Annotated in this window: 58 protein-coding genes (1 of these 58 running past the window's edge); 29 read left to right on the top strand and 29 right to left on the bottom strand. The window is 36.4% G+C overall.

Annotated elements, in window-relative coordinates; translation table 11 throughout:
• A partial coding sequence (locus tag ACODSI_RS09705; RefSeq protein ID WP_488916650.1) for a T9SS type B sorting domain-containing protein occupies positions 1-290 on the top strand: 290 nt, incomplete at its 5' end.
• A gap of 194 nt (positions 291-484) precedes the next feature.
• On the opposite strand, the gene ACODSI_RS09710 is transcribed toward ACODSI_RS09705, so the two are convergent.
• A complete protein-coding gene (locus ACODSI_RS09710) occupies positions 485-1,681 on the bottom strand; it encodes a pyridoxal phosphate-dependent aminotransferase (protein WP_488916651.1) in 1,197 nt (398 codons plus the stop codon).
• A gap of 141 nt (positions 1,682-1,822) precedes the next feature.
• Between ACODSI_RS09710 and ACODSI_RS09715 the strand changes: the two genes are divergently transcribed.
• Positions 1,823-3,118: a retropepsin-like aspartic protease gene (locus ACODSI_RS09715; RefSeq protein WP_488916652.1), complete on the top strand. Its 1,296-nt coding sequence runs from the start codon at positions 1,823-1,825 to the stop codon at positions 3,116-3,118.
• Positions 3,119-3,151: 33 nt separating this feature from the next.
• Here the strand turns inward: ACODSI_RS09715 and ACODSI_RS09720 are convergent, their stop codons facing one another.
• Entirely contained in the window at positions 3,152-3,583 is a 432-nt protein-coding gene (locus ACODSI_RS09720) for a DUF1573 domain-containing protein (RefSeq protein WP_488916653.1), read from the bottom strand.
• 299 nt (positions 3,584-3,882) lie between these two features.
• Here ACODSI_RS09720 and ACODSI_RS09725 point away from each other — a divergent pair, with 299 nt between their 5' ends.
• Entirely contained in the window at positions 3,883-6,513 is a 2,631-nt protein-coding gene (locus tag ACODSI_RS09725) for a valine--tRNA ligase (RefSeq protein WP_488916654.1), read from the top strand.
• 57 nt (positions 6,514-6,570) lie between these two features.
• Here the strand turns inward: ACODSI_RS09725 and ACODSI_RS09730 are convergent, their stop codons facing one another.
• From ACODSI_RS09730 to rsfS, 8 genes are all read right to left on the bottom strand, one after another.
• Complete coding sequence (locus ACODSI_RS09730) at positions 6,571-8,793, bottom strand: M20/M25/M40 family metallo-hydrolase (protein ID WP_488916655.1); 2,223 nt, start codon at positions 8,791-8,793, stop codon at positions 6,571-6,573.
• 127 nt (positions 8,794-8,920) lie between these two features.
• The gene (locus tag ACODSI_RS09735; RefSeq protein WP_488916656.1) at positions 8,921-9,691 is read right to left on the bottom strand and encodes a superoxide dismutase; all 771 of its coding nucleotides are present in this window, start codon (positions 9,689-9,691) and stop codon (positions 8,921-8,923) included.
• Between the two features lie 2 nt (positions 9,692-9,693).
• Positions 9,694-9,966, bottom strand: coding sequence for an acyl-CoA-binding protein (locus ACODSI_RS09740; protein WP_488916657.1), 273 nt, complete (start codon positions 9,964-9,966; stop codon positions 9,694-9,696).
• A complete protein-coding gene (locus ACODSI_RS09745; protein WP_488916658.1) occupies positions 9,967-10,617 on the bottom strand; it encodes a phosphatidylserine decarboxylase family protein in 651 nt (216 codons plus the stop codon). It lies immediately after the preceding gene.
• Positions 10,607-11,497 carry a phosphatidate cytidylyltransferase gene (locus ACODSI_RS09750; RefSeq protein ID WP_488916659.1) on the bottom strand — a complete coding sequence of 297 codons (891 nt, stop codon included), beginning with the start codon at positions 11,495-11,497 and terminating at the stop codon, positions 10,607-10,609. Before ACODSI_RS09750 ends, ACODSI_RS09745 begins: the two co-directional genes overlap by 11 nt.
• A gap of 2 nt (positions 11,498-11,499) precedes the next feature.
• Positions 11,500-12,099, bottom strand: a complete 600-nt coding sequence (locus tag ACODSI_RS09755) for a lactate utilization protein B/C (protein ID WP_488916660.1) — start codon at positions 12,097-12,099, stop codon at positions 11,500-11,502.
• Between the two features lie 113 nt (positions 12,100-12,212).
• Positions 12,213-14,144 carry an ATP-dependent zinc metalloprotease FtsH gene (gene ftsH / locus ACODSI_RS09760; protein ID WP_488916661.1) on the bottom strand — a complete coding sequence of 644 codons (1,932 nt, stop codon included), beginning with the start codon at positions 14,142-14,144 and terminating at the stop codon, positions 12,213-12,215.
• Between the two features lie 14 nt (positions 14,145-14,158).
• Positions 14,159-14,530: a ribosome silencing factor gene (gene rsfS, locus ACODSI_RS09765; protein ID WP_488916662.1), complete on the bottom strand. Its 372-nt coding sequence runs from the start codon at positions 14,528-14,530 to the stop codon at positions 14,159-14,161.
• 93 nt (positions 14,531-14,623) lie between these two features.
• Here rsfS and ACODSI_RS09770 point away from each other — a divergent pair, with 93 nt between their 5' ends.
• Positions 14,624-15,355 (top strand): biotin--[acetyl-CoA-carboxylase] ligase, encoded by a 732-nt coding sequence (locus ACODSI_RS09770; RefSeq protein WP_488916663.1) that lies wholly within the window; start codon positions 14,624-14,626, stop codon positions 15,353-15,355.
• 50 nt (positions 15,356-15,405) lie between these two features.
• Here ACODSI_RS09770 and ACODSI_RS09775 read toward each other — a convergent pair whose 3' ends face one another.
• Together ACODSI_RS09775 and pyrE are read right to left on the bottom strand one after the other, a co-directional pair.
• Entirely contained in the window at positions 15,406-15,798 is a 393-nt protein-coding gene (locus ACODSI_RS09775) for an SRPBCC family protein (protein WP_488916664.1), read from the bottom strand.
• Positions 15,799-15,823: 25 nt separating this feature from the next.
• Positions 15,824-16,465, bottom strand: coding sequence for an orotate phosphoribosyltransferase (gene pyrE, locus ACODSI_RS09780; RefSeq protein ID WP_488916665.1), 642 nt, complete (start codon positions 16,463-16,465; stop codon positions 15,824-15,826).
• A gap of 7 nt (positions 16,466-16,472) precedes the next feature.
• On the opposite strand from pyrE, the gene ACODSI_RS09785 reads away from it, so the two are divergent.
• Together ACODSI_RS09785 and ACODSI_RS09790 are read left to right on the top strand one after the other, a co-directional pair.
• Positions 16,473-17,084 carry an NUDIX hydrolase gene (locus ACODSI_RS09785; protein WP_488916666.1) on the top strand — a complete coding sequence of 204 codons (612 nt, stop codon included), beginning with the start codon at positions 16,473-16,475 and terminating at the stop codon, positions 17,082-17,084.
• Positions 17,085-17,150: 66 nt separating this feature from the next.
• A complete protein-coding gene (locus ACODSI_RS09790; RefSeq protein WP_488916667.1) occupies positions 17,151-18,494 on the top strand; it encodes a DEAD/DEAH box helicase in 1,344 nt (447 codons plus the stop codon).
• Positions 18,495-18,829: 335 nt separating this feature from the next.
• Here ACODSI_RS09790 and coaD read toward each other — a convergent pair whose 3' ends face one another.
• The 3 genes from coaD to ACODSI_RS09805 are packed head-to-tail and all read right to left on the bottom strand — an operon-like array spanning position 18,830 to position 20,899.
• Complete coding sequence (gene coaD, locus ACODSI_RS09795) at positions 18,830-19,282, bottom strand: pantetheine-phosphate adenylyltransferase (protein ID WP_488916668.1); 453 nt, start codon at positions 19,280-19,282, stop codon at positions 18,830-18,832.
• Positions 19,279-19,902, bottom strand: coding sequence for a zinc-ribbon domain-containing protein (locus tag ACODSI_RS09800; protein ID WP_488916669.1), 624 nt, complete (start codon positions 19,900-19,902; stop codon positions 19,279-19,281). Before ACODSI_RS09800 ends, coaD begins: the two co-directional genes overlap by 4 nt.
• A 10-nt stretch (positions 19,903-19,912) precedes the next feature.
• Positions 19,913-20,899, bottom strand: coding sequence for a D-alanine--D-alanine ligase (locus tag ACODSI_RS09805; RefSeq protein WP_488916670.1), 987 nt, complete (start codon positions 20,897-20,899; stop codon positions 19,913-19,915).
• Positions 20,900-20,980: 81 nt separating this feature from the next.
• On the opposite strand from ACODSI_RS09805, the gene ACODSI_RS09810 reads away from it, so the two are divergent.
• Positions 20,981-21,601, top strand: coding sequence for a PASTA domain-containing protein (locus ACODSI_RS09810; protein ID WP_488916671.1), 621 nt, complete (start codon positions 20,981-20,983; stop codon positions 21,599-21,601).
• Positions 21,591-22,631, top strand: a complete 1,041-nt coding sequence (locus tag ACODSI_RS09815; RefSeq protein ID WP_488916672.1) for an RluA family pseudouridine synthase — start codon at positions 21,591-21,593, stop codon at positions 22,629-22,631. The genes ACODSI_RS09810 and ACODSI_RS09815 overlap by 11 nt, the downstream gene beginning before the upstream one ends.
• Positions 22,632-22,685: 54 nt before the next feature.
• Here the strand turns inward: ACODSI_RS09815 and ACODSI_RS09820 are convergent, their stop codons facing one another.
• The 4 genes from ACODSI_RS09820 to ACODSI_RS09835 form a co-directional block, all read right to left on the bottom strand.
• On the bottom strand, positions 22,686-23,765 hold the full coding sequence (locus ACODSI_RS09820) for an endonuclease (RefSeq protein ID WP_488916673.1): 1,080 nt from the start codon (positions 23,763-23,765) through the stop codon (positions 22,686-22,688).
• A gap of 5 nt (positions 23,766-23,770) precedes the next feature.
• The gene (locus ACODSI_RS09825) at positions 23,771-24,985 is read right to left on the bottom strand and encodes an RsmB/NOP family class I SAM-dependent RNA methyltransferase (RefSeq protein ID WP_488916674.1); all 1,215 of its coding nucleotides are present in this window, start codon (positions 24,983-24,985) and stop codon (positions 23,771-23,773) included.
• A gap of 146 nt (positions 24,986-25,131) precedes the next feature.
• Entirely contained in the window at positions 25,132-27,123 is a 1,992-nt protein-coding gene (locus ACODSI_RS09830; RefSeq protein WP_488916675.1) for a KUP/HAK/KT family potassium transporter, read from the bottom strand.
• Positions 27,124-27,225: 102 nt separating this feature from the next.
• Positions 27,226-28,674 (bottom strand): hypothetical protein, encoded by a 1,449-nt coding sequence (locus tag ACODSI_RS09835; protein ID WP_488916676.1) that lies wholly within the window; start codon positions 28,672-28,674, stop codon positions 27,226-27,228.
• A 167-nt stretch (positions 28,675-28,841) separates the two neighbouring features.
• Here ACODSI_RS09835 and ACODSI_RS09840 point away from each other — a divergent pair, with 167 nt between their 5' ends.
• Together ACODSI_RS09840 and ACODSI_RS09845 are read left to right on the top strand one after the other, a co-directional pair.
• Positions 28,842-29,270, top strand: a complete 429-nt coding sequence (locus ACODSI_RS09840) for a DUF1801 domain-containing protein (RefSeq protein ID WP_488916677.1) — start codon at positions 28,842-28,844, stop codon at positions 29,268-29,270.
• 146 nt (positions 29,271-29,416) lie between these two features.
• Positions 29,417-30,376 (top strand): sialidase family protein, encoded by a 960-nt coding sequence (locus ACODSI_RS09845; protein ID WP_488916678.1) that lies wholly within the window; start codon positions 29,417-29,419, stop codon positions 30,374-30,376.
• Positions 30,377-30,433: 57 nt separating this feature from the next.
• On the opposite strand, the gene ACODSI_RS09850 is transcribed toward ACODSI_RS09845, so the two are convergent.
• From ACODSI_RS09850 to ACODSI_RS09865, 4 genes are all read right to left on the bottom strand, one after another.
• On the bottom strand, positions 30,434-30,904 hold the full coding sequence (locus ACODSI_RS09850; RefSeq protein WP_488916679.1) for a sensor of ECF-type sigma factor: 471 nt from the start codon (positions 30,902-30,904) through the stop codon (positions 30,434-30,436).
• A gap of 5 nt (positions 30,905-30,909) precedes the next feature.
• Positions 30,910-31,329, bottom strand: coding sequence for a hypothetical protein (locus tag ACODSI_RS09855; RefSeq protein WP_488916680.1), 420 nt, complete (start codon positions 31,327-31,329; stop codon positions 30,910-30,912).
• A 30-nt stretch (positions 31,330-31,359) separates the two neighbouring features.
• A complete protein-coding gene (locus ACODSI_RS09860) occupies positions 31,360-31,902 on the bottom strand; it encodes an RNA polymerase sigma factor (RefSeq protein WP_488916681.1) in 543 nt (180 codons plus the stop codon).
• A gap of 81 nt (positions 31,903-31,983) precedes the next feature.
• The gene (locus tag ACODSI_RS09865; RefSeq protein WP_488916682.1) at positions 31,984-33,078 is read right to left on the bottom strand and encodes an SRPBCC family protein; all 1,095 of its coding nucleotides are present in this window, start codon (positions 33,076-33,078) and stop codon (positions 31,984-31,986) included.
• A 387-nt stretch (positions 33,079-33,465) separates the two neighbouring features.
• Between ACODSI_RS09865 and ACODSI_RS09870 the strand changes: the two genes are divergently transcribed.
• Positions 33,466-33,849, top strand: a complete 384-nt coding sequence (locus ACODSI_RS09870; protein WP_488916683.1) for a pyrophosphohydrolase domain-containing protein — start codon at positions 33,466-33,468, stop codon at positions 33,847-33,849.
• Positions 33,850-34,415: 566 nt separating this feature from the next.
• Here the strand turns inward: ACODSI_RS09870 and ACODSI_RS09875 are convergent.
• Positions 34,416-34,910: a GNAT family N-acetyltransferase gene (locus tag ACODSI_RS09875; RefSeq protein WP_488916684.1), complete on the bottom strand. Its 495-nt coding sequence runs from the start codon at positions 34,908-34,910 to the stop codon at positions 34,416-34,418.
• 95 nt (positions 34,911-35,005) lie between these two features.
• Here ACODSI_RS09875 and menD point away from each other — a divergent pair, with 95 nt between their 5' ends.
• Positions 35,006-36,664, top strand: coding sequence for a 2-succinyl-5-enolpyruvyl-6-hydroxy-3-cyclohexene-1-carboxylic-acid synthase (gene menD, locus ACODSI_RS09880; RefSeq protein WP_488916685.1), 1,659 nt, complete (start codon positions 35,006-35,008; stop codon positions 36,662-36,664).
• On the opposite strand, the gene ACODSI_RS09885 is transcribed toward menD, so the two are convergent.
• The gene (locus ACODSI_RS09885; RefSeq protein ID WP_488916686.1) at positions 36,661-37,086 is read right to left on the bottom strand and encodes an SET domain-containing protein; all 426 of its coding nucleotides are present in this window, start codon (positions 37,084-37,086) and stop codon (positions 36,661-36,663) included. The genes menD and ACODSI_RS09885 overlap by 4 nt on opposite strands.
• A 112-nt stretch (positions 37,087-37,198) precedes the next feature.
• On the opposite strand from ACODSI_RS09885, the gene ACODSI_RS09890 reads away from it, so the two are divergent.
• Together ACODSI_RS09890 and ygiD are read left to right on the top strand one after the other, a co-directional pair.
• Complete coding sequence (locus tag ACODSI_RS09890; RefSeq protein WP_488916687.1) at positions 37,199-38,038, top strand: CvfB family protein; 840 nt, start codon at positions 37,199-37,201, stop codon at positions 38,036-38,038.
• 189 nt (positions 38,039-38,227) lie between these two features.
• Positions 38,228-39,061, top strand: coding sequence for a 4,5-DOPA-extradiol-dioxygenase (gene ygiD / locus ACODSI_RS09895; RefSeq protein ID WP_488916795.1), 834 nt, complete (start codon positions 38,228-38,230; stop codon positions 39,059-39,061).
• Between the two features lie 32 nt (positions 39,062-39,093).
• Here the strand turns inward: ygiD and ACODSI_RS09900 are convergent, their stop codons facing one another.
• Both ACODSI_RS09900 and ACODSI_RS09905 read right to left on the bottom strand, forming a co-directional pair.
• A complete protein-coding gene (locus ACODSI_RS09900; protein WP_488916688.1) occupies positions 39,094-39,519 on the bottom strand; it encodes a PH domain-containing protein in 426 nt (141 codons plus the stop codon).
• A 97-nt stretch (positions 39,520-39,616) separates the two neighbouring features.
• Positions 39,617-40,141 carry a hypothetical protein gene (locus ACODSI_RS09905; protein ID WP_488916689.1) on the bottom strand — a complete coding sequence of 175 codons (525 nt, stop codon included), beginning with the start codon at positions 40,139-40,141 and terminating at the stop codon, positions 39,617-39,619.
• Positions 40,142-40,200: 59 nt separating this feature from the next.
• Here ACODSI_RS09905 and ACODSI_RS09910 point away from each other — a divergent pair, with 59 nt between their 5' ends.
• The 10 genes from ACODSI_RS09910 (at position 40,201) to ACODSI_RS09955 (ending at position 50,339) form a co-directional block, all read left to right on the top strand.
• A complete protein-coding gene (locus ACODSI_RS09910; protein WP_488916690.1) occupies positions 40,201-41,040 on the top strand; it encodes a 1,4-dihydroxy-2-naphthoyl-CoA synthase in 840 nt (279 codons plus the stop codon).
• A gap of 47 nt (positions 41,041-41,087) precedes the next feature.
• A complete protein-coding gene (locus tag ACODSI_RS09915; RefSeq protein ID WP_488916691.1) occupies positions 41,088-41,603 on the top strand; it encodes a PH domain-containing protein in 516 nt (171 codons plus the stop codon).
• Entirely contained in the window at positions 41,603-43,117 is a 1,515-nt protein-coding gene (locus tag ACODSI_RS09920) for a PH domain-containing protein (protein ID WP_488916692.1), read from the top strand. Before ACODSI_RS09915 ends, ACODSI_RS09920 begins: the two co-directional genes overlap by 1 nt.
• A 32-nt stretch (positions 43,118-43,149) precedes the next feature.
• Positions 43,150-44,106 carry a 1,4-dihydroxy-2-naphthoate octaprenyltransferase gene (gene menA / locus ACODSI_RS09925; RefSeq protein WP_488916693.1) on the top strand — a complete coding sequence of 319 codons (957 nt, stop codon included), beginning with the start codon at positions 43,150-43,152 and terminating at the stop codon, positions 44,104-44,106.
• A 2-nt stretch (positions 44,107-44,108) separates the two neighbouring features.
• A complete protein-coding gene (locus ACODSI_RS09930; protein WP_488916694.1) occupies positions 44,109-44,786 on the top strand; it encodes a metal-dependent hydrolase in 678 nt (225 codons plus the stop codon).
• 126 nt (positions 44,787-44,912) lie between these two features.
• A complete protein-coding gene (locus ACODSI_RS09935; RefSeq protein WP_488916695.1) occupies positions 44,913-46,118 on the top strand; it encodes a tetratricopeptide repeat protein in 1,206 nt (401 codons plus the stop codon).
• A gap of 95 nt (positions 46,119-46,213) precedes the next feature.
• A complete protein-coding gene (locus ACODSI_RS09940) occupies positions 46,214-47,251 on the top strand; it encodes an o-succinylbenzoate synthase (RefSeq protein ID WP_488916696.1) in 1,038 nt (345 codons plus the stop codon).
• Between the two features lie 62 nt (positions 47,252-47,313).
• Complete coding sequence (locus ACODSI_RS09945) at positions 47,314-48,408, top strand: efflux RND transporter periplasmic adaptor subunit (protein WP_488916697.1); 1,095 nt, start codon at positions 47,314-47,316, stop codon at positions 48,406-48,408.
• Entirely contained in the window at positions 48,408-49,664 is a 1,257-nt protein-coding gene (locus ACODSI_RS09950) for an ABC transporter permease (protein WP_488916698.1), read from the top strand. The genes ACODSI_RS09945 and ACODSI_RS09950 overlap by 1 nt, the downstream gene beginning before the upstream one ends.
• Positions 49,665-50,339, top strand: a complete 675-nt coding sequence (locus ACODSI_RS09955; protein ID WP_488916699.1) for an ABC transporter ATP-binding protein — start codon at positions 49,665-49,667, stop codon at positions 50,337-50,339.
• Between the two features lie 46 nt (positions 50,340-50,385).
• On the opposite strand, the gene ACODSI_RS09960 is transcribed toward ACODSI_RS09955, so the two are convergent.
• Positions 50,386-50,958, bottom strand: coding sequence for a pentapeptide repeat-containing protein (locus tag ACODSI_RS09960; RefSeq protein WP_488916700.1), 573 nt, complete (start codon positions 50,956-50,958; stop codon positions 50,386-50,388).
• A gap of 325 nt (positions 50,959-51,283) precedes the next feature.
• Between ACODSI_RS09960 and ACODSI_RS09965 the strand changes: the two genes are divergently transcribed.
• The 5 genes from ACODSI_RS09965 (at position 51,284) to ACODSI_RS09985 (ending at position 57,540) form a co-directional block, all read left to right on the top strand.
• Complete coding sequence (locus tag ACODSI_RS09965) at positions 51,284-52,324, top strand: GMP reductase (protein WP_488916701.1); 1,041 nt, start codon at positions 51,284-51,286, stop codon at positions 52,322-52,324.
• A 132-nt stretch (positions 52,325-52,456) separates the two neighbouring features.
• The gene (locus ACODSI_RS09970; RefSeq protein ID WP_488916702.1) at positions 52,457-53,737 is read left to right on the top strand and encodes an MFS transporter; all 1,281 of its coding nucleotides are present in this window, start codon (positions 52,457-52,459) and stop codon (positions 53,735-53,737) included.
• 87 nt (positions 53,738-53,824) lie between these two features.
• Positions 53,825-54,943: a vWA domain-containing protein gene (locus tag ACODSI_RS09975; protein ID WP_488916703.1), complete on the top strand. Its 1,119-nt coding sequence runs from the start codon at positions 53,825-53,827 to the stop codon at positions 54,941-54,943.
• A 103-nt stretch (positions 54,944-55,046) separates the two neighbouring features.
• Entirely contained in the window at positions 55,047-56,510 is a 1,464-nt protein-coding gene (locus tag ACODSI_RS09980; protein ID WP_488916704.1) for a MoxR family ATPase, read from the top strand.
• A gap of 625 nt (positions 56,511-57,135) precedes the next feature.
• Positions 57,136-57,540: a helix-turn-helix domain-containing protein gene (locus tag ACODSI_RS09985; protein ID WP_488916705.1), complete on the top strand. Its 405-nt coding sequence runs from the start codon at positions 57,136-57,138 to the stop codon at positions 57,538-57,540.
• A 25-nt stretch (positions 57,541-57,565) separates the two neighbouring features.
• Here ACODSI_RS09985 and ACODSI_RS09990 read toward each other — a convergent pair whose 3' ends face one another.
• A protein-coding gene (locus tag ACODSI_RS09990; protein ID WP_488916706.1) for a hypothetical protein crosses the window boundary here: on the bottom strand, positions 57,566-57,671 show its 3' portion. It continues 302 nt past the right edge of the window; the window shows 106 of its 408 coding nt (coding positions 303-408); its start codon lies beyond the right edge, outside the window; the stop codon is at positions 57,566-57,568.

Genomic DNA, 57,671 nt, shown 5'->3' on the forward strand with positions numbered 1-57,671 from the left:
TGATATTAACAGGAGTTCAAATTATTGATTATCCGCATTATTTTACACCAAATGGTGATGGAATAAACGATACGTGGAACGTAATTGGATTACAAAACCAACCTACAGCTAAGATTTATATCTTTGACCGCTACGGCAAACTGATCAAAGAAATCAGTCCGCAGAGTCCGGGTTGGGATGGAACCTACAACGGTAATTTAATGCCATCGACCGATTACTGGTTTAGAGTAGATTATAGTGAGGCTAATGCCCTAAAAGAATTTAAAGCGCACTTCTCCTTAAAACGATAAATTATACTACATGTACAAAAAAAGGATTCCGATTGGAATCCTTTTTTGTGTACTAAAGTTGGCAGCCTAGCCCTGATGGTAGTGGCATCCTTTAGCATAAAAAAAGCTCCCAAATCAGGAGCTTTTTTTATGCTAAAGATAGAACGAACAGCAGGAATACGGACTCCAAGAAAGCCCAAGCCATTCGCTGCTTATTATTTGGAATTGTAGACTTTTAGAGCTTCTTTGAGAATTTCAACTGAGCGTACCAAATCTTCTTTTTTCAATACATAGGCAATGCGGACTTCATTCAAACCAACATTTGGAGTAGAGTAGAAGCCAGCAGCTGGCGCCACCATTACGGTTTCGCCATTCAAATCATAAGACTCTAGAAGCCATTGTGCGAAATTATCAGCATTGTCAACTGGAAGTTGAGCGATGCAGTAGAAAGCACCTTTTGGAGTGCCCACTTTAACGCCTTCAATTTTATTTAGCTCAGAGATTAAAATGTCTCTACGTTCTTTGTATTCTTCGATAACTTCGGTGAAATAACTTTGCGGTGTTTCGAGAGCGGCCTCACTAGCAATTTGAGCAAAAGTTGGTGGACTCAAACGCGCTTGCGCAAATTTCATAGCGGTTGCCATTACTTCTTTGTTTTTAGAGACGATACATCCAATTCGAGCGCCACACATGCTGTATCTTTTAGAAACTGAATCAATCATGATGGCGTTTTCTTCAATGCCTGGAACATTCATTACCGAGTGGTGTTTTTCGGTTTCATCGTAAATGAATTCGCGGTATACTTCATCAGCAATTAGGAATAAATCGTGTTTCTTTACGATTTCAGCCAATTGTTGAATTTCTTCTTGAGAATACAAATATCCAGTTGGATTTCCAGGATTACAGATAAGAATAGCCTTGGTTTTAGGCGTAATTAATTTTTCAAAAGCAGCAATTGGAGGCAATGCAAATCCGTCGTCAATAGTAGAAATTACAGGAACCACTTTCACACCAGAAGCGGTTGAAAATCCGTTATAGTTGGCGTAAAAAGGTTCTGGAATAATGATTTCATCATCCACATCCATGGTGCTTCCCATGGCAAAAAGTAAGGCTTCAGAGCCCCCAGTTGTGATGATGATATCGGCCACTTCAATGGGTAAACCGTGTGACTTATAATAGTGTGATAATTTGGTACGGTAACTTTCAAACCCAGCAGAATGACTGTATTCTAATACCTTAATATCCGCATTTTTCACGGCATTTAAAGCGACTTCTGGAGTTTTAATATCGGGTTGACCAATATTTAAATGGTATACTTTATGTCCTTTTTTCTTAGCAATATCAGCATAAGGAACCAATTTTCTAATTGGTGATTCGGGCATTTGTTTTCCTTTATTTGAAACTTTTGGCATAATTGAAAATTTAGTTGTGCAAATTTGCAATTTTTTATTGTATAAATTGTCAAAAATGAATTTTCAAGTTAAAAATAATTCTTAAATTTATGAAAATTATCATTGATGCAGAACCGACTTATTCTTGTTTGTTTTTTATTTATGTTTCACTTTGGAATTTCACAAAACGGATTTCAGATTGAAAGCCATCGAAATAAGACCTCCATTCCGTTTAAGTTTATAAATAACTTGATCATTATTACCATTCATGTTAATGGTACTCCTTTAAATTTTTTGTTGGATACCGGTGTAGAAGATTCGGTTTTGTTTAGTGTTGATGATACGGATGGTGTTAGTTTTTCTAACATTGAAAAAATAAGGATTAAAGGATTTGGAAGTAATGAAGCTTTTGATGCTTATAAATCGGCCAAAAACACCTTATCCATCAAAAATTATGTCGATCATGATCATACGTTGTACTTGGTGTTGGATCAAAATATCAATATTTCTTCCCAAATAGGTGTGCCCGTAAACGGCATTATTGGGTATCAGTTTTTTAAAAATTGTTTGGTCAAAATTGATTATACGGCTAAACGAATTACGCTTTATAGAGATAAACCCAAAAGTTTGGAAAAGAGCACTAAATCTTTTGCCAAATTTCCGTTAGAGTTTATCGACCATAAACCCTATTTGAGCTGTAATGCTTTCTTTGAAAAGGATGCGGAACCTCTTGTGTCAAAACTGCTTATTGATACGGGTAACAGTGATGCTATTTGGTTTTTTGATAAGAATGACTCCAAAATTGTCGTTCCCAAAGCCAGTTTTGAAGACTTTCTAGGAAGAGGGTTTAGTGGTGACGTTTTTGGAAAACGCGGCAGAATCTCCACGGTTGCCATTGGAGCTTTTGAATTTAAAAACCCTTTAGCTGCTTTCCCCAATTCGGAGGCGACGACTACCATAGATAAAATAAACGGTAGATTAGGTTCGATAGGCTCTGAAATTATGCGGCGTTTTACGGTGATTTTTGATTACAAATCGAACATGATTTACCTGCAAAAAAACAATCAGTTTGAAGAGCCTTTTAACTTTAATATGTCGGGACTCGATGTGCAGCACCAAGGGTTGCAATGGATTAAGGCAGATTACGAAGATAATCCAGCTATCAGTAATAATCTTTTTGATGCTGACGGTAACAAAATTGCCAATAACTTGAAATACAAATTTGAGTTGAAACCTATTTATGTTATTGCCAATGTTAGAAAGAATTCGCCTGCTGATGTTGCTGGTTTTCAAAAAGAAGATGTTATTGTAAAAATAAATAAAAAAGATGCTTTTACGTTTACTTTAGAACAAATCAACGATTTATTGAAATCCGAAGAAGGCAAAATTATTACTTTTGTAGTCGATCGAAAAGGTAAATTGTTGACCTTTTCTATTGTTCTTAAAAATATTTTATAAAAAAAACGCTCACAAGTTGTGAGCGTTTTTTGTTTATTGCATCGGACCTGTTTTTTTCTTGTCCAGTAAATTGACTTCTTGTTTTACAATCACTTCGCCTTTTATCTTTAGGGCAACCAAGCCGCCTTCTACATTGGTTGCGTTGGTTTCAACGGTGATGGTTTTTCGAATCGGACCCGGATTCATGTTGTATTTTACCGTAATAAAATCAGATTTTCCCGGCATAATTTCTCCTGTTGGTTTACTCGGCACCGTACAACCACACGTAGAACGAACGTCTTTAATAATCAATGGCGCATCGCCTGTATTGGTGAATTGGAACTTTCGTACTCCATCGTCGGCATCTTTGGTAACCGTTCCATAATCTATCGTATTATCTTTGTCTTTAAACTCAATCTTGGGACCGGTTTGCGCAAAGGCCAAGCTGTTTATCAAAACAATTGCAGTAAATATAATTTTTTTCATGAGGTTAAATTTTTAGCATGATTGGTTTAGTAAAATTACGACTTTAAATTAATCAGCAAAATTTTAATTCTTAATTTTTTATAAAAGCACTTATTACTTACTTTTGCAGGAGTACAAAAAACATACCAAACTTATTTAGAAGCGAATGGCTCGGGATTTATCGGTAATGCCTTTTCCCGCTTTTCATTAAACAAGGTATCATTTCAATCGGGGCTAGAGGGCTATTGTATTGCCTTCTTGTGCTGTAGTTGAAAACCACAGTACGCTAATTAGACGTTAACTATATTTAAATACAATACATGATTCCTGCACAATTCAATGCCAAAGAAGTAGAACAGAAATGGTACGACTACTGGATGAAAAACGATTATTTCACTTCCAAACCCGACCATAGAACGCCGTATACCATTGTAATTCCACCACCCAATGTGACTGGAGTCTTGCACATGGGACACATGCTCAACAACACCATTCAAGATGTTTTGATTCGTCGTGCGCGTTTGAAAGGATTCAATGCCTGTTGGGTACCTGGAACCGATCATGCTTCTATTGCTACTGAGGCTAAAGTAGTGGCTAAGCTCAAAAGTGAAGGTATCAACAAGAACGATTTGACGCGTGAGGAGTTTTTAAAACACGCTTGGGATTGGACCAACAAATATGGCGGAACGATTTTAGAACAATTGAAACAATTGGGTTGCTCTTGTGATTGGAGTCGAACCAAGTTTACTATGGACGAAGACATGTCGGCTTCGGTTATTCATTCGTTTGTTGATTTGTATAACAAAGGCCTAATCTATCGTGGGTACCGCATGGTAAACTGGGATCCAGAAGCTAAAACGACTTTGTCTGACGAAGAAGTAATCTTTGAAGAGCGTCAAGGTAAATTGTATTTCTTACAGTATCAAATTGAAGGTTCAACCGATTTCTTAACGGTTGCGACTACACGTCCGGAAACTATTTTTGGCGATACGGCTATTTGTATTAATCCAAATGACGAACGTTTTGCCCATTTAAAAGGAAAGAAAGCCATTGTACCGATATGTGGTAGAGTAGTGCCTATAATTGAAGATGACTATGTGGATGTTGCATTCGGAACGGGTTGCTTGAAAGTGACTCCGGCTCACGATATGAATGATAAAACGTTGGGTGAAAAACACAATCTTGAAATCATCGATATTTTTAATGATGATGCTTCCTTAAATTCGTTTGGGTTGCATTATCAAGGAAAAGATCGTTTTGTCGTTCGTGAGGAAATTGCTCAAGAGCTAGAACAAATAGGAGCTTTGGCCAAAACCGAAACGCATTTGAATAAAGTAGGTACTTCTGAACGAACCAAAGCAGTAATCGAACCACGATTGTCAGACCAATGGTTTTTAAGTATGGAAGAGTTGGTAAAACCTGCCATCAAAGCCGTTCTAGAAACCGAAGAAGTAAAGTTATACCCATCACGTTTTAACAATACCTACAAACATTGGTTGGAAAACATACGCGATTGGAATATTTCACGTCAATTGTGGTGGGGACAACAAATTCCGGCCTATTATTATGGTGATGGTAAAGAAGATTTTGTAGTGGCTACTACTAAAGAAGCTGCCCTAACGTTAGCCCAAATCAAAACGGGTAATTTGATGTTGCAACCCTCCGATTTGCGTCAAGATGCTGACGCCTTGGACACTTGGTTCTCTTCTTGGTTGTGGCCGATGGCTGTTTTTGGTGGGATTTTGCATCCCGAAAACGAAGATTATAAGTACTATTACCCAACTAACGATTTAGTAACGGGTCCCGATATTTTATTCTTTTGGGTAGCGCGTATGATTATTGCGGGTTATGAATATGCCGGTGAAAAGCCTTTTACCAATGTGTATTTAACCGGATTGGTTCGTGATAAACAACGTCGTAAGATGTCTAAATCATTGGGGAATTCACCAGAACCTTTGGAGTTGATCGAAAAGTTTGGCGCTGACGGTGTTCGTGTGGGATTGCTTTTAAGTGCTTCTGCCGGAAACGATATCATGTTTGACGAGGAATTGTGTCAACAAGGAAAAGCTTTCTCTAATAAAATCTGGAATGCTTTCAAATTGATTAAAGGTTGGGACGTTTCGGATTCGATTGTGCAACCCGAATCGTCTAAAGTAGCCATCGAATGGTATGAAACCAAGTTGCAACGCACCTTAATTGAAATCGAAGAAAACTTTGATAAATACCGTATTTCTGATGCCTTGATGGGCATTTATAAATTGGTTTGGGACGATTTCTGTTCGTGGTTTTTGGAAATGATCAAACCAGCGTACCAACAACCTATCGATAAAGCTACTTTTGAAAAAGCGATTGAAATGTTGGAAAACAACTTGAAATTGTTGCATCCTTTTATGCCGTTTTTGACGGAAGAAATTTGGCAGCACATTGCCGATAGAACCCCAGAGCAAGCCTTGATTGTTGCTGAATGGCCGCAAGCCAAAACTTTTGATGAGCAACTGATAGCCGATTTTGATTTTGCTATGGACGTTATTTCCGGCATCAGAACCATTCGAAAGGATAAAAATATACCGTTTAAAGATGCGATCGATTTAAAAGTAGTGAATACTGAAAATGCTTCCACTTATTTTGATGCAGTAATCTTGAAACTTGGGAACCTTGTATCTTTAGACTATGTCACGGATAAAGTGGATGGGGCGTTGTCCTACAGAGTAAAATCGAATGAATACTTTATACCGATTACTGGAACTATTGATGTGGAAGCTGAAATTACTAAATTAACGGATGAATTAAATTACACTAAAGGTTTCTTAAAATCGGTACAAGCCAAATTATCTAACGAGAAGTTTGTTAACGGTGCCCCTGAAAAAGTTCTTGAAATGGAACGCAAGAAAGAGGCCGATGCTTTAGCCAAAATTGCCACTATAGAACAGAGTATTGCTGGTTTAAAATAATTAAAAAAGTCCTGAGAAATCAGGACTTTTTTATTACAAACTATTTTTAGTAGTACGTTATTCAAATTTTACTTTAACAGTTTGATTCACGCCATCACGAATGAATGTTACGTCTAATTCGTCTCCTGGGTTTATTTTAGATAGGGCGTCCATATAGCTGTATACTTCTTTAACTTCGGTAGTTCCGATTTTCGTGATGACATCACCTTCTTTGATTCCGGCTTTTTGTGCGGCACGGTTTTCGGTTACGCCATCTACATGTAAACCATCAGGATGCTCGGTATAATCGGGCATAATTCCCATAGTCACTTTGTATTTGGGTCTGGTTTTACCTGCGTTTACTTTGGTTTTGATGAACGGAACTTGGTCCAATTGTGCTACCTCGTTAGCCGTTCTAAAAGCATAATCGACAATATTGGTCACGCCAGTATAATTGATTTTGTCTTCGTCATCACTTGGTTTGTGGTAGTCGGTATGCGTTCCGGTGAAGAAATTTAATACCGGAATGTCTTTCAAGTAAAAGGAAGTATGATCGGTTGGGCCAACACCACTTTCTTCCATTGTGACATTGAATCCGGCTGGTTTATTTTTCTCTATTATGGTTTTGAATTGCGCTGATGTACCTACACCGCCCACAATCAAGTCTTTGGTTTTGCTCAATCTTCCAATCATGTCCATATTAATCATGGCTACTACATTTGGGTATTTTGCTTTTAAAGTTTCGGCCATGTGTTTAGAGCCTATCAAACCGTCTTCTTCACCCGAGAAAAAAGCAAAAATGTAATTGGCTTTTTCGGTAGTTTTATTTTTGGAAAACATGCGCGCTAATTCTAAGACTCCAGCAACTCCAGAGGCATTATCGTCGGCACCATTGTGGATTTCACCTTTAGAATTTGGCTTGGTAGAATTGTTGTGTTCGTTTAATCCTAAATGGTCGTAATGCGCTCCAATTACAATTGTTTTGGAAGCTTTATTGTCTAAATAGGCAATAACGTTTCTGCCGGTATTGCTACTGCTGTTTTCCGTAATGGAATCGTTAGGACTTTGTCTAACCTTATACTCAAATTTTTGCAAATATCTTTTTCCTTCATAAGGTTTTAATCCGAGTGCTTTTAATTCGGCGGTCAAATAATCGGCGGCTTTTTGTTCGCCTACCGAACCTGTTAATCGTCCTTTTAAGTCGTCTGAAGCCAAGTAGGAAATGTGTTTTTTAAGCAATTCGGGTTTCGCTATTTCAGTGTCGTCAGAATCCACCCAATCTGCTATGAAGACATTGGTTTCACGAGCCGCATTTTGCATACGATTGCTCGACCAAACTAATTTTTTTCCATCGGGAGAAAACATTGGAAAAGCATTGAATTCGCTTTCCCAAGTGATTTGTTTCAAATGGGTTCCATCGATATTTATCATGTACAATTGAAAGTCGTACCCACGAGTAGAATGATGGTTGGAAGAAAAGATGATTTTTTTATCTGAGGGATGAAAAAACGGTGCCCAATTGGCTTTGCCCAAATGCGTAATTTGTTTGATGTCTGAACCGTCTACATTGCAGGTATAAATTTCCATTTCGGTTGGCGCCACTACATTGTCTTTCAACAAAGCTTTGTAATCGGCAATTTCTGCTTCTGTTTTTGGGCGTGACGAACGGAACACTAATTTTTTACTGTCGTGCGAAAAGAAACTTCCGCCATCATAGCCCAATCCGAAGGTAATTTGTTTCAAATTGGTTCCATCTATATCCATGGTCCAAAGTTCTAAATCGCCCGAACGAGTAGAGGTGAAGGCAATTTTCTTTCCGTCAGGCGAAACCACTGCCTCAGCATCATATCCTGGTGAATTGGTCAATTGTTTTACAATCGTTCCGTTTAAATCGGCCATATAAATATCAAATTCGGGATAAACTGCCCATAGGTATTTGCCATCGTGTGGTTTGGGAGCAGGAGGACAATCTGGACTTGCAGCATGGGTAGAGGCATAGATGATGTGTTTTCCATCGGGCATGAAATAGGAACAGGTAGTTCTTCCTTTTCCGGTAGAAATGAGTTTCAAATTTTCAGAAGAATAGGTTTTGCTTTGCAAATCATACATATAAATTTGATCGCAAGGAATATTGGCTTTTGGATTGGTCACTTGCATGGTGAGCATGTTGCCATTCGGACTGAAATAGGCTTCGGCATTATCGCCACCAAAGGTTAGTTTTTGAATGTTTTTTAGATTTTTCTCTTGCCCTAAAGCAGTGCAAGTAAATATGAGGAATGCTAGTTTGACAACAGAATTCATTTTTATAATTGTTGAATACATATATTTTGGATTAAAATAGAATTGATTTTTAGACTGTAAAGATAACGAAATGCCTTTTTTAAGAATAGGTTCTGGCATTAAAAAATCCGCAATACGCGGATTTTAATTATTTTGCAATAGCTTCTTCATACCGTTCGCCAACTCTTTTCCAGTTGATTGTTGTGAAGAATGCTTCGATGTATTTTTTTCTTTTGTATTGGTAATTCAAATAATAGGCGTGTTCCCATAAGTCGATAGCTAAAATAGGAGTTCCTGCTACTTCGGCTCTTGGCATCAACGGATTGTCTTGGTTGGGCGTTGTAGTGATCTGTAATTTTCCCGATTTGTCTACAATTAGCCATGTCCAACCCGAACCAAATTGTTTGTTGGCGGCATCTTCAAATTGTGTTTTAAAGGCTTCAAACGATCCAAAATCTTTATTGATGGCGCTAGACAAAGTATCTGTTGGTTTACCATCTGCTTTCGGACCGATAACATCAAAAAACAGGGTATGATTGTAATAGCCACCAAGATTGTTTCGTAAATCGGCATTGTTCATATCCAATTTTCTAAAAACATCTTCAATGGGAATATTTTCTAATTCGGTACCCGCAAGGGCTTTGTTGAGATTGTTGGTATACGTGAGATAATGTTTAGAATAGTGAATCTCCATGGTCATAGCGTCTATACTTGGCGCTAAGGCATCGTATCCGTAACTGAGTTTGGCAACTTCAAAAGCTCCAGCCTCGGCTTTTACATCTTCTGGTGAGCCAATAGTTATTTTTTCTGCAGCCGTTGGAAGCGGTACTTCGACTACTTCGGTATATTTTTTTCTTTTACACGAACCTATTGAAAGCGCTAAAAGAGCACAGAATAAAAGGAAGGTTATTTTTTTCATACCTATTTCTTTTTTGCTAATGAAGTAATGGCTTCTATGTATAGTTCTTTACATTCGTCTTGAGTGAGGTGGCTAATTTGCATCCAAGCATTCATTTTGAACGCATTTCTCAAATCGTAAATAGGGTAGATTCTACTGGTAATGGTGCCGTGAGTTGATTGTTTATACAGCGCATAAAGGCGTAATTGCACATCCTGCGGTAACTCGGCTTGAGTCATCGTGTTGGCCAATTCTACGGCTTCATCAAAGCGTGTATTTAAATCTTTTTCTTGCATTTATTTGATGGCAATAATGGTTTTGTTGCCCACTGCTTTTTGTCCAATTTTAACTTGCACATCGGTTCCTAAAGGAAAGTACAAATCGACACGAGAACCAAATTTGATGAATCCGGCATCATCACCTTGGCGTACATTCATACCTTCTTCGGCATAATTTACGATTCGTTTTGCCAAAGCCCCTGCAATTTGTCGGTACATGATTTCTCCAAAAATGCGATTTTCAATTACTACAGTTGTGCGTTCGTTTTCTGTACTGGCTTTTGGATGCCATGCTACTAAATATTTTCCAGGGTGGTATTTGCTGTATTTTACTTTTCCACTGGTCGCATAGCGTGTCACATGAACGTTAATAGGCGACATGAAAATGGAAACTTGAAGCCGTTTGTCTTTAAAATATTCAGGTTCAAATACTTCTTCAATTACCACTACTTTTCCATCTACTGGAGCTGTGATGTGATTGTCATTAACGATTAACAATCGGTTTGGATTTCTGAAAAACTGTAATACAAGCAACAGCAATATCAGAAGAGTATATTGAATGGGTTTTAGAATCCAAGGATTGGAAAAAGCATAAGGACTTGCCAATAATAAAATGACAAATAATGCCAGTGAAATTAAAATAATTTTGAAACCTTCTTTATGAAACATAATTTAAAATTTGATAAAACAAAAATACAAATGGTGCTACAAATATAACACTATCTAAGCGATCTAAAATACCACCATGGCCTGGCATTATTTTTCCACTGTCTTTAACTCCAGCAATTCGTTTGAATTTGGATTCGATTAAGTCGCCTATAGTACCTAATACTCCAACAATTAAAGCAATGGAACACCAAATTAGAATGGATCGTTCGCTAAATTTAGGGCTTGCTTTTATGAAGAATTTTGAGATTAAAAATCCAGCTAAAACAGCAAAAACAATACCTCCAAGAAAGCCTTCAATGGTTTTTTTAGGTGAGATACGTTCTAATAATTTGTGTTTTCCTATTGATTTTCCTACGATATAAGCAAAGGTATCGTTGGTCCAGATTAGAATGAATAATCCAATGATGATTTTGGGATTGTAGTCTTTAACTCCGAATGAAATTTTGGTAATAAATACAAATGGGAGGATGATATATCCTAGTAAATACAGGTATTTAGAAGAAGTACTCACTTTTTGGATGGAATCGTAAAACAAAAAAATGATACACTTTATAGAAACCACTATTGTAATCGCTAATAATACAATGTTTAAATTATTAAGATTAACAGCGATGTTGTACTTACCATTAAAATTTTGGTTTAAAAAGAATTCGGTTTCTTTTCTGTACACACTAATTAGGGCGATGGTTGTGTATACTAATGCCGAAAAAATAATAGGGAAGACCTTATTAATTTGCACTAAATTACAAAATTCATACACTGCAATCAGAAGAAAAATTCCAAATAAAACAAAGAAACTTTCTGTTGAAAAAAGAATAGAAGCTAGTAATAACAGTATGTATACTGTACCAGAAATTGCTCGCTTTAAGGTTTCATTCATTATTATAAATCTTCTAAAAGAAGTAAGTATAGATTTTTAGCACAACTGCCATAGGTTAAGAAATCTTCTTCTTGAACTTTTTCAAAGTATTTTATAGTGGTAATGTTGGTAGGATAATCTTTATCGTATTTCTTTTTAATCACGCGCAACCCATCGCTTTTAGACTCTAGAATTTGACTGGTTGTGGCTAAAATAACGATGTTATCAGGCAGTTCGTTTGGTTTTTTTTGTTTGATTTGATTCGATGAAAACAGCACTGAGCCTTCATCTGCAATCAGATTTTCACAACTAGCAAAAAAGAATTTCGGACTTGTCGGATTGGTATACGTTAGTTTATTTTCGTCTAGTAGGTTAAAAAGTTTTGATTCATAGCACAATACTTCGCTTTCAAACCAATCGTTTTCTTCTAAAATATTTTCGAATTGTTCTTTAACTTCAGTAAGGTTTTCACAATAAATAAATTTACCGCCATTTTTCTTAAAATTGAAGGTAAATAAATCGTCAACCGGAAGATTAGAAGGTTTTGGAGCGTTATATTCACTTTGGTTTTCCTCATCGGAAGCATCATTGCCAGTACCAAATATTTTTCTGAATAGACTCATAGTATGGTGTAAAAATCTTTATTTATTATTTGAAAACTTTCAAAGATAAAAAAATCTTAATTCAAAAACATTTTTTGAATTAAGATTTTTAAATTTTTATTAGTTCTGATGTATTATGCAGGAAACTCAGTGTTTTCTTCGAGGTCTTTTTTAAATAATCTTCTACCAAAAATGGTTTCTAAATCATCTTTGAAAATGACTTCTTTTTCAATTAAAATATCGGCAAGTTGCAATAACTTATCTTTATTTTCTTTTAGAATTTCGATAGCTCTTTGGTACTGACCTTCAATTAACGTTGAAATTTCTTTGTCAATAGTCATGGCTGTATCTTCAGAATAAGGTTTGCTGAAATTGTATTCGCTTTGGCCTGATGAATCGTAATAGGTTACGTTTCCTAACTTTTCGTTCAATCCATATATGGTTACCATAGCACGAGCTTGTTTGGTTACTTTTTCCAAATCGGACAAAGCTCCAGTTGAAATCGTGTCAAAAATCACTTTTTCAGCAGCACGACCTCCCATAGTAGCACACATTTCGTCTAACATTTGATCGGGTCTTACAATTTGTCTTTCTTCTGGTAAATACCAAGCTGCACCCAAACTTTGCCCTCTAGGGACAATAGTAACTTTAATAAGCGGTGCCGCATGTTCTAACATCCAGCTTACGGTAGCATGACCCGCTTCGTGTACGGCAATAGCTCTTTTTTCGTCGGGAGTTACAATTTTGTTTTTCTTTTCTAAACCACCTACTATACGGTCTACGGCATCTAAGAAATCTTGTTTGTCAACAGCCGATTTATTATTTCTAGCGGCAATTAAAGCTGCTTCATTACATACGTTTGCAATATCGGCACCTGAAAATCCAGGTGTTTGTTTGGCTAAAAACTCAGTATCCAGCCCTTCTACTTTTTTAAGTGGTTTCAAATGCACTTCAAAAATTTCTTTACGCTCTCTAATGTCTGGTAAATCTACATAAATCTGTCTGTCAAAACGACCAGCACGCATCAAGGCTTTGTCTAACACATCGGCTCTGTTAGTTGCAGCTAGTACGATAACGTGAGTATTCGTTCCGAAACCATCCATCTCTGTAAGTAACTGGTTCAGTGTGTTTTCACGTTCGTCGTTTCCGCCAGACATATTATTTTTACCTCGAGCTCTACCTACTGCATCAATCTCATCGATGAAGATAATCGCAGGAGATTTTTCTTTGGCTTGTTTGAATAAATCTCTCACACGAGAAGCACCTACACCCACAAACATTTCCACAAAATCGGAACCTGATAAGGAAAAGAACGGTACTTTGGCTTCACCAGCAACTGCTTTTGCTAGTAATGTTTTTCCAGTTCCCGGAGGCCCTACCAATAAAGCTCCTTTAGGAATTTTTCCTCCCAATACGGTATATTTTTCAGGGTTTTTAAGAAATTCTACAATTTCTTGTACTTCTTCTTTGGCGCCTTCCAATCCAGCCACGTCTTTGAAGGTTGTTTTTATTTCTGAATTTTCATCAAATAATTTGGCTCTTGATTTCCCGATATTGAAGATTTGACCTCCGCCACCGCCAGCTCCACCGCCAGACATTCTTCGCATAAAGTATAACCAAACTCCAATTAAAAGAATGATTGGTAAGAAGTTTCCAATGTATTCGGACCAGTCGCTTCTGGTTTTGAAATCAAAAATCTTTAATTTTTTTTGTTTGACAGCGTCGTCCAATTTCTTTTGAAAAAGTTCGTCGTTTCCTGTGTCAAAAGTATAATGAGGTCCTTTGTTAACCCCACCAAAAAGAGGGTCTTTGGCTACTTTACTATTGGCTTTGTCTTTTAAGGCCGCTTTCGTTAAATACGCTTCAGCTTCCACTTTGTTGTATACAATTACTTTCTCAATTTGTCCTTTGTTTAAAAGTTCGTCAAATTTGGAAGAAGATATTTTTGTTGGATCTTGGATGCTGCCGCTGTTGAATATGTTTAATAGAATAAACATAAAAATGATGGCTCCTGAAATCCACCACGGACTAAATTTTAATCCACCTGGTTTTTTATTTTCTGACATTATTTATAGTGCTTTTAGTATTTGTTTTCTAGTGTAGTGATTACGGCATCGCCCCAAAGGTCTTCGATGTTATAGTACTCGCGAATTTCTTTTTGAAATACGTGAACTACGATGCTCACATAATCCATCAACACCCATTCGGCATTGTCTGTACCTTCAACATGCCAAGGTTTGTCTTTAAGTTCTTTGGAAACTATTTTTTGCACCGAATTAACGATAGCATTTACTTGTGTATTGGAAGAACCGTTGCAAATCACAAAATAGTCGCAAACGGCTGTGTCTATTGTTCTTAAATCGAGAATGACGATGTCATTTCCTTTTACTTCTTCTATTCCTTTAATGATGCTTGTTAACAAAACATCGGTACTAACTGTCTTTTTTGCCATCTAAATTTTATATAATTTGCAAAGGTATCAAAATTTGTCATTATTTTTGATGCTTAACATAAGTTTAAATACTGTTTTACAAAAATAATTTCCATGAATGTAATCAAACTCGATGCCATAGATTCGACTAACGATTTTTTGAAAGAACTCTCCAAGAAACAAGTTGTAACTAACTTTACTGTGGTGGTTGCTAAAAATCAAACCAAAGGAAAAGGTCAAATGGGTGCTTCTTGGGATTCGGAATCGGGCAAGAACCTAATTATGAGTGTTTTGATTACCGATATTTTAAATAATACCGATGAGATTTTTCATTTGAATGTAGCGGTAGCTTTATCAGTGGTTCAAGTTTTAGAAGAGTATAATGTCCCAAAATTAAGTATAAAATGGCCTAACGACATTATGTCAGACACTAAGAAATTATGTGGCATTTTGATTGAAAACAGTTTTAAATCTGACAGTAAAATTGAATCGGTAGTTGGAATCGGACTCAATGTCAATCAAAAATCTTTTGAACATTTGCCCAAAGCTTCTTCTATGGCAGTTGTGATGCAAGAAGCATTTGATTTGGATGCCATTTTGAATCGAATACTATTTTATATTAAAAAGAATTGTAGTTTGATTGTTTCTCATCAAGAAACTACTTTGTGGAATGATTTTCATAAATACCTTTTTAAAATGAGTGTTCCCATGCCTTTTGAAGATGCCAATGCTAACCGTTTTATGGGAATTATTCAAGGGGTAACCTCCGATGGAAAACTGATGGTTCTTTTAGAAGACGATACCGTGAAAACTTATGGTATTAAAGAGATTCAGATGTTATATTAAAATAAAAACCACACTGTTAGGTGTGGTTTTTTTTATTTAAAATTATGAAATTACAATTTGTTCATATTGGTGGCAAGGGTTTCGATAAATTTTGAAATTGGACCTTTAATCATCATGGCCATCATGGGATTGAATTCTCCATCGAAATCTAATTTCACGGTGCTAGAATTTTCAGTAATAGCGTCTATAGTTGCTACTAAAGTAAAAGGCAATTTATCGCTTGCAGCGGCAAGATTAACTTTAGAAAAGGGAACACCTTCTTTCAATCGTAATTTTATTTCGGGCATGCCTTTTAATCCAAAGTTGAAAATGTCGTCACCAAGCACTTCAAACTTAGCAATGTTTTCGGGCATTAGTTTTTCAAAGTTTTTTACCTCAGATAAGGCATTAAATATATACTCAGCAGATTTTTCTACAGTAACTTTTGGGCTTTCTAAATTCATTATATCTAATATCTAAAATTTAATATCATACTTTCCAAGTTGATGGATTTTTGCGCCATTCTTGCAATGTTTTTTGTTCTTCTTCAGTGATGTATTGTTTTTCTACGGCTAATTCTAAAAGATGTTCGTAGTTGCTCAACGTATTCAAATTTACATTAGCATTTTTAAAATTTTCATCGGCTACATCAAATCCGTATGAGAAAATAGCTAGCATACCTTTTACATTAGCACCGGCTGCTTTTAGGGCTTCTACGGCCAATAGGCTGCTGTTTCCTGTTGAGATTAAATCTTCAACAACAACAACATTTTGTCCTTTTTGTAGAAAACCTTCCACTTGATTTTGTCTTCCGTGTTTTTTAGGTTCGGGTCTCACATACACAAAAGGCAGTCCTAATTCTTCTGCAACAAGTATTCCAATGCCAATAGCACCAGTAGCAACGCCAGCAATTACATCGGGTTTGCCGTAAATTTCCTCAATTTGTTTAGAAAATTCATCACGAATGTAATTTCTAATTGCTGGAAATGAAAGTGTTAGTCGGTTGTCACAATAAATAGGTGAGTTCCATCCCGAAGCCCACTTAAAAGGATTTGACGGATTCAATTTAATTGCATTTATTTGTAAAAGCAATTCGGCTGTTTTTTCAGCTGTTTCTTTATTAAAAATCATACTACAAATGTATAAAGTTTTTGTGAACGATAAACCACTTTTTTTAACAAATGAAGTCGCCAAAGAAACCGACTTCCAATTGTTCTTGCTTGAAAGTGTTGACATAGAACAGCTTATTGTTAAAATGTTCAACAATAAGATTAAGAAAGCTTATTTATACTATCCTGACGAAAAAGAAATTCTTAAAAAGGTTAAGGAAAAAATCCCAGTTAGTAAAGCAGGTGGAGGTTTAGTGTATAATAAAAAAGGTGACGTTTTATTCATTTTTAGAAATGGAAAATGGGATTTGCCAAAAGGTGGTACTGAAAAAGGCGAAGAAATTGAAGCTACTGCCATTAGAGAAGTTGAAGAAGAAACAGGTGTTGATCAATTAAAAATTACAAGGAAACTTCAAAAAACCTACCACATTTTTAAGCGCAACGGAAAATACAAACTTAAAATCACGCATTGGTTTGAAATGCAATCCGATTTTGAAGGAACGCCAATTGGTCAATTGGAAGAAGGAATTGAAAAGGTAGCGTGGCTGAATCCCGAGGAAATTAAGCAGGCTTTGAACAATTCGTATGAAAACATCAAGTTATTATTTATTGAAGAGAATAGTTTTCATTCGAATTCCTAGTATTTAAAATGCAATTAAATTCGTAATTCCGAATTTTTAATTCCGAATTGCATTTACCTTTGTGCCATGAATCAAAATCCACATTCGACCAATTTACTTTTAAATATAGGCATTGAACGTTTAAATGAAATGCAAGAAATAGCCCAAGATGCTATTTTAAACGATGCTAATGTTTTGTTGTTATCGCCCACAGGATCGGGTAAAACGTTAGCTTTTTTGTTGCCTATTTTTCAACTGTTGCTAGACGATTGTAAGGACGTACAATGTTTGATTTTAGTTCCATCACGTGAATTGGGATTGCAAATTGAACAAGTTTGGAAGAAAATGGGTACTGATTACAAAGTGAATGTGTGTTATGGCGGCCATTCTATCGATACCGAAATCAAGAATTTGTCGAATCCACCAGCTATTTTAATAGGAACTCCGGGTAGAATTGCCGATCATATTGATAGAGGTACTTTTGCTACAGATGCTATTCAGACTTTAATTTTAGATGAATTTGATAAATCATTGCAATTGGGTTTTCACGAGCAAATGTCGTTTATCATTTCAAGGTTAAATAAGTTAAATAAACGTGTTTTGGTTTCAGCCACATCCGATATTGAGATTCCGAAATACACTCGAGTGATCAACCCAATCGTTTTAGATTTTATCCCAACCGAAGAAGAGCGCTCCAATCTCTCTTTAAAAATGGTGGTTTCTCAAGAGAAAGATAAAATCAACGCACTTTTTAATTTGATTTGTTCCTTAAAATCAGAAGCGGCGATTATTTTTTGCAACCATCGTGATGCTGCCGAACGGATTAGCGATACGTTGAATGAAAAAGGAATTTACGCAACCTATTATCACGGTGGCATGGATCAAGACGAGCGTGAACGCGCTTTAATTCAGTTTAGAAACGGCAGTGTAAGTTATTTGGTTACAACCGATTTGGCTGCTCGCGGATTGGACATTCCCGAAATGAAACATGTTATTCATTATCATTTGCCTTTAAAAGAAGATGAATTTATCCATAGAAACGGACGAACTGCTCGAATGTTAGCTTCTGGAACGGCCTATGTTATTGCGCATGAAAGTGAGAAGAAAATGGAGTATTTAGATTATGGAATGGCAGTTTTGCATCTAGAAAATGCGACAACTTTACCAAAACCACCCGAATTTCAAACCATTTACATCAGTGGTGGTAAAAAAAATAAACTCAATAAAATTGACATTGTAGGGTTCTTTTCTCAAAAAGGGAAATTGGAAAAAGGTGATTTGGGTTTGATTGAAGTTAAAGATTTTATTTCGTTTGCCGCAGTAAAATCTAAAAAGGTAAAAGAGTTTCTTTCTAACATTCGCGATGAGAAAATGAAAGGTAAAAAGTTTAAGATTGAAGTGGCTCGAAAAGTGATTAAGAAAGAGGAATAAAACACAGATTTCACAAATTATCACAAATTCATTTGCGTTAATCTTATTATGTTCTAGATAAAAAACGAAAAGAAAAAGTTTAAGATTGAAGTGGCTCGAAAAGTGATTAAGAAGGAGGAGTAGAACACAGATTTCACATATTAGCACAAATTTATTTGCGTTGATTTTATCATGTTCTAGATAAAAAAAACGAAAGGAAAAAGTTTAAGATTGAAGTGGCTTGACAAGTGATTAAGAAGGAGGAGTAGGTTTCAGATTATTAGATTATTGGAGTTTTAGATTATTAGAAAAAATTAAATCCAACTATCGAGAAATCCAATAATCTAACCATCCATTTATATCCTCACCGAATCCGGAACCAAAACCGTATAATCACCATTATTTCTAATAACATCACGAACAATACTGGATGAAATGTAAGACGTTTTAGAAGCGGTTAACAGAAATACCGTTTCTATTTTTGATAATTTTCTGTTAGTATGTGCAATCGCTTTTTCAAATTCAAAATCGGCTGGATTTCGTAGTCCACGGAGTATAAAATCGGCCTTGAGTTTACGACACAAATCAATAGTCAAACCTTCGTAAGTAATTACTTTTACTTTAGGCTCATCTTTGAAAGCTTCTTCTATAAAGCGCTTTCGATCTTCCAATGAAAACATGTATTTCTTTTCGGCATTGATTCCGATAGCAACAATTACTTCATCAAATAAGGAAATTCCTCTTTTGATAATGTCATAATGACCATTGGTAATGGGATCAAACGATCCTGGGAATATGGCTTTTTTCATTTTTTTCTATGTATTGCAAATATTTTTTCTTTCTTGTAAGCTTCTTGAATTTCTTTTTTGGTCAATACTTCTTTTACAGTAGTATAATTTTTAGAAACATCGATATCATCAATTCCTATTATTTGATCTGTTTCATAATTATTATCGGTAAGATAAATGCTGTCTTTATTAATTTTATCTACTCTAGCTGAAGTGAAATGATCATCAGAAATTTTAATAGAATACACATCACCAACTTTTGGGTTTTTTATATACATTCTAGTATTCTTTTCTTCTTTTCTAATATCGTAAAAACTATAAAGAAAAAAAACTAACACTAAACTAACACCTGTATACATCCATATGGGAGCATGGAAAGGATATTTTTGGTTTTGATTTTGGAGCTTTTTTTTAATATCTGATGGTAAAAAATTCAGATATTCATAAGTCTTTTTACATGAGCTACATTCAGTTATTGTAGTTGTTCTGTTTAAAGGAAAAAAAGGAATCCATAAAATACTTAAATATTTAGCAAATACATTATATATAATATTTGTATTGCTTCCACAATTAGGGCAATCTATATTTTTAATTTGCCCATTTTTTATGTTGATATTTTTTTTTGTGAAGAAAATTAACATAAGCTAAATTTTACTTTTTCCAAATTGGTTTTCTTTCTAAGGCTAAACTAATTTCGTTATCCAACAAATCGCTCATAGCCATTTGAGCATGCGCAGCTTGTTGTGGAAAAATACTTTGTGGCGACAACCCTGGATTGGTATTGATTTCTATAAAATGTGGAATGTCGTTCATGACAATGAAATCGGTTCTTGAAAAACCACTCATTCCTAAAGCTTCATATACTTTTTGGGCAGTTTCTTCAATACGGTTTTTAATTTCTTCTGATACATTGGCTGGTGTAATTTCGTCCGATTTTCCTAAATACTTGGCTTCGTAATCAAAAAAAGCATTTTGAGACAGTATTTCGGTCATTCCCATCACTTTCGTTTCGCCTTTGTATTTCATAACTCCAACCGAGATTTCACGACCGTTAAGGTACGATTCTATCAAAATATCATTGTCTTCAGCGAAAGCAAAATCTAAGGCTTTTTCAAAATCATCTAAAGTGGAAACCATAGAAACTCCTAACGAACTTCCTGATTGGTTTGGTTTTACAAAGAAAGGCAAACCCAGTTGAGCCGCCACATCTGCGCCATTAATAACATCGCCTTTGCTTAAATAGATAGATTTTGCCTTAGGAATGTCAAATTTAGACAACACCGAAAGCGTATCTCTTTTGTTGAAGGTGAGTGCCGATTGGTAGAAATTGCATCCGGTATACGGAATCCCCAGCAACTCCCAGTACGCTTGCATGTGTCCGTCTTCGCCAGGCGTTCCGTGAATGGTATTTGAAATAACATCAAAATGAATCGTTTCAGTATCTTTTGAAAAACTAAAATCGGCTTTGTTTATAGGGTATTTTACGCCATCCACTAAGCAATACCATTCGTTTAAAAGAATGTGTACTTCAAAGATTTGGTACTTATTTTTGTCTAAGTTGTTCAAAATTAATTGACCACTTCGTAATGATATTACAGATTCATCTGAATATCCGCCCATAACAACAGCTACGTTCATTCGTTTTTATTTAGATTACAATACAAATTTAGTACAAATGTTGAAACTAAAAATTATATCTTTGCGATAAATACTATTTTTATGAGTTTTAAAAAATATCTAACAAGTAAAGTTTTTGTCGCTCAAATTTTAGCAGCATTAGTTATTGTTGGTGCTATCGCTTTTTTGTTTTTTCATTGGATAACGTTTATTACTAATCATGGTGATGAAATTACGGTTCCCAACTTGGCTAAAATGAATCCCGATCAAGTCGAACAGAAATTAGATGAACTTGATTTAGATTATCAAATTATTGACACGGTAGATTATAACCCGAAATTCCCTAAATTGACAGTAGTCCAACAAGAGCCAACCGCAGGTTCTAAGGTAAAAGGCGGCAGAACGATTTATATAAAATTGAATGCTTCTACCTTTAAAATGGTTGCAGTACCCGATTTGATTGAAAAAACCTATCGTCAAGCGGTACCAACCTTGAAAGCTGTTGGTTTGCAAGAAGGAACCATAAAATACATACCTTACATCGGAAAAGACATGGTTCTTGAAATGTGGATGAATGGCAAAAAAATAAAAGCAGGTACCAAAGTTTTAAAATCTTCTAAAATTGATTTAGTACTTGGCGATGGAAAAGTAGTGTTTAATGATACCGAATTAGATTCTATTCCTAATACAACACCAGCAGACACCATACCTAATGAACAATAATATAGATTTTCAGGAGCCCGAAGAAGAACTTTTTGAGCACCACAGGTTTGAAGTTCCTAAAGGACAAGCCATCACTCGAATTGACAAATACCTTGTAGGATTGATTCCAAATGCTACTCGAAATAAAATTCAAACGGCAGCTACCAATGGCGATGTTTATGTAAACGATTTACCCGTAAAGTCCAATTACAAAGCTAAACCGTTTGATGTAATTCGTATTTTATTATCGCATCCGCCTTTTGAAAATAGGGTAGATCCCGAAGATATTCCATTGGATATTGTTTATGAAGATGAGGCACTGTTGGTGATTAATAAACCAGCTAATTTTGTGGTGCATCCAGGTCACGGAAATTATACGGGAACCTTGGTTAATGCTTTGGCATTTCATTTTGAAAACTTACCGATGAACAGTTCGGAACGGCCTGGATTGGTACATCGAATTGATAAAGACACTACAGGCTTGCTAGTGGTTGCCAAAACCGAAGTAGCGATGACGCATTTGGCTAAACAATTTGAAGATAAATCAACCGAAAGAGAATACATTGCTTTGGTTTGGGGAAATGTTAAAGAGGACGAAGGTACTATTACCGGAAATATAGCACGTCATGTCAAAGACCGAATGCAAATGGCTGTTTTTGCCGATCCCGAAATTGGGAAACATGCCGTAACTCATTACAAAGTATTGGAGCGTTTTGGTTATGTGACTCTAATTTCGTGTAGGTTAGAAACAGGAAGAACTCATCAAATTCGCGTGCACTTGAAACACATTGGTCATACCTTGTTTAATGACGAACGGTATGGTGGAAATTTGATTTTGAAAGGAACCACTTTTACCAAATACAAACAGTTTATAGATAATTGTTTTAAAACGTTACCACGACAAGCACTTCATGCCAAGACGTTAGGTTTTATTCATCCTACGACTGGTGAAATGATGCGGTTTGATACTGAAATCCCAAAAGATATGGCCGATTGCATTGAGAAATGGCGCAATTATTCCAAGTCCAATGCATCTGAAGAAGAGGAATAAAAAAAGAGCTTTAGAAATTTCTAAAGCTCTTTTTTTATGATATAAATTATCGTTTTAGTTGATGATTACTTTCTTAGTTAGCGATTGCGTCCCATTACTTACTTTTAGGAAATAAAAACCTTGTGGTAAGTTTTCTAAAGTATAAGAATTGTTTTCAAAAACAGGTTTTTTAACTTCCATCATTAATTGCCCGTTAATGTTGATTAATTGAATAGTGTCAATATCGGCATTGGTATCAATGGAAATTTTATGATCGTTAGTTGGATTGGGATAAACTGAAACAGCCGTTGAGTCGAATGTATTTGTTTTTAAATAAGCACCCCAAATTTGAGCTACATATTCTGGATGATCAACAAATGGATTTCTATTTCCTTGTGCATTGTAAATAGCATTGTTTCTCGTAATTTCTTTTTGGCTTACAGGATCGGCTAAGTGCCAGCTGTACAATAAATCCAAATACCATTGTTCAAAAACTTTATCACTGCTGCCATCTAAAACAGTATCACCACTTGGGTCGAGTGTTTGCCAAGAGCTAATTACGTTTTGGTAGCAAGTCGCCACATAAAAATAATTACGAGCAAAATCACCTTTAAATTGATCCGCTGGTTCAAATACATTGATGCTGTAAGGGTAGTTTGGCGTTACACACGAACCGATTCTCCAACCATTTCCAATGTTGTTAGTAACCGATGGATTAACAGTAGCATAAGCTAAATTTCCGCGTAAACCATTGTCTTTTTTATCCGATGGCATTACAATGAACGCGTCCGAATACATCGGATACACTTGTCCGCCAAACCAACTTTTAGGAAAGGTATGTTCTTTATTAAAGCGTTGGCATTCGGCTGTTCCTAAAGTTCCGTCGTCTTGTTGCCCACCATTGGCTACGGTTCCAAAAACAAAATTACAATTAGAATAAATCTCCCAAACATAACCATCAGGTCGAGCATCCGAAGTTTGAAACAAATTCCACAATCCCGACCCGTATACCAATGTAGTATGCGGACTAACAATGTTGTACAATTGCGTTTTTAAAGTAAAACCGGTTCCAGTTGCGCTATTGTAATAGCCATTTGGAATTTGAGCAAAGGCAACAAAATGGCAAAGTAGTACTAAGTAAATATATTTTTTCATGTGATTTAAGGTTTGCGTTCTAAAAGAGCCATATAAAATCCGTCAAATCCTGATTGTGAGGCAAGTATCTTAACATCTTTTACAAAGGTAAAGTTTTTTCCGTTTTCAGTAGTCAAAAACTTTTTAACTTGTTCTTGATTTTCTGAGGGTAATACAGAGCAAGTAGCATACACCATTTTACCACCTGGTTTTACTATTCTAGAGTAACTTTCTAGAACTTCGGCTTGTACTTTACGGATGTTATCAATGAATTCGGGTTGTAATTTCCATTTGGCATCCGGATTTCTTTTTAAAACTCCCAATCCGCTACAAGGTGCGTCAATCAATACTCTATCGGCTTTTTCATAAAGTTTTTTAATCACTTTGGTAGAGTCGATAATGCGGTATTCGATATTAAAAGCACCGTTTCTTTTGGCACGAAGTTTTAGTTGTTTTAATTTGCTTTCATACAAATCCATCGCAATCAATTGCCCTTTGTTTTCCATTAAAGAGGCCATGTGCAATGTTTTTCCACCAGCACCAGCACATGTGTCTACTACACGCATTCCAGGTTGTACATCAAGAAAAGCGGCTACCAATTGAGATGATGCGTCTTGAACTTCAAACAAACCTTCTTTAAACGCATCTGTTAAAAATACATTAGCACGTTCTTTCAATACTAACGCCTGAGGTTGGTCTTTTAAAAACTCCGTTTCAATGTTCAAATCCATCAAAATGGCATGCAATTTTTCTTTAGTAGTTTTTAAGGTATTAACCCTTAAAATTACTTGCGCTTGTTTGTTTTGTGCGGCTATTTCTTTAGTCCAAAGGTCTTCTCCTAATTCTTTTATACCAATCTCATCCATCCAATCTGGAATGGATTCCCTCATTTTTCTGATTTTAGACAACTCATCAAATCGTCCTTTTATTTTGCGTTCTGGTGTTCCTTCTAATTGTCTCCAATCGGGAATTGGGTACCCACGTAATACGGCCCATACGGCAAAAATGCGCCACAAATCGTCTCTGTCAAAAGGTTCTTTGACACTAGCAATTTCAGCATATAATCGTTTCCATCGTACAATTTCGTAGATGGTTTCGGCAACAAATTTTCTATCGGAACTTCCCCAACGTTTGTCTTTTTTCAGCGCTCTTGCCACCATTTTATCGGCATATTCACCTTCGTTAAAGATGGCGTTTAGGGAATCGATAGTGGTATAAACTAAATTTCGGTGTAATCTCATTGTATAAAATATCTTCGTTCAATTGGGACATTGTCCTTGAATCAGCCTGCAAAGGTATTGCTTTTTTATATAAAGAAAAGAAGTATTCTTAAAAACGTTTTCGAAATTAAGAATACTTCTTTTTAAAGAGGGTTATTTTTTAGAAATTAATGACTGCCATGTGAGTCAATTCGTTTCATATCGATAATTTCGGGTGGGTGTAATACCATTGGAAATTGTTCTACTTTAACGGAACTACTGTCCAAACCAAATCCTTTTTCTTCCGATAAACTGAATTTTTTCATGAAGAAATAAGCATTCATAACAATGTTTTCAAAGAACGTTAAATCACTATCGTTAGAAAGGAATTTTTCTGAAAGCACAAATTTGAAATCACCAATAATATTGTTTTTATTCAAAGATTCATAACGACTGGTAATATCAACTTCACCTTTACTCACCATATCTTTAATAACTTCTTTCAGCATTAAGTTGATTTTGGTAGGTTCTCTAAATCCAAGATAGAAGTCTACGCGGTATAAATCGTCTGGAATAACTTCGGTAACTTTAAATTCTTTTTTATAAGGTTCACTCAAAATATTTACGTGAACAAACCAATACAAATCGGCTCTTTTTGGACGTTTTTGAAGAATCGAATACATTACTTTTTCCTCAATCTCATCAGATCGATTGGAGTTGGTCATGTAAACCAAATGCGTAGCATATTTCGGAATGGATAAATCGACACTCAATTCGGCCAGTACTTTTTTATAGGCATCAATCTTAACCATTTTAGTATAGTTCTTACTGATTTTCTTAGCCAAATACCATGTTGACATAACGCCAATTAACACTATAGCAATGAATAATGTTACAAAACCACCGTCCATAAATTTAGTGATGTTGGCTGCTAAGAAACTAAATTCGATAGTTAGATAGATTAGGATAAGTGGTGCAATAAAATACCACTTTACTCTTTTCATGATTAAATAATAGTTCAATAGGATGGTAGTCATGATCATACACAATATAATCGCTAAACCATAGGCATGCTCCATATTGCTGGATTCTTGAAAGTGCCAAACGATTCCAACACATCCAAAGAATAGCAACCAGTTGATGGATGGGATGTATAATTGTCCTTTTACATCGGTAGGAAATTTGATTTTTACTTTGGGCCAAAAGTTCAATCTCATGGCTTCGTTAATTAAAGTAAACGAACCACTAATTAAGGCTTGAGAAGCAATAACAGCAGCTAATGTTGCCACAACAATTCCCACTGGTTTGAACCATTCCGCCATTATTAAATAGAATGGATTGGTATTGTTAGCACCAAGTTCAGACAATTTACTTCCTTCGTGTAACAGTAAATAGGCGCCTTGACCAAAGTAATTTAAGACTAGCGTAGTTTTGACAAAAATCCAACTGATGCGGATGTTTTTTCTGCCGCAATGCCCCATATCAGAGTACAACGCTTCAGCTCCAGTTGTACATAAAAAAACAGCTCCTAATATAAAAAAGCCTTGATCGCTAACATCACTAGTTAATAAATTATAAGCATAGTATGGGTTTAGGGCTTTAAAAACTTCAAGATTGGTTACCATTTGGATAACTCCCAAAACACCCAGCATGGAAAACCAAACCAACATCATGGGAGCAAAAAATTTACCTACTAGTTTGGTTCCGAATTGTTGAATGGTAAACAACACAAACAAAATAGAAATAACAATAGGCACTGTTGGAATATCTGGTTTAAAGATGCGTAATCCTTCTACAGCAGAAGAAACAGAAATAGGCGGTGTAATGATACCATCTGCTAAAAGTGCACTTCCTCCAATGATAGCAGGAACAATTAGCCACTGAATTTTAGTTCGTTTTACTAAAGCATATAGCGCAAAAATTCCACCTTCTCCATGATTGTCGGCGCTTAGTGTGATGATTACATATTTTAATGTAGTCTGTAGCGTTAACGTCCAAAAAATACAGGATAAGCCTCCTAAAATTAAATCTTTAGTAATAACACTGTCACCAATTATAGAATTCATTACATATAGAGGCGATGTACCAATATCTCCATAAATAATTCCCAGTGTAATAAGTAATCCAGCCGCAGATAATTTACTGTGAAGATGCTGATGGCTATGACTATTTGAGCTCATAATATTTTGTTAAAAAAGAGTACAAATGTATTACTTTTAAAGATTTTAAATAAAAAAAGCATCGAAAATTTTCGATGCCTTTTAGTTTAGTATGATTATAAATTATCTTCTGCCGCCACCAGCGCCTCTGCCGCCACCGCCGCCAGTAGATTGTCCTCCAAAACTTCGGCTTCCACCACCACTAAATCCGCCACCATTTCCTCTTGGTGAAGCACTTCCACCACCATAATTTCCTCCTGAACTTCTTGGTGATGAACTTTCACCGCCATAGTTTCTAGGAGAAGTACTTCCGCCACCGTAACTTCTTGGCTCACTTGCAGCACCATATCCTGAATTTCTTGGCGATTCACTTGTATTTCCTCTTGGGGAAGTATACACTGAATTATTTTCAGAAGCACGAGGTGTACTGTATGTAGTACTTCTAGGAGAATCGTTTGAATTTGATCTCGGAGAAGTGTATACCGAATTATTGTCTGATGCCCGAGGCGTACTGTATGTAGTACTTCTAGGAGAATCATTTGAATTTGATCTTGGAGAAGAATATACGTTAGCATTGCTTTCAGAAGATCGTGGCGTACTGTAGGAATTAGTTCTTGGAGAATCTGTTGCACTTCCTCTAGGTGAATCGTTAGAAACGGTTCTTGGATTTGAAATGGCGTTGTCTCTAGGACTTCCTAATGAATTACTTCGTGGTGCATCATTGTTGTTTCCTCTAGGGCTTGCATCCGAATTTCCTCTTGGGTTGTCAAAGTTTCTAGGACCTACTTGACCAGAATTTCTTGGGTTGTCGTTGAACGCTACATCGTGTCTTGGTCGAGTTTGATCCAATTCATATCGGTTTGAAAAGCCAGAATTTCGACGTTCAAAAGAACGGTTTGGATATTCTCTTTCATAATAATTTCCTCTTCTTCCATAATAATTGTTGTAGGCCCATTCACATCGTCTGTAATTCACATAATTGTATCGGTAATTAAAATTGATGCACAATCCGATATGGTGTCTGTAACGAAATATTGGACACGGATTCCATGCATAATAATACGTTGGATAATATCCCCAATACCATGAAGAGTAGTATGGACGGTAATTTGGAACCCAGAAATAATTGTAAATTACGGGTACACTTACATATACTGGTTCGTATATGTAGTTTCTTCCATACATATACACATCACCAACCACTTGAACTTGCATGCGATTGTTGTTGTCTTTTTCTACTTCAACGGTAGCCACATCTTGGAATTGATTTTGACCCAAAACGGCTTGAATCACCACTAAGTGTACGTTTTTCTCTACCGATTCAATCACACGTAAATAGTCCACTTGATTGTCGTTGTTCAAATCTAAGTTAGATATTTGTGTTTTTGGATCATTTAACCTGAATTCGAAATCGGCTAAATCTTTAGAATCTCCAAAAATAGAAGCAACCGCTCTAAGATCGAGATTGTCACTAACTTCAGAACTTGTAGCATTAACAGTAGTTCTGTCTTGTGCAAATGAATTTACTAACAGCAAACTCATAAATGACGAAAGTAATATTTTAGTTTTCATAATACAAAGTATATAGGGTTCATAATAGTATTTGAAAGGAACAAACCAATTTCTGTGCCAAGAATGAACCATTCACATATCATTAACATAAAATTAAGTTGTATTTTAGCAACGTTATTTAGCTGTAGGTATTCTATTTACAGTATTTGTTGGATAAATGATTTTTTATGATGGTACAAAAACAAATTGAAGCGTATATTAATAGTCAACCGGAATTGAAAAGGATTGAAATGCAAAAGTTGCATAGTATTATTTTGGAAATGAGGCCTGACTGCGAATTGTGGTTTCTAGATGGTAAGAACAGTGACAATAAAGTGGTTTCGAATCCGAATATTGGCTATGGTGTTTATACCATAAAATATGCTGATGGCACAACCAAACCTTTTTATCAGATTGGAATCAGTGCTAATACTACTGGAATATCAGTTTACGTTATGGGTTTAAACGATAAGACCTATTTAGCCAAAACGTATGCAGAAACATTAGGAAAAGCAACGGTAACTGGCTATTGTATTAAATTCAAATCGTTGGAAAACATCAATATTGATGTGCTTAAAGCGGCAATTCAATTTGGATTTGAAGCCCATAATGAGTAAGCCAATTGATTAAAAAAATGAATCTTTAATGTAATTAATGATATAGCATGATAAAGAAAGTACTCCTTATACTTATAGTCTCTATTTTATTTTCTTCATGTAAATCTGGTCAAGTTTATAAAACAACTTTTTTTACCAGTGTAAAAATGGATACCCTTTTGAAAGATAAGATTAGCATTCGACCTATAACCGTTTCTTCGGATAAAGTTTGGTATGCTGCCGATAAAAATAGAGTAGGGTATGTGAGTTTAAAAGATGCCAATAAAATGGAACGTAGTATAAAAAAAGATTCTCTGAAATTAGAATTTAGAAGTATAGCGCAAACGAGTACGGCTGTTTTTGTTGTTAATGTAGGGAATCCTGCTGTACTGTATAAATTTTCTAAAGATTTGGTTCAAAAGAAAATAGTCTATGAAGAACACCATGAAAAAGTGTTTTACGACAGTATGCAATTTTGGAACGATTTAGAAGGTATCGCTGTAGGTGATCCCATTGATGATTGTTTTTCAATTATTATTACTCGTGATGGTGGTGAAACGTGGAGCAAATTGTCCTGCGATAAACTTCCGAAAGTAGTTGAAGGTGAAGCCGCATTCGCCGCCAGTAATACCAATATTATTGTTAAAGGAAATGCCACTTGGATTGTTTCTGGAGGAAAGAAATCTCGAGTTTTTTATTCGTCAGATAAAGGACTTACATGGACAGTTTATGAAACGCCCATTGTTCAAGGAGAAACGATGACGGGTATTTTTACCGCCGATTTTTACAATGAAAACATCGGATTTATAGCCGGTGGAAATTATGAAAAGCCCACTCAAAATTTTCAAAATAAAGCCTTAACAACCAATGGTGGTAAAAGTTGGAAGTTGGTTGGGGAACATCAAGGATTTGGTTATGCTTCGTGTGTGCAATTCGTGCCAAATAGTAATGGCAAGCAACTGGTTTCTGTGGGTGCCAGCGGATTGTATTATTCTAAAGATCAAGGGGCTACTTGGCAACAGTTTAGCGCAGACAGTTCATTATACACCATTCGTTTTGTAAATGATACAACAGCTATTGCTGCGGGTAAAAATAAAATAGTACGACTTGTTTTTAGCACAAATTAATGCCATAAAAAAAGCGCTTCTCCATTGAAAAGCGCTTTTAGATTTTGATGTGATTTTTTATCGTCCAATTTTTTTATCTCGGTATTGTTGCAGCAGTTTTTTACTGAATTCTTCTTCTGCTTTTTTAAGTTTCAATATTTTAACAGCTGGTAAGACACCTTTTAAATTAGCAATGAATTTCTTTTTCAATTGATACAATTCGTCTTCGGTGCTTTCCATTTGATTGAGCATCGTTGTTGCTTCTTTTTCAGTTAATTTGTCAATAGAATTGTCGTCCTTTCGATCTAAAAAGGCTTTCATTTTTTGCTTTCTAATTTCTTGTTGTTTGTCTTCAAAAGCATTGTACAAAGGCCAAAATTTAGCAGCTTCGTCTGGAGTTAAATCCAATTCACTAGTGATATAAGCAACTTTTAAAGCTTTAATTTGTTCTTTTTTTTCTTTAAATCGCTGTTTAATGGGTCCATCTTGCGCAAAAGTAGCTATGGAAATAAAAAAAAGCGCTATCGTTATAAGTTTATAATTTTTCATGCCGTTTAGTTTTCGTTTGTAATGTATTGTTCCAATTCGGTGTTGCTAGAAAGTACTTCTTCTAAGGCTTCTTTTTCAATTGGAGTATCTATTTTTAATTGGTCAATATCTTCTTGTTCTAGTAAATTAACGATATCATCATCTGAAAGGGTGGTATGGTTTACCAGATAACTTTCTACTTCACTCGAAGTCAATTCGGCTTCTCGATTTTGTATTTGATACACTATCGGAATGGATAAGGCAATGACTAAAACTGCTGCTGCCGAATACATCCAACGTTTATTTCGAGCGTAAAAGGATACTACTTTTGGCTCTGCTTTAGGTAATTGTGACAGAACCTTTTCAGAGAAAGCATCAAAATAATGATCGGGAACTGTAAATCCTGAAGTTATTTTTTCGTTAGTATCTAATTTAAAATCTTTCATGTTAGTAAGACGTTTGTTGTTGTAAAAGGTTTAATTGTGATTCATATATTCTTCAATTTTTTTTACGGCATGATGATACGATGCTTTTAAAGCGCCTACCGAAGTGCCTAAAATCTCCGACATGTTTTCGTATTTTATTTCTTCGTAATATTTCATTTTAAAAACCAGTTGTTGTTTTTCTGGAAGTAATGCAATCGCTTTTTGCAATTTGATTTGAATCTCATTTCCATCAAAATATACATCCGATTGTAAGTTTTCTACAATTTTTGTTTGCATTGCTTCACTAGTAGTTCCGTTGCGTTTGGCTTTATTGTTAATGAAGGTAATGGCTTCATTGGTGGCGATGCGGTACATCCAAGAAAACAATTTGCTCTCGCCTTTGAAGTTTTTTAAATGTTGGAATACTTTAACAAAAGTGTTTTGTAATACATCATCGGTGTCGTCATGATTTAAAACGATGTTTCTAATGTGATGGTACAACGGTTTTTGATACTCGCGCAAGAGTTTTTGAAACGCAATGTTCTGCGTTTTAGGATTTAATAATTCTTGTATGAATTCCTTTTCTTCTTGCAAGGCGAAAATTTATCTATAAGAATAAAGATACTCGAAAAGGTTTAATCGGAACTTGTTTCAAATTCTTTTTTTATGATTTTTTTAAGGAGCAGCATTCTCAGACGGAACCGCAACCGCTGTGGAATCGGTTGGTTTTCGATAGGCTGGTTTTGGAGTTGCTTTTGGATAAACAGGTACATAAATTTCGGTTACCCATTTGGACGGACTTTTAACATCATTTCGTCCTTTTACATATACTTCAATCACTTGTCCTGAACGATTGCGCTCCAAATGATTGTCGGAAATGTAATTGAACGCTTTTTTCCAAGCCATTTGCGTATGCGAATAATCGCCAACCAAAGTCGTTTTTAACGAGGTGTAATTTGGCATTTCACCCGATTCTATATCGCTTCCCGGCATGATGTGAATGGAATCTCTAACCGGCATACATACCGAAAATCGTATGTCGTCATTGGCCCGATCGTATTTATGGTAAATGATAAATAATTTCCCGTTTGCCGTTAATTTGTTTTTTTCAAAAAAGCGCTCCATTCTTGGTACTAATATTTTGACGTAACGATCAACCTCTTTTTGTTTGCAGTGCATGAATTGTTTTAAGTAAAATCCACCTTGCTTATTCACTACACCGTTAACTTTAATTTTATAGGTGTTGATTTCGTAGTCAAGGGTTTTGTTCAGATTTTCTAAACTCTTTTCATACGAATCACCCACCACTGAATTAATTCCACCTTGAAAAAAAGCCAAGACTTTTGATTTAAAATCCAGTTTGCCTTTGCTTCTCCAAGTCACTTTGGTACCGCCTGTAGTATCTTTAAATTTCCATGAAATGGTAGACGATTCGCCATTTTGAATCATTTGTTGTGCAATACTGTCGTTTTCTTTTACCAAATAGGTTTTTAAATTTCCATCGCTGCTGTCACTTGTCCAACTGCACGAAGCGCCTTTTCCCATAGTAAGTTCGGGATAGGTGAATTTCATAGAGGCATCGTTTTGAATCCATGAAGCAAAGGTTTCCCAATTTCGAAAATCGTTAATGTAATTGAATACTACAGCTCTAGGATTTTTAATTACTTTACTTCGGGTCACATCATAGTTGGCATTTTGTGTTGATACAAAAACCGTCAATCCAATTAGGATTAAAAAAAGTAATAAAAATATGTATTTGAGTATTCTCATTAGAGGTTAAGCAATTGCGACGTAAATATAATAAAAATAAATCTATCGTTACACAATTCTAAAAATAGAAGTTGTTTTACCGTGAATTCAATAAAAAAAACTTTAAGTTAAGAATTGATTATTAATGCCTAGAGAATATTTTAATTAAAAAAAGCACCAGTATAAACCCGAAAAAACCCAATAATATCTTGTAGTTTCCTTTATAAAATTTGTTGTGTAATGCCTTGTCTTTGCCATATGCATAAATCATGGCAGCTACAAATGCTACGATAAAAAAGCCCGCAAAGATCAATTGCCCTTTTGTAAACATAATTAGTAATTTTTCAACAAATTTAGGCATTTGAATTCATAATTTGTATTTTGGCTTCATAATTAATTTTAAGTAAAATGCAAAAACAAATCAACTCTGTTAAAGAATTTCATACCGCTTTTGGATTAGGTGTAAGCGAAATAATTAAAGCCGATTTGGGGAAACAAATCAACATGCTTCGTTACAATTTGATGAAAGAAGAAAACGAAGAATATCTGGAAGCCGTTCAGAATAATGATATCGTAGAAATCGCCGATGCTCTTGGCGACATGCTTTATATTCTTTGTGGCACCATAATCGAACACGGATTGCAACATAAAATAGAAGAAGTGTTTGACGAAATTCAACGAAGTAACATGAGTAAGCTTGGCGAAGACGGCAAACCTATTTACAGAGAAGACGGTAAGGTGATGAAAGGTCCGAATTATTTCAAACCGAATTTTGAGGAAATATTGAAGTAAAATTTTTAATAAAAAGAAAAAAATGAAATGACAAAGCCATGGGTAATTACTGAAAAAATTATTGCCTCACTACAAATAATATTTGGGTTGACATTAATTTACATAATTTTTTACAGTAACATGGTTACAATAGAATATTATTTGAATGACAGTAATTTGGGTTGGAAATATTTGTCATTTTATAAAATCTTTAAAAACAATTTCCTGCCTTTATTCAAAGCATTACTTTTTTTAACGTCAGGAATTTTATTGATTAAAAATCATTTTAAAGGCTGGATAATTGGTTTTACAATGTGGTTTAGTTTTGGGATTATTTCGTTGCAATATATTTTAAAGCTGCTCCAACAAGTTCATATTGTTTGGAGAAATCTAGAGTATTTGTATTTAATTCTTCTTATGATTTTGTTTTTTACAAATGCAATATTACTTAATGCGAAGGAATTTAGGGAAAAGTATAAACCAAATTGGCAAAGTCCAAAAAATTGGTCAATTGTTTTGATTATTATTATTCTAACAACGATTGATACCTGTAAAATCTGGTTTTAAATGTCTATTCTATGAAAAGTCTAAAGCATTTTTTGCATAAAAACACTGTGCAACCAACGGTCAAATTTGAATCCAGATTCTTTAATAGTGCCTGCAATTTCAAACCCGAATTTTTTATGAAAATCGATACTGGTTTGATTTTCGGCATCAATAACGCCAATCATGGTGTGCAGTTTTTGTGCTTTCGCCAAATGAATGAGTTCTTGTAGAAGAAGTTTACCAATACCTTTTCCCAAATGATTAGGATGTGCATACACCGAATGTTCTACCGTAAATTTATAGGCTTCACGAAATCGGAATTCGCTATAATACCCAAAACCAACTACAATTCCATTCTCAACAGCCACTACAATTGGAAATCTTTTTTGGAGTTTGTCTTCAAAAAGAGCCAATTGATTGGCTAACGTTCGCGGTTCATAATCATACAAAGCGGTTGAGTTTAGAATATTGTAATTGATGATTTCTAAAATGGCTGGTGCATCTTCAATGTGGTAATTTCTGATATTGATTTCCATAGTATGAGAATTGACTTCAAAAATAATAAAACTTGACCAACCTCTTGAAAATACTTTACAACTTTGTAACTTTGTACCCTTGCAACTCCATAAAAATGACATACCCAAAAATACCTTTAGCACAATCCATTATCGAAATATTTCGCGCTAAAGGAATTACCACTATCATAATTTCTCCAGGTTCACGTAATGCTCCATTAACAATAGGCTTTGCGAGTCATCCCGATTTTACTTGTTACAGTATTGCTGACGAGCGTTCGGCGGCATTTTTTGCCGTAGGAATGGCGCAACAAATCAAAAAACCGGTTGCCGTTGTGTGTACTTCGGGTTCGGCATTGCTGAATTATTATCCGGCATTTGCGGAAGCGTTTTACAGTCAGATTCCTTTTATAGTGCTTTCTGCCGATAGACCTCAGAGCAAGATTGATATTGGCGACGGACAAACCATTCGTCAAGAAAATGTGTTTGCCAATCATTCGTTATTCAATGCCAATCTAACCGAGGACGCTTCCGATGAAAATGATTATTCAATAAACGAAGCGATTCATACGGCTTTCGCCCAAAAAGGGCCAGTACACATCAATGCGCCTTTTGAAGAACCGTTGTATGAAACGGTTTCTGAATTGACTGTGGAACCAAAAATAGTTTCATCAGTTGCAACCGATTTTATCTATGACGAACCGATTTCGGAATATGCTTCCATTTGGAATGCTTCCAAAAAGAAATTGGTGTTGGTTGGCGTTAACGAACCCAATGCCGTTGAGCAAAAGTTTCTTGATAAATTAGCCAATGATCCTTCGGTTGTGGTGCTCATTGAAACGACATCCAATTTGCACCATCCGAAGTTTATTAACACTATTGATTCGATAATTACACCGTTCACCCACAACGATTTTCTAGCTTTTCAACCCGATATTTTAGTGACTTTTGGCGGCATGATTGTGTCCAAACGCATTAAAGCTTTTTTACGAAAATACAAGCCAAATCACCATTGGCATATCGATACTTTACGAGCTTACGATACCTTTGGTTGTTTGACCAAGCATTTTGAGGCGACACCTAATTTGTTTTTAGAATCGTTTTTCATTTTTACAGCAACAGTGGAAAGTGATTACAATCAATTGGCTCAAGATATAAAGACGTTACGTCAACAAAAAAGTATCGAATACTTAGCTAAAATTCCGTTTACCGATTTAAAAGTGTTTGAAAAAGTCATTCCGACTTTGCCGAAGAATTCGCAATTGCAAATCAGCAACAGTTCGCCCATTCGGTATGCTCAATTGTTTGACATTGAAAAAAGCATTGAAGTGTTTAGCAATAGAGGTACCAGCGGTATCGACGGTAGTACATCAACGGCAATTGGAGCGGCGGTAGGAAGTGGAAAACCCAACGTGTTTATCGCTGGCGACATCGGATTTTTATACGACAGCAACGCACTTTGGAACCAATACATTCCGAAAAATTTCAAAATTATTTTGATAAACAATGGTGGTGGTGGCATTTTCAGAATTCTTCCAGGTCATGATGAGACGCCTGTTTTCAATACGTTTTTTGAAACCTCACATTGTTTGACTGCCGAACATTTAGCCAAAATGTATGGCTTTAATTATTTAACGGCGAGTAATGAGACTACTTTAGATAAAAGTTTAAAAACACTATTTTCAAATGATGAAAAACCCGCTTTATTAGAAGTGTTTACACCAACATTAGAGAACGACAAGGTGTTGTTGCAGTATTTTAAGGAGTTGGTTTAACCGTGTTTCTTCCAATAGTTCTTCCCGTAATCACAAAAAATTTCGTCTCCAGCTTTTATTTTTTTGAGTGCTATTAAGCACACTTGGTTGTTTTCGTCTAAGGCTATTTTGGCATTGTTTTTAAAGTCAGATTTTGAAAATCCACAAGCGTCATTGGCGTATTTTGCAAAACCATCAGTAGTCATGCAATCTAAAATGGTTCCGTTGAGTAAGTTCATAAAATAGGTGTCTAATCCTTTTTTTGAACGTATAGCAGCTTCTTTATTTGATAAAACTTCACCATTAAAAACGGCAATAATTTCCTCTTTATATATGGCAATAGCGGTGAACAAACCTTTGCCCGAATTGGGAAGTTGAGATGTTTGAATGTATAAATAATCAGATTCTTCGGCTTGAATTTTATTTTCGTCTTTTTTTGACATTACAGCTTTGTTGGTATTCAAATGTAATCAATTTAGCTACATATCATCAATTCCTAATTCCTAAATTCACAATTCCTAATTCAATTTCATACCTTTGCCCAAATTCAAGAAAATGCTTAACATCGGCCAATACAATACGCTTACCATTTTACGCGATACCAAAGTGGGATTATTTTTAGGAAACGGAAATGAAGAAGATGATGTACTGTTACCCAATAAATACGTTCCCAAAGTATTTGAAATTGGAGAGGAAATCACCGTTTTTGTGTATCTAGACCATGAAGAACGTCCAGTAGCGACTACTTTAGTACCTTATGTTTTCTTAAACGAATTTGCTCTTTTGCGTGTGAATTATACCAATCAAGTAGGGGCTTTTATGGATTGGGGCATGGAAAAAGATATTTTAGTTCCATTTAAAGAGCAAGCGCGTCCGATGGAAAAAGGAAAACGGTATTTGGTGTATCTTTATATGGACGAAAAAACCAAGAGGTTAGTGGCTTCTAGTAAAACCAATCAGTTTTTGGATAATGAAAATATCACGGTTGAAAAAGGAGAAGAAGTTGATTTGATTATTTCTCATATTACAGACATCGGAATCAACGTCATCATCAACCAAAAACACAAAGGATTGGTCTACAAAGATGAGGTTTATGACGATACCATTCGAACTGGAGATAAGATGAAAGGCTACATAAAGTTTATTCGTCCTGATGGAAAAATAGATGTTTCGTTGCACAAACAAGGTTTTGAAAACATCGAACCCAATTCGGAAATTATTTTAAATGAATTGAGAGCCAGTCGAGGTTTCTTGCGATTGAACGACAATTCTAATCCCGAAGATATTAAAACGGTTTTGAAGATGAGCAAAAAGACGTTTAAAAAAGCAATCGGACTTTTATACAAAGAGAAATTGATTGAGATTAAAGACGATGGGATTTATTTGATACAATAGAAATTTCAATTATATGGAAAAACCGCAGATTGACAGATTGATACCAAAATCTGCTAATCTGCTTTTTTTTTATGTTAATATTTTCTTATGAAGTAAATTTTGTCTCAAAATATTAGTACATTTGTATATACAAATGTTGTAGCATTGAAACGAGAAACATTCATCAAAACACTCATAGGAGGAGCAGCCATGGCATCACTACAGCCGTTTTACAATTGGACTAAAGAATTAACCGAAGAAGACAACAAACTCCCCGTATTATTTATTGGTCATGGGTCACCAATGAACGGAATTGAAGACAACGAGTTTTCTAGAACTTGGGCAAAGTTTGGTAAAGAAATACCCAAACCCAAAGCCGTTTTAGTAATCTCGGCGCATTGGTTGACTAATGGCACTCACATAACCGCAATGGAAAATCCTAAAACGATTCATGATTTTGGTGGTTTTCCGCAGGCCTTGTTTGATGTCGAATATCCTGCCAAAGGAAGCCCCGAATTGGCTAAAACAACATCTGAATTAATCACCGCTACACCAGTAGGATTAGACCACGATTGGGGATTAGACCATGGCACTTGGACTGTGGTGCGACACATGTATCCCAATGCCGATATTCCGGTGCTTCAATTGAGTATCGATTATAACAAACCGCCTCAATATCATTATGATTTGGCCAAACAGCTCGCTTCTTTGCGCAAAAAAGGCGTATTGATTATTGGTAGTGGAAACATGGTACACAACCTTCGAATGGTGGCTTGGGATAAGTTGCAAGAACCTGAATATGGTTTTGATTGGGCGATTGAAATGAATGCCATCTTCAAAGAAAAAATAGCAACTAATGATTTTAAATCGTTGATTGCCTATGAAAAATTAAATGCAGCTGCCAAACTGGCCATTCCAACACCCGATCATTATTATCCGTTGTTATACAACATTGCATTGCGCGATGATAAAGAGGAGGTGAGTTTCTTTAACGACAAACCTGTAGGTGGTTCGTTAACCATGACTTCGGTAAAAATAGGATAAGAAAAAGGAAGCTATTTGGCTTCCTTTTTGTATTAAATCACTTCAATTTGTGGATTGATTTTTTTTATTTCTTGAATAAAAATATCACTCATTTTTGGAGATATGAATAAATCGTCAAATTGATTATAGGTCACAATAAAACCTTTTGTATCCAATGCGGGTTTCAACATTACTGGAACATTCAATCCCGAAAAACGTTTAATAGATTTGATTTTAGTAATGTCAACTCTACCACGAATAGGGCCCGAACGATACAGTAAAAAATTGTTTTTTATCACGTATCGAGTATCTAATAAAACCCATAACACAAAACCAGTCACTAAAGATATAATAATCAATGGAATCACTGGTATATTTCCTTTTTCAAGATTCAAGACCAACATCGCGATGAAAAACAATACAATGCCCCATAAGATGGCAATCGTAAAGGTGTTTTTGGAAGATAAGAATCGGTTCATAATAGTGTAATCCTAAGTTAAGTTTTGTTTGTGTTTCTTGATGCAAAAGTAAGGAGATAGTTTTCAATTTCAAACATCCGATACGGCAATATTTTGATTACTCGTTGAGTTGAAACGAATTTACAAATTGTATCGCGACTTCAGATTTGGTATTTCCAATAACCATCACAATAAAAAAATGATTGTCTTTAACAATGCAGAGGGTTTCCATGGTAACGTCTTCTATGGCACCTCCAAATTTTGCAGCGGAGTATTTCTCATTGAATAAGAATTTTTCATCCGTAGAAAGCACAAATTTTCCTCCCAATTGGGTTTCAATGTTCTTAACCGCACCGTTTTTGGCGCCGTCTAAAATTCCTTGAACTCCAGCGCCGTCTAATTTTTTAATTAATTCAGCCGGATAAATACTTTCCGAAAGTACAATTAAAAAATCTTCACCTTCACAATTATAAGTGGTGGTTGCTATTTTACCAACTTTAGAATCAACATCATTTTTTACCACTTCGGGTTTATTCGGAAAAGCTGCCTTAAAACCGGCACCCGGAAATGAGGTGGCTTTTGTTTGTGATACCGCTGAAATTGAATAGGTTAAGAGGAATAAGAATCCAAATATTTTTTTCATTATAAGTTTCTTTTTAAATAAGTTATAAAAATAGTATTTTTACCCTTAAAAAAAAGAATATGTCAGATATAAATTGGATTACCGCAAGGGAATTTGAAGATATTACGTATAAAAAATGCAACGGTGTGGCCCGAATTGCATTCAACCGTCCCGACGTTCGCAATGCGTTCCGTCCTAAAACTACAGCCGAATTACTGCAAGCTTTTCACGATGCTCAAGAAGATACCTCTATTGGAGTAGTCTTGCTTTCTGCGGAAGGACCAAGTTCTAAAGACGGCATTTGGTCGTTTTGTAGTGGCGGCGATCAAAAAGCGCGTGGTCATCAAGGCTATGTAGGCGATGATGGCTACCATCGATTGAATATTTTAGACGTACAACGTTTAATTCGTTTCATGCCCAAAGCCGTAATTTGTGTGGTTCCCGGTTGGGCTGTTGGTGGCGGTCACAGTTTGCATGTGGTATGCGATTTGACCTTAGCCAGTAAAGAACACGCCATTTTCAAACAAACCGATGCCGATGTCACTAGTTTTGATGGGGGTTATGGGTCGGCTTATTTGGCTAAAATGGTTGGACAAAAGAAAGCTAGAGAAATCTTTTTCTTAGGTCGAAATTATTCAGCACAAGAAGCCTTTGAAATGGGAATGGTCAATGCCGTAATTCCGCATGATGCATTAGAAGATACAGCTTATCAATGGGCACAAGAAATTCTAGCCAAATCGCCTACTTCCATTAAGATGCTCAAATTTGCTATGAATTTAACCGATGACGGTATGGTTGGCCAACAAGTATTTGCTGGTGAAGCTACCCGATTGGCTTATATGACCGATGAAGCAAAAGAAGGAAGGGATGCCTTTTTAGAAAAACGCAAGCCAAACTTTGATAAAAAATGGTTGCCATAATCGAGAACGTAATTCAACTTTTTTCTTCAAAAATCAAAAAATAACGTATGGAAAATTTCACTAACGAAGCTATAGATACCAAGAAACTTCCGCGATATGAAGCGATTTCATTAACGCCTTTGCATACTAAATATTGGAATGTGCAATTGATTAACTTGTTGGTTGTTTTTTTCATATTAGGAATTGCAGTAGGCGTAATTTGGTACAGTGCCGAAGAGCTCTCCAATTATGGTTTGCCAATATTGGTAGCCTTTTTGGTGGTTTTTAGTGTTTCAATTTTGTTAAACCGATTGGCTTTCAAGAAAAAAGCTTTTGCTTTCCGCAATCACGATGTAATATACAGAAGTGGTCTCATCGCAACAAGTACTATGGTAATTCCGTACAATAGAGTGCAACACGTAGCCTTACATGAAGGTTTTGTGTCTCGAATTTTTGGATTAGCCAAAGTTGAAATCTTTACGGCAGGCGGTAATTCCAGTGATTTGGAAATTCCAGGTATCGCCAAAGAAGAGGCCGAAAACATCAAACAGTTATTGATGGGTAAAATTCAAAAACAATTGTAATGGAAGCCAATTTCAACCAGCCGCAACGCCAATCGCCTATTGGTATTTTGGTCATTTTTGTGGATTCTTTGCAAAAATTTGCAAGGGCATTTTTGCCTTTGGTTTTAATTGTAATGTTCAAGGCCGATACCTTGAGTAAGATTTTTGTGTTTTTAGGAATAGTAGGATTGTTACTATTGGTTGGAGTTGTGGCTTATTTACGGTACCTAAATTTTACGTTTTATATTGATGCCGAACACGACGAATTTATTGTCAGCGATGGTATTATTAACAAAACCAAAACAACCATTCAACTTAATAAAATCCAACAAGTCAACATTCATCAAAATATTATTCAACGACTTATTGGTATTTATGCACTAAGTGTTGATACGGCTGGAAGCGACAAAAAAGAAGGCGATATCAAAGCCATTTCACACGATTTAGCCTTGGCATTAAAAGCCAAATTATTGGATAACGAACTACAGAAATCACAGAAGGTAACGGAATTTTCTGAAGAAAACGAACCTAAAGTAACGGTTTCGAATGAAGTGCATCCTTTCTTGAAAATCAGTTTGTCAAGTTTGTTTAAAGTAGGCATCACATCCAATTATGTGAGAAGCATTGGGCTTATTTTAACGTTCTTTTTTACAATACTTGACAACCTAAGAAACATAGGTAAAGATGATGTGATTGATGGCGATAAAATCGAAAAGCTGGTAGATAATTATCCAGTAATTTACTCAATTTTGTTTTTTATTATCGTGTTGTTTACGATTGTATTTTTAATCAATATTGGTCGAACGGTAATCAAGTATTTTGATTTGACGATTTCGAAACAAAAAGGCTCGTTATTGATGTCATACGGATTAATCAATACCGAAAGCACAATTTTGAAACCCGAAAAAGTACAAATCGTAAACCTATCTCAAAACTATTTTCAGAAAAAGCTCAACGTGCTCGAAATCAAAATTAAGCAAGCTATTAGCGACGAAAAGAAACAAAAGAAAGCGCTTATTGAGATTCCGGGTTGTAATGCTACAGAACGAGACGAAATTTTAAAGTTAATTTTTAAACAATTACCCGAAAAAGGCGTAAAGATGCTGCCTAATTTTCGTAAATTGGTTTTTTCAATTTTCCTTACTATTGTACTACCTTTAACAGGGTTTTATTTTTTCGGAAAAAGAATAGATGCTGAGGTTTTTAAATACACGCACTTTGCCATTTTTTACACGGTTTTTTCGCTAATTATTCATTTTTTTGGATTCCGGAATTACCGTTTGTTTATTAGTGACAATCACATCATCAAGCAAAGTGGCGCTTGGGATGTAGACCACGAAATTATTGAAATAAAAAAAATACAAGCCCTAACAACCTCACAATTGTTTTGGCATAAAAATCTAAATATTGGTTCGCTAACGATGCACACTGCAGGCGGAAGTCTTACTTTTTATTTAGGACAATACGATACCATCAAAGATTACGTAAACCTTTGGCTGTACGAAATCGAAACATCCGACAGTAATTGGATGTAATTTAAAATCTAATATCTAAAATTTAGTATCATATGAAACATTGGATTGAAGCCGCACGAGTTAGAACACTACCACTTTCGGTATCCGGAATCTTGGTAGGTAGTTTTTATGCGATGTCGCAAGGGATTTTCAACTGGAAAATTGTCATTTTAGCACTTTCTACCACTTTAGGATTACAAATTCTATCCAATTTTGCCAACGACTATGGTGATGGGGTAAAAGGCACCGACAACGAAGACCGTATTGGTCCGAAACGCGCCATTCAAAGCGGATTGATCACGCCAGGCGAAATGCGTTATGCTATTTTCATTACCGCATTTCTAACACTGGTATCGGCCATGTTGCTCATTTATGTGTCTTTTAAAGGGAAATATTTCTTGTATTCGATTATCTTTTTTGTGCTGGGCATTTTAGCTATAGCATCTGCCATTCGTTATACTGTGGGCAAAAATCCATACGGATACCGTGGCTTGGGCGATGTTTTTGTGTTTACTTTTTTCGGAATAGTAAGTACCTTCGGGGTGTATTTTATGTTTTCTAAACAAATGGATTGGTTGTTACTTATGCCGGCAACAGCCATCGGATTTTTAAGTGTTGGGGTATTGAACCTGAACAACATGCGCGACGAAGAATCTGATAAAAAATCAGGTAAAAATACCATCGTTGTCAAAAATGGTGGTGCTTGGGCTAAAAAATACCATTTCTTTTTAGTGATTTCGGCTATGGTATTGATGTTGCTTTTTGCGGTAATTTTCGATTTCAGTTACCGAGATCCAAATCCCGAACGTTTTAATTTTGATCTTTATTTCTTCTTAATCGCTTACATTCCATTATCAGCTCATTTATTGAGAGTGGCTGAAAATAAAGAACCCAAATTATTAGATCCTGAATTAAAGAAATTGGCTTTAAGTACGTTCTTATTGTCTATTTTATTGTCTTTATCATTGATATATTTTCTTTCAGATTTAATCATTTATTACACCAACTAATTATGAAAATCACATTCTACGGTCATGCGTGCATCTCAATTGAAGTAAGTGGCAAACACATACTTGTTGATCCATTTATCACGGCCAATCCCAAAGCGTCTCATATTGACATCAACACGCTTCAAGCCGATTACATCTTACTAACGCATGCGCATCAAGACCATATTTTAGATGCTGAAGCCATTGCAAAGCGCACGGATGCCGTTGTTGTGTCAAATTATGAAGTAGCGGTGCATTATGGCAATAAAGGCCTAAAATACCATCCAATGAATCATGGTGGTAGCTGGCAATTCGACTTTGGTAAAGTAAAATTGGTCAACGCCATTCATTCCAGTTCGTTTCCCGACGGCTCTTATGGCGGAAATCCGGCTGGATTCGTAATTGAAGGCGAACACAAAAACATCTACATTTCGGGCGATACAGCACTAACTATGGACATGAAACTCATTCCAATGCGTACCAAACTCGATTTAGCCATTCTGTCTATTGGAAACAACTTTACAATGGATGTGGATGATGCCATTATTGCTTCCGATTTTGTCGATTGTGATAAAGTACTCGGCGTGCATTTTGACACGTTTGGGTATATCGAAATCAATCACGATGAAGCCAAAAAGAAATTCTTTGATGCCGGCAAAGACTTGATGTTGCTGGATATCGGAGAAAGTATCAAATTATAAATCTTTTTTAAGCTTGTTTGAAGCGAATGGTATGCAAATTGTTGTAAACCCTATTCCTGCTGTCCGCGCTACACGGTAGCTCGCTTCCATCAGGGCTAATTAGTAATCGTATTGAATCAAATTACAATGTATAAGAAATTTTATCTCCTACTATCGGTATTGACTTTTGGTGTTATTACAGCACAATACAAAGATGGGTATTGGGACAACATCAGAACGACCAACGAAACCGTCACGTTACGTGCAGGTGAAAAGAAAGTCGTGAAGACTGCCGATTTTCCTGAAGGAACGACCGAAATCGTCTATAGAATTACACTTTTAGACGACAATCAAAAGTTGTCATCGAGTTTAGTTTCGGTGCTCAAAGCCATTCCAGATCCAACCGGAATCAGCCAAGGAACAGCTGGTGCGGTTTTTTTGCTGTCAACCATATCAGGCGATGACAAATGCAAGTATGCTATTTTTGCAGATGACAAGGAAGCTGATTTGTTTTTAACTACCGCCAAAAATGACAAAGCCTGCTTGGTTCAAGATACACCCATCAATAAAGAAGCACGTATTCTAAAATCGAAAGGGTCGGACTGTTTCAATTCCAAAACACAAAATCTATATTTTGCGTTTCAAAGCAATAATTGGGTGATGAATGAGAAAGTCATTCTTGAAGTCGTGCCTTGGGTGGATACTAAAGCCAGTCGTGGTTGGGATGTTGACGCTAAAAACGAAATCTTAGCCTTGAGCAAAACCCTCAAAGTGTATAAATCCTTAACTGGAAAAGACACCTTTTCTGCGGCTTTTTTAGAAAAACTATCTCAAAAATATACTTTTAAAGAGTTTTCTAACTTATTGCCTATCGAGAGAACTGCAGCCATAGAACAAGCTACCGATGACGCTTTGAAGAAAACAGGAGAAACCCAAAAATACTACAGTCTATTTAGAGATCGTGCTTACGCGGCCATCAATAAAGGTAATTTTGACGACGCCATAACCATCATACAATCGGAATTAATTGCTAAAAACAGAGCACAATCTATTGATTATGCCACTTTGGGAAACTATTACATTTTATCCAAACAATACGACAAATCGGAAAAAACACTCAATGAGGCTATTGTCAAAGACCCTACCGACATCAACTTGCAATTGCAATTAGCACATTTGTACTTGTTTACAGACCGCATTTCGGAGGCTAAAGACATTCATAAAAAGTATAAAAATCAAAACGTCAATGCCAAAACCACTTGGATACAACAAACCAAAAAAGATTTTGAACTGTTCAAAAAATGCCGTTTACCAGAAGATAATTTAAAAAAAATCATGCGCATTTTAGAGTAGCCTTTGTTTTTTATGGAATAGGTACTGAGAATCTAAGGTTCTATGTGTCTTGGCTATCTTAGTCCCTCAGCACCTCAGTAACTAACAATTCAATCATGAAAGCCACCTACCAAAAATACCTCTTACACTTCAAACGCCCTTCAGGAACTTCTAGAGGTGTTATGAATGAAAAAGAAACGTGGTTCATTGTTCTTGAAGACAACGGAAAAAAGGGAATAGGTGAGTGTGGTATTCTTCGCGGACTCAGTGCAGACGACCGACCCGATTATGAGGAAAAATTGCAATGGACGTGTGCTAACATTCACCTGGGAAAAGACCAACTTTGGGAAGCACTTATAGCGTTTCCATCGATACAGTTTGGGGTAGAAATGGCATTCCAATCTTTGGCTTCAGAAAACCCATTTGTATTGTTTCCTTCCGCTTTTACACAAGGCACTCAAAACATCAACATCAATGGTTTGGTGTGGATGGGTGAAGCATCGTTTATGAAGCAACAAATAGAAGAAAAATTGGCTCAAGGCTTCAAGTGCATCAAACTCAAAATTGGAGCGATTGATTTCCAAAAAGAACTCGAATTAGTGCACTTTATTCGTCAAAATTTTGATGAAAATACTATCGAAATTAGGGTAGATGCAAACGGCGCTTTTACTACAAATGAAGCTTTAGATAAATTGCATCAATTGGCTGGTTATAAATTACATAGTATTGAACAACCTATTGCTAAAAACAATACTGACACTATGGCAGAACTGTGTAAAAACACGCCTTTTCCTATTGCCTTAGACGAAGAGTTGATAGGTATCTTTTCAGTAGAAGAAAAAGAAGCGCTTTTGCAAAAAATTAAGCCGCAATACATTATTTTAAAACCTAGTTTTGTAGGTGGTTTTCGCGGTACAAAAGAGTGGATTGATTTAGCTAATAAATATCAAATTGGCTGGTGGATTACTTCTGCTTTAGAAAGTAATGTTGGGTTAAATGCGATTGCGCAATGGACTTTTTTACAGCAAAATTGGATGCCTCAAGGACTTGGAACCGGAGGTTTGTATACCAACAATTTTGACTGTCCATTGGAAGTTGTAAAAGGCGAATTGTGTTACAATAACAATCTTCAATGGAGCGTTGAAATTCTCTGAGAATTGCTCTACTTTCCATTAAATTTTTCGTAAATTTGAGTGTGAATTATAATACACACCTAATGCGCTATTCTTCATTAATTCTATTGACTTCTTTGTTGCTACTATTTTCTTCGTGTTCTAAAAAAGCAACCGACGAATTCCAACTCAAACCAAGTTCCATCACCGAAAGTGTCTATGCTTCGGGCGTTATTAAAGCCGAAAATCAATACACGGTTTATGCTACCGTAAGTGGAGTTTTGCAAAAAAGCCTCGTGCTTGTGGGGCAACCTATCAATCAAGGGCAGGCCTTGTTTCAAATTGAAAGCGATAAAGCCGCATTAAATACCGAAAACGCACGATTGGCTTACCAACTCAGTCAAGAAAGCAATCGCTACATTCAAGATAAAATTGCCGATATGGAAACCAAAGTCCAAGTGGCTAAAGATAAGTTGGCTTTAGATCTATCCGTTTACAACCGAAACAAAAATATTAAGCAATACAATGTCATTTCTGAAGTCGATTATGAGAAAGTGGAATTGGCCTATAAAAATTCCAAATCCAACTACGAATCGGCGCTAAAACAACTCTCTCAATTGAAAGCCCAATTGAAAAACGATCAAAACCGCAACAACATCAATCTGAAAATTAATGAAAAAGCGCAAGGTGATTTTACTGTAAAAAGTGCCTTTGCTGGCGAATTGTTTGATGTTTTGGTAAAAGACGGTACGTTGGTTACACCACAAACGCCTTTGGCCATAATAGGTAAAAAGAATGCGTATTTATTAGAATTGGATGTGGATGAAAACGATATGGTTCGTGTAGGACTTGGACAAAAAATAGTAGTGACCCTCGATAGTTACAAAGGAAGAACATTTGATGCGGTAGTAGACAAGATTTATCCCATCATGGACGAACGCTCTCGAACTTTTAAGATAGAAGCGCATTTCCTTCAAACACCAGCTAAGTTATACCCCAATCTTACTGCAGAAGCCAATATCGTAATCCAAACCAAGAAAAACGTGTTGACCATTCCGAAAAGCTATTTGGTAGATAATACTTATGTGTTGGTCAATTCCGACGAAAAGCGTAAGGTTACCATCGGTTTGAACGATTATCAAAATGCCGAAATTCTGGATGGTTTGAAAGCTGGTGAAACCATATACAAACCGAAATAATGAACTTCAAACTCATTTTAAATATTGCTGTGCATTTGCTTCGGGCGCGACTCAAACAAAGTATTGTGGCGGCTGTGGGCGTTACATTTGGTATCGCAATGTTCATTACATTGGTCAGTTTTATGCATGGTTTAAACAACATGCTTGATAATTTGATGTTGAACAGAACTCCGCACGTACGTTTGTACAACGAAATCAAACCGTCCGACAAGCAACCCATTTCGGTTTCGGAAAACTATAAAAACGATGTCAATTTTGTGAGTTCGGTCAAACCAAAAGACAGAGGCAAGGCCATTTACAACAGCAAGGCCATCATTTATTATTTAAAACAAGACCCACGTATTATTGATGTGGCACCCAAAATTACGACACCTGTTTTTTTCAATTCAGGAACCATAGAGATTTCGGGCGTGGTATATGGAGTAGAGGTAGCTGCTGAAGAAAAGCTGTTCCAACTGAGTGAATACATCATTGAAGGCAAGGTATCCGATTTGACCCAAAACAACAGCATCATCATTGGAAAAGGCTTGGCCGATAAAATGCTTTTGAAAAAAGGCGATGTCATCAAAATTACGACCGCCAAAGGCAATTTAGCGTCGATGAAGGTAGTAGGAATTACACAAATAGGCATTGCCGATTTAGACAATACGATGAGTTATACGTCGTTAGATACCGCACAAAAACTGTTGGGCGAACCTACCAATTACATTACCGATATTCAAATTAAGTTGCACGATATCAATTCGGCTCCGGCTTTAGCTAATGAATTCCGAACCCAATTTGATGTCGATGCTATTGATTATCAAACCTCCAATTCGCAGTTTGAAACCGGTAGTACTGTGAGAAGTATCATTTCCTATGCCGTGGGAATTGTATTGTTGATTGTAGCAGGATTTGGAATCTATAACATCCTCAACATGATGATTTTTGAGAAAATGGACAGCATTGCCATATTGAAAGCTACTGGATTTTCGGGTAATGATGTGAAATGGATTTTCATCGTGCTATCGATGGTGATCGGAATTACAGGTGGATTATTTGGATTGCTATTCGGATTTATTTTCACTTCAATTATTGACGTCATTCCTTTTAGTACGGCGGCTTTGCCTACCATTAAAACTTATCCAATTGATTACAATATTATTTATTATTTAATAGGAATCACTTTTGCCCTTTGTACAACATTCATTGCAGGATTATTTCCAGCATTAAAAGCAGGTAAGGTCGATCCAGTTGAAATTATTAGAGGAAAATAAATGAGCAATACAGTTTTAGAAACCAAAAACCTGTCCAAATATTTTTACGACCCTGTGAAGTTTCAGGTGTTGAAAGAAATCAACATGAGCATCAATCATGGCGAATTCGTTTCTATTGTTGGGAAATCGGGTTGTGGGAAATCTACGTTGTTGTACTTGCTCTCTACGATGGACACCGATTATGAAGGCGAATTGTACATTCACGACGAACTCATTACTGGCAAAACCGACAAAGATTTTGCTAAAATTAGAAATGAAAATATTGGTTTTGTATTCCAGTTTCACTATTTGCTTTCTGAATACAATGTGTTGAAAAACGTGATGCTACCCGGAATGAAACTTGGCAAACTAACCGAAAAAGAAATCGAACACAACGCCATGGAACATTTGCGCACGCTAGACATGCACGAGCAAGCACTCAAAATGCCCAATCAGTTGAGTGGCGGTCAAAAGCAACGTGTAGCCATTGCAAGAGCCTTAATCAATAATCCGCTCATCATTATGGGCGATGAACCCACTGGGAATTTAGACCATAAAAACAGCGATATGGTGTTTGATATTTTTAATAAACTAACGGTAGAGCACCAACAAACGCTACTAATTGTGACCCATGATAACGATTTTGCTTCCCGAACCAACCGCATCATCACCATGGAAGACGGCAGAATTGTATAAAACCTATGATTTTAAACTTCGTACCTCGTACTTCAAACTTTGTACTTTACTTAACTACAATATCATATTTCATCAACAATCCCTTCAATCCTTCTGTCGAGAAGATGGCTTTTTTTATTTTGTTTTTCTCTGGGTCGAGCACATAATCATAGCTGGTAGAAAAATCAGCTTTATTGGCCACGGTGTCGATAAAAACAGCGTGACGCAAATTGCAATTGTCAAACAAGACTTCGGTTAAATCGCTTCCCATAAAGTCAATGGCTATCATGCTGCAATTGATGAATTGCATTTTTCGGAGTTTCAAGGCATAAAATTTGGCATAATCCAACAAACAATCTTTAAAATGAAACTCATAAATGACTTGGTCGGTCATGGCAAAATTGACGTTGGTAAAATCACATTTGGTAAAAAACACACCGCGCAACGACACATAGTTGATTTTGGTTTCTTTAAAATTACACTCCAAGAAATTGCAATCAATAAAAGTCACCGTTTGAAAGGTACAGTTTCTGAAATCGCAATTGTGGAAGGTACAATTCTCAAAATCTTTGAATTTGGTATTGGAATCGTCAAATATTTGGTCGTGAAATTCTTGATCTAAAATGTAATCTGCGTGCATGATGTTGTTTTGAAGCTGTAAAGCTAGTGAATTTTAGGTGGATTTGAATCACGTGCATAGGTGCTATGTCACGTATACTTTAACTTAACCGCAAAGTTCGCAAAGAAAAATCAAAGTTCGCAAGGTATATATCGAATCAACCTAGCGTCCGTTGCGACAAACTTAGTGTCCTTAACGGTTAACCCCCTAATTCTTAATTCCTAATTCATAATTGATAACTCCAATTCTTAACAATTGTTAATAAATTCTACCGAATTTAAGGCTACTAATCCTAACTGTTTTTTTCTAAAAATACTACATTTGATACCTACGAAAATAGACCACCATGAGAATTGAAACCGAACTAAAATTAGGATTTAAAGATGTAATGATCAGACCCAAACGTTCTACTCTCAACAGCAGGGCGCAAGTGTCGTTAGAACGTGATTTTAAGTTCAAACACAGTACGGCAACTTGGACAGGTGTACCCATTATGGCGGCCAATATGGATACGGTGGGTACTTTTGAAATGGCTTTGGCTCTAGCTAAAGAAAAATTGTTTTCGTGTATTCACAAACATTACTCTGTAGCCCAATGGAATGAATTCATACAAAATGCTCCGAGTGATATTTACCATTACATAGCCGTGAGTACGGGTACGGGCAAAGCCGATTCCAAGAAAGTAGCCGAAATTTTTGAGAATAATCCGCAACTCCAGTTTTTATGCATTGATGTGGCCAATGGGTATTCGGAACATTTTGTGAATTTCTTGCGTCAAATGCGCAAACTTTTCCCAGATAAGGTCATCATTGCCGGCAATGTGGTAACCGGTGAAATGGTAGAAGAACTACTTTTAGAAGGCGCTGATATTGTGAAAGTCGGAATCGGACCAGGTTCGGTATGTACTACACGTGTGAAAACCGGAGTAGGCTATCCGCAATTGTCGGCTATTATTGAATGTGCCGATGCCGCACACGGATTAGGAGGTCACATCATTAGCGATGGTGGTTGTGCCACACCAGGTGATGTAGCTAAAGCTTTTGGAGCTGGTGCCGATTTTGTAATGTTGGGCGGAATGCTTGCTGGTCACGACGAAAGCGGTGGTGAACTCATTGAATTAAAGGGAGAAAAATACAAATTGTTTTACGGCATGAGTTCGGAAACTGCCATGAAAAAACATGTAGGTGGTGTAGCTGAATACCGTGCCAGCGAAGGCAAAACGGTGCAAGTACCCTACAAAGGTGCCGTAATTGAAACGCTACACGACATCTTGGGCGGCATTAGAAGTACTTGTACGTATGTGGGTGCTTCCAAACTCAAAGAACTTACTAAACGCACCACTTTCATTCGGGTATTGGAACAAGAGAACCGTATTTTTACCAAATAAAAAGCTCGTTTTTTAGTGGTATTTTTTCAGTAATCGGATGTTAATTTTAACACAAACTATCTTTTTGGAAATAGTGTTGTAAAACAAAGCTGTAATTTTGCACCACTACTAATTTATTAGTTTCAATCAAATATGGAGTCTGAAAATTCGTCATCAGTAGCTACTTCTGGTTTTTTTTATAAAAATCCCTCTCTAAAGATTAAAGAGTTTCGAGCATTTCTAGCTACACGATTGGGAATCATATTTGCCCTCAATATGCAATCGACCATCTTGTATTTTTGGGTGTACCAAATCACCAACAACAAGCTCTCTTTAGGTTTTGTGGGTTTGGCCGAAGTAATTCCTGCCATCGGATGTTCCTTGATAGCTGGGCATTATGTGGATCAAAATGAAAAGCGTAAAATGGTGCTTAAGTGTCTATCAGGGTATCTCATTACCGCCATTTGCTTGTTTGTGTTGGCTTTACCCTACATAGAAAAAAAACTGTCGGTAACGGTAGTAGTCGGACTCATTTATGCCTTAGTGTTTCTAGGTGGTATCCTGCGTTCGTTTTTTGCACCTTCGATGTTTTCGTTATTCGGACTCATAGTGCCGCGAGAGCATTACCCCAATGCCACTAGTTGGAGCAGTATGTCGTGGCAAATGGGAGCCGTAATCGGACCTTTAGTGGCTGGTGGATTTATTGCGTTATTGGGAATCACCTCTGGGCTTTTTGCTGTGATTTGTGTTTTCTTAATCCTCTTTTTTCCGTTGTTGTCGATTCAAGTCAAACCCATACTTAAAAAAGAAAAAGAGCCTATTTTGCAAAGTATTCGCGAAGGCTTGAAATTTGTAGTACGTACTCCAACCTTATTAGGCGCTCAATTATTAGATATGTTTTCGGTATTGTTTGGTGGTGCCGTGGCTTTATTGCCTGTCTATCAAAAAGAGATTTTGCACGTCAACGAAATGGGTTTTGGTATTTTGCGTGCAGCACCTGGAATTGGAGCCTTAGTTACCTTGGGCTTACTAGCTTTTTTACCACTCAAAACCCAACCGGGTAAAAAACTGTTTCTTTGTGTTACTGGTTTTGCCTTATCGATTATTGTATTCGGAATCTCAACCAACTTTTACCTGTCGTTCGCCATGCTCTTATTTTCAGGCATGTTTGATGCCGTGAGTGTAGTGATTCGAAGTACCATACTACAATTGGTTACCCCAGACGATATGCGTGGTAGGGTATCGGCAGTGAATACTATTTTTGTGAGTTCTTCTAACGAGTTTGGCGACTTTGAAAGCGGTGTTATGGCCAACTGGCTTGGAACCGTTAGAGCTGTGGTAACCGGTGGCGTTTTAACCCTTGGGGTGATTGCTTTTACTTATGCCAAAGTGCCCAAACTGCGCAATTTTTCTTTTGAAGATAAAAAAGACTAAGCTTTTTTGATTGCGACGGTTCTTTTAACTAAATATTAGTATTCGTTTTGTTGGGTACTTTCAGTAGAAATAGTAATTTTAGCTACTATGGAAAAGAATACAAAAAAAGGATTTTTCTTCAAAACCTACGAAGCGCCTTTTCAATCGCCATTTGACAAACTGTTTGAAATTTTCAAAGAGTTAATCACGCATACTTCAGGCGATTTTGACGAAGCCATCGACTGGTTGCGGCAGTTGGATGTAGAGTATAAACTTACAGACGAAAACTACACCATCGACGATTTTATTGAAGATTTAAAGAGAAAAGGCTACATCCGCGAAGAATTGAAAGACGACGGTACTTCTGGTACGGGCATAACTGCCAAAACCGAACGTGCCATCCGACAACAAGCCTTAGATCAAATTTTTGGTAACCTCAACAAATCGGGTAGTGGCAACCACAAAACAAAATATTCGGGCACTGGCGACGAACAAACAGGCGAATTCAGAGCCTATCATTTTGGCGATGGATTAGACCGTGTTTCACTCACCGAAAGCCTGCGCAATGCCCAAATCAACAATGGTGTAGACGAGTTTCACTTGACCGAAAACGATTTGGTGGTAGAAGACGCTCAATTCAAAGCCCAAATGAGTACCGTGTTGATGATCGACATCAGCCACAGCATGATTTTATATGGCGAAGACCGCATTACCCCAGCTAAAAAAGTAGCTATGGCCTTGGCCGAACTCATCACCACACGCTATCCTAAAGACACCATTGATATTTTAGTATTTGGAAACGATGCTTGGCCTATTGCGATCAAAGATTTGCCTTATCTAAAAGTAGGGCCGTACCACACCAATACGGTGGCTGGCTTGCAATTGGCAATGGACATGCTGCGCCGAAAACGCAATACCAACAAGCAAATCTTTATGATTACCGATGGCAAGCCGAGTTGTGTTCGCGAAAAAGACGGCAGTTATTACATGAATTCCAACGGCTTAGACGAGTACATTGTAGAACAGTGCTACAATCAAGCGGCTCAAGCCCGAAAATTACACATACCCATAACTACTTTTATGATTGCCAACGACCCGTACTTGCAAAAATTCGTCAATCGATTCACCGAAGCCAACCAAGGCAAAGCGTTCTACACCGGATTGAAAGGCCTGGGCGAAATGATCTTTGAGGATTATGAAACGAATAGGAAGAAGAAGATAAAGTGATTAGTAAGTAGTCAATAGTGATTAGTCATTAGTAAATAACAATAAAAAAACACTTGCGAACTTAGCGTTAAACTTAGCGCTCTTTGCGGTTAAATAAAAACAAATGAAAATAGAAAACATACACACCCTAGGCGAATTAAAAATAGCAGGTTATATTTCGAAAAGTATCAAAGATGAGCTACGAGACAACCTGCGTACCAAAATCAAATCAGGGAAACCTGTTTTTGAAGGCGTGCACGGATTTGAAAACACCGTGATACCCGAACTAGAACGTGCCATTTTATCGCGTCACAACATCAACTTACTAGGACTTCGTGGGCAAGCCAAAACACGATTAGCCCGCAAAATGACCGAATTGTTAGACGAGTACATTCCGGTAGTAGACGGTTCCGAAATTAATGATGATCCACTACAACCGATATCGCGCTTTGCCAAAGATCTTATCACCGAAAAAGGCGATGCAACACCCATCAAATGGTTGCACCGCAGCGATCGTTTTTCTGAAAAATTAGCCACACCCGATGTAACGGTAGCCGACCTAATTGGTGACGTCGATCCGATTAAAGCGGCCAACCTTAAATTGTCATATGCCGACGATAGGGTGATTCACTTTGGAATGATTCCAAGAGCCAACCGTTGCATTTTTGTCATCAACGAATTGCCCGATTTGCAAGCGCGCATTCAAGTGGCTTTGTTCAATATTTTGCAAGAAGGCGATATACAAATACGTGGCTTCAAACTGCGCATGCCACTAGACATGCAATTTGTGTTTACCGCCAATCCCGAAGATTACACCAACCGTGGTAGTATTGTTACGCCATTAAAAGACCGTATTGGTTCTCAAATTTTGACTCATTATCCCGAAACGGTAGCCATTGCCCGAACCATAACCCACCAAGAAGCCAAGTTTGACCAACAACAATCGGAAACCGTTTATGTGCCGTCGTTGGCCAAAGACTTGTTGGAACAAATTGGTTTTGAAGCCCGCGAGAGCGAATACATCGATGCCAAGAGTGGCGTGAGTGCGCGCATGAGCATCACCGCTTTTGAAAACTTAGTCAGCACTGCCGAACGCCGTGCCTTACTTATGGGTGCCGATACCACTACCGTACGTTTGTCTGATTTTATGGGTATTATTCCGGCTATTACGGGCAAAGTAGAATTGGTGTACGAAGGCGAACAAGAAGGCGCTGCCGTGGTTGCCCAACATTTAATTGGTGACGCCATTCATACGTTTTTTCCAGCCTTTTTCCCTAAAATAGAAAAGCTAGAGCGTGATGCCAGTGCGAGTCCGTATGCCAAATTATTGGAATGGTTCTTTGCCGAAACGGGTTTCGAATTGCTTGACGACGCTACCGATGACGCCTACAGAAAGCAACTAGACGCCATCCAACCACTTAGCGATCTCATCCAAAAATACCAACCTGATACACCTCAAGAAGATCAGTATTTCTTAAAAGAGTTCTTGCTTTGGGGATTGGTGGAATACGACAAACTTAGTAAAGATAGAGTAGCAGTAGGGTATCAGTTTAAGGATTTATACAGTAGTTACATTAATAAACTCTAAACCATAAACACCGAGAAAGCAGTTACCCCTGTTTTCTCGGTTTTTTTTTGGAGTGAAATAGCACTGCCGTATCCCGAAGTTATGGTAGTATTGATCGAAGCTCTTCTCAAAATAATTTTGCTACGAAGTATTAGGGATTGCTATGGAGGAAGCCGGCTAAAACGTATCTAGTAGTTTGCTGCTTTTTTATAACAGTAAAGAGGCTTATTATTTTACTTAAGAATGTTTTATTTCACTGTTATTTATTTTATTCTAGGGTATTGGAAATGATTCTATATTGGTACCTGTTTTTCATACACTATCCATACACTATCCATACACTATCCATACCTTTGACTAGGCTTTGATTTGTTTTAAAATAACTAGATAATTTAATAAATAAAGATAGCAGCTATATCTGTGGGAATAGCGATTATAAACGTTTTAACTTAAAGAGCTCGAAAGTTGGTGAGAGGACGCAATAAACGTTTGGATTGAGGGATTATTTTTTGAGAATGTATAAAGATTTGGGTGAAAATTGTTATATTTGTGATGGTTGGTGGCTTTGTGCTGCCACGATGGTAGGGTACTATAGATTGGTATTTTACAAGTTGGGATTGATTGTATTATTTATTATTTTTATACCATGGAAACCAAAATTAACAGCCACATTGGGCGCAAGATTAGTAAGATTAGAGAATTGCGAGGCATTAAGCAAGAGGCCTTGGCTATGGCTATTGGTGTGAGCCAACAGACCGTTAGTAATATGGAAAATAGTGAGACGGTTGATGATGTTATGCTAGAGAAAGTGGCAAAAGCTCTTGAAGTGAGTGTGGAAGGAATTAAAAATTTTAGTGAGGAAGCGGTAATAAATATAATAAATAATACTTTTTCAGATTTTAAGGATTATGCATCTGCAATTAATTATGGTTGTACTTTTAATCCATTAGATAAAGTTATAGCACTTTATGAGGAGAAGGAGCGTTTGTATGAACGTTTGTTGCAAGCAGAGAAAGATAAGGTTGCTTATTTGGAGCAATTGAAGAAATAAAAAAAGAGGCATTCGCCTCTTTTTTTTATCTTTTACTTTTAAAAAGATTTGGAACTGAAATGACAGGTAAAATTATACCATTTAGGACTGTGTCTTTCCAAATTTCGAAAAACATACCTCTTAATGTAGAG

This window comes from Flavobacterium sp. FG139 (genome assembly GCF_057809695.1).

What these genes read in the sequence shown, in the direction of transcription:
- ACODSI_RS09790 (WP_488916667.1), top strand. Translation starts at nt 17,151, where the DNA reads ATGAATCAAAATCCACATTCGACCAATTTACTTTTAAATATAGGCATT.
- ftsH (WP_488916661.1), bottom strand. Translation starts at nt 14,144, where the DNA reads ATGTCAGAAAATAAAAAACCAGGTGGATTAAAATTTAGTCCGTGGTGG.
- ACODSI_RS09770 (WP_488916663.1), top strand. Translation starts at nt 14,624, where the DNA reads ATGAATGTAATCAAACTCGATGCCATAGATTCGACTAACGATTTTTTG.
- ACODSI_RS09945 (WP_488916697.1), top strand. Translation starts at nt 47,314, where the DNA reads ATGCGCTATTCTTCATTAATTCTATTGACTTCTTTGTTGCTACTATTT.
- ACODSI_RS09810 (WP_488916671.1), top strand. Translation starts at nt 20,981, where the DNA reads ATGAGTTTTAAAAAATATCTAACAAGTAAAGTTTTTGTCGCTCAAATT.
- ACODSI_RS09890 (WP_488916687.1), top strand. Translation starts at nt 37,199, where the DNA reads ATGCTTAACATCGGCCAATACAATACGCTTACCATTTTACGCGATACC.
- ACODSI_RS09820 (WP_488916673.1), bottom strand. Translation starts at nt 23,765, where the DNA reads ATGAAAAAATATATTTACTTAGTACTACTTTGCCATTTTGTTGCCTTT.
- ACODSI_RS09845 (WP_488916678.1), top strand. Translation starts at nt 29,417, where the DNA reads ATGGATACCCTTTTGAAAGATAAGATTAGCATTCGACCTATAACCGTT.
- ACODSI_RS09830 (WP_488916675.1), bottom strand. Translation starts at nt 27,123, where the DNA reads ATGAGCTCAAATAGTCATAGCCATCAGCATCTTCACAGTAAATTATCT.
- ACODSI_RS09930 (WP_488916694.1), top strand. Translation starts at nt 44,109, where the DNA reads ATGAAAATCACATTCTACGGTCATGCGTGCATCTCAATTGAAGTAAGT.
- ACODSI_RS09870 (WP_488916683.1), top strand. Translation starts at nt 33,466, where the DNA reads ATGCAAAAACAAATCAACTCTGTTAAAGAATTTCATACCGCTTTTGGA.
- menA (WP_488916693.1), top strand. Translation starts at nt 43,150, where the DNA reads ATGAAACATTGGATTGAAGCCGCACGAGTTAGAACACTACCACTTTCG.
- ACODSI_RS09720 (WP_488916653.1), bottom strand. Translation starts at nt 3,583, where the DNA reads ATGAAAAAAATTATATTTACTGCAATTGTTTTGATAAACAGCTTGGCC.
- ACODSI_RS09825 (WP_488916674.1), bottom strand. Translation starts at nt 24,985, where the DNA reads ATGAGATTACACCGAAATTTAGTTTATACCACTATCGATTCCCTAAAC.
- ACODSI_RS09710 (WP_488916651.1), bottom strand. Translation starts at nt 1,681, where the DNA reads ATGCCAAAAGTTTCAAATAAAGGAAAACAAATGCCCGAATCACCAATT.
- ACODSI_RS09915 (WP_488916691.1), top strand. Translation starts at nt 41,088, where the DNA reads ATGGAAAATTTCACTAACGAAGCTATAGATACCAAGAAACTTCCGCGA.
- ACODSI_RS09755 (WP_488916660.1), bottom strand. Translation starts at nt 12,099, where the DNA reads ATGAGTCTATTCAGAAAAATATTTGGTACTGGCAATGATGCTTCCGAT.
- ACODSI_RS09980 (WP_488916704.1), top strand. Translation starts at nt 55,047, where the DNA reads ATGAAAATAGAAAACATACACACCCTAGGCGAATTAAAAATAGCAGGT.
- rsfS (WP_488916662.1), bottom strand. Translation starts at nt 14,530, where the DNA reads ATGGCAAAAAAGACAGTTAGTACCGATGTTTTGTTAACAAGCATCATT.
- ACODSI_RS09905 (WP_488916689.1), bottom strand. Translation starts at nt 40,141, where the DNA reads ATGAAAAAAATATTTGGATTCTTATTCCTCTTAACCTATTCAATTTCA.
- ACODSI_RS09740 (WP_488916657.1), bottom strand. Translation starts at nt 9,966, where the DNA reads ATGCAAGAAAAAGATTTAAATACACGCTTTGATGAAGCCGTAGAATTG.
- menD (WP_488916685.1), top strand. Translation starts at nt 35,006, where the DNA reads ATGACATACCCAAAAATACCTTTAGCACAATCCATTATCGAAATATTT.
- ACODSI_RS09835 (WP_488916676.1), bottom strand. Translation starts at nt 28,674, where the DNA reads ATGAAAACTAAAATATTACTTTCGTCATTTATGAGTTTGCTGTTAGTA.
- ACODSI_RS09970 (WP_488916702.1), top strand. Translation starts at nt 52,457, where the DNA reads ATGGAGTCTGAAAATTCGTCATCAGTAGCTACTTCTGGTTTTTTTTAT.
- ACODSI_RS09735 (WP_488916656.1), bottom strand. Translation starts at nt 9,691, where the DNA reads ATGAAAAAAATAACCTTCCTTTTATTCTGTGCTCTTTTAGCGCTTTCA.
- ACODSI_RS09715 (WP_488916652.1), top strand. Translation starts at nt 1,823, where the DNA reads ATGTTTCACTTTGGAATTTCACAAAACGGATTTCAGATTGAAAGCCAT.
- ACODSI_RS09975 (WP_488916703.1), top strand. Translation starts at nt 53,825, where the DNA reads ATGGAAAAGAATACAAAAAAAGGATTTTTCTTCAAAACCTACGAAGCG.
- ACODSI_RS09850 (WP_488916679.1), bottom strand. Translation starts at nt 30,904, where the DNA reads ATGAAAAATTATAAACTTATAACGATAGCGCTTTTTTTTATTTCCATA.
- ACODSI_RS09935 (WP_488916695.1), top strand. Translation starts at nt 44,913, where the DNA reads ATGTATAAGAAATTTTATCTCCTACTATCGGTATTGACTTTTGGTGTT.
- ACODSI_RS09805 (WP_488916670.1), bottom strand. Translation starts at nt 20,899, where the DNA reads ATGAACGTAGCTGTTGTTATGGGCGGATATTCAGATGAATCTGTAATA.
- ACODSI_RS09965 (WP_488916701.1), top strand. Translation starts at nt 51,284, where the DNA reads ATGAGAATTGAAACCGAACTAAAATTAGGATTTAAAGATGTAATGATC.
- ACODSI_RS09875 (WP_488916684.1), bottom strand. Translation starts at nt 34,910, where the DNA reads ATGGAAATCAATATCAGAAATTACCACATTGAAGATGCACCAGCCATT.
- ACODSI_RS09885 (WP_488916686.1), bottom strand. Translation starts at nt 37,086, where the DNA reads ATGTCAAAAAAAGACGAAAATAAAATTCAAGCCGAAGAATCTGATTAT.
- ACODSI_RS09920 (WP_488916692.1), top strand. Translation starts at nt 41,603, where the DNA reads ATGGAAGCCAATTTCAACCAGCCGCAACGCCAATCGCCTATTGGTATT.
- ACODSI_RS09855 (WP_488916680.1), bottom strand. Translation starts at nt 31,329, where the DNA reads ATGAAAGATTTTAAATTAGATACTAACGAAAAAATAACTTCAGGATTT.
- ACODSI_RS09940 (WP_488916696.1), top strand. Translation starts at nt 46,214, where the DNA reads ATGAAAGCCACCTACCAAAAATACCTCTTACACTTCAAACGCCCTTCA.
- ygiD (WP_488916795.1), top strand. Translation starts at nt 38,228, where the DNA reads ATGGCATCACTACAGCCGTTTTACAATTGGACTAAAGAATTAACCGAA.
- ACODSI_RS09955 (WP_488916699.1), top strand. Translation starts at nt 49,665, where the DNA reads ATGAGCAATACAGTTTTAGAAACCAAAAACCTGTCCAAATATTTTTAC.
- coaD (WP_488916668.1), bottom strand. Translation starts at nt 19,282, where the DNA reads ATGAAAAAAGCCATATTCCCAGGATCGTTTGATCCCATTACCAATGGT.
- ACODSI_RS09900 (WP_488916688.1), bottom strand. Translation starts at nt 39,519, where the DNA reads ATGAACCGATTCTTATCTTCCAAAAACACCTTTACGATTGCCATCTTA.
- ACODSI_RS09785 (WP_488916666.1), top strand. Translation starts at nt 16,473, where the DNA reads ATGTATAAAGTTTTTGTGAACGATAAACCACTTTTTTTAACAAATGAA.
- ACODSI_RS09775 (WP_488916664.1), bottom strand. Translation starts at nt 15,798, where the DNA reads ATGAATTTAGAAAGCCCAAAAGTTACTGTAGAAAAATCTGCTGAGTAT.
- ACODSI_RS09745 (WP_488916658.1), bottom strand. Translation starts at nt 10,617, where the DNA reads ATGTTTCATAAAGAAGGTTTCAAAATTATTTTAATTTCACTGGCATTA.
- ACODSI_RS09960 (WP_488916700.1), bottom strand. Translation starts at nt 50,958, where the DNA reads ATGCACGCAGATTACATTTTAGATCAAGAATTTCACGACCAAATATTT.
- ACODSI_RS09800 (WP_488916669.1), bottom strand. Translation starts at nt 19,902, where the DNA reads ATGTTAATTTTCTTCACAAAAAAAAATATCAACATAAAAAATGGGCAA.
- ACODSI_RS09730 (WP_488916655.1), bottom strand. Translation starts at nt 8,793, where the DNA reads ATGAATTCTGTTGTCAAACTAGCATTCCTCATATTTACTTGCACTGCT.
- pyrE (WP_488916665.1), bottom strand. Translation starts at nt 16,465, where the DNA reads ATGATTTTTAATAAAGAAACAGCTGAAAAAACAGCCGAATTGCTTTTA.
- ACODSI_RS09840 (WP_488916677.1), top strand. Translation starts at nt 28,842, where the DNA reads ATGATGGTACAAAAACAAATTGAAGCGTATATTAATAGTCAACCGGAA.
- ACODSI_RS09950 (WP_488916698.1), top strand. Translation starts at nt 48,408, where the DNA reads ATGAACTTCAAACTCATTTTAAATATTGCTGTGCATTTGCTTCGGGCG.
- ACODSI_RS09865 (WP_488916682.1), bottom strand. Translation starts at nt 33,078, where the DNA reads ATGAGAATACTCAAATACATATTTTTATTACTTTTTTTAATCCTAATT.
- ACODSI_RS09985 (WP_488916705.1), top strand. Translation starts at nt 57,136, where the DNA reads ATGGAAACCAAAATTAACAGCCACATTGGGCGCAAGATTAGTAAGATT.
- ACODSI_RS09725 (WP_488916654.1), top strand. Translation starts at nt 3,883, where the DNA reads ATGATTCCTGCACAATTCAATGCCAAAGAAGTAGAACAGAAATGGTAC.
- ACODSI_RS09750 (WP_488916659.1), bottom strand. Translation starts at nt 11,497, where the DNA reads ATGAATGAAACCTTAAAGCGAGCAATTTCTGGTACAGTATACATACTG.
- ACODSI_RS09815 (WP_488916672.1), top strand. Translation starts at nt 21,591, where the DNA reads ATGAACAATAATATAGATTTTCAGGAGCCCGAAGAAGAACTTTTTGAG.
- ACODSI_RS09910 (WP_488916690.1), top strand. Translation starts at nt 40,201, where the DNA reads ATGTCAGATATAAATTGGATTACCGCAAGGGAATTTGAAGATATTACG.